This is a genomic window from Bradyrhizobium sp. UFLA05-153, from assembly GCF_054185185.1.
Map to the genome: position 1 here is coordinate 1 of NZ_JBBIAM010000008.1, position 57671 is coordinate 57671.

A 57671-nucleotide genomic window follows, 5' to 3' on the forward strand; every position below is an offset into this window, starting at 1 on the left:
ACTGATGAAGGAAGACAACGGCGCCTGGCGGCGACTCGTGGTCGAAAAGCCCTTCGGCACCGACCTCGCCTCGGCGCGCGCGCTGAATGCCGAGCTGCTGAAGATCATGGAGGAACACCAGATCTACCGAATCGATCACTACCTCGGCAAAGAGACGGTGCAGAACATCCTGGTGTTGCGCTTTGCCAACGGCATGTTCGAGCCGATCTGGAATCGCAACCATATCGATCACATCCAGATCACCGTGGAGGAACGGCTCGGCGTCGGCCATCGCGGCGGCTTCTACGATTCGACCGGCGCATTGCGCGACATGGTGCCGAATCATCTGTTCCAGCTCTTGTCGCTGGTTGCGATGGAGCCGCCAACGCGTTTCGAGGCGCGCGCGGTGCGCAACGAGAAGGCCGAGGTGCTGGCAGCAATCCAACCGCAGACCGAGGCCGAAGCACTGAAGAACTCGATCCGTGCGCAATATGTGGGAGGCCGTGTCGGCAGCGAGGAGCTTTCCGACTATCGCGGCACTCCCGAGGTCAATCGGGACAGCACCACCGAGACCTTTGTCGCGCTGAAGCTCGCCATCGACAATTGGCGCTGGGCCGGCGTCCCTTTCTATCTGCGCACCGGCAAGGCACTCGCCAGCAAGCGCACGGAAGTGGCGATCAAGTTCAAGCAGGCGCCGCTCGCGATGTTCAGCGGCACGCCGATCGATCGGCTGTCGCAGAATTTCCTGACCATCGGTATTGCCCCGACCGAAAGTATCGAGCTGCAGTTCAACGCCAAGCTGCCTGGCCCCAGCGTTTCGATCGACGGCGTCGAGATGAAATTTCGGTACGGGGACTATTTCAAGGCCGAGCCCAGCACCGGCTATGAGACGCTGATCTACGACTGCATGATCGGCGATAACATCCTGTTCCAGCGTGCCGACGCCATCGAGGCGGGATGGCGCGCGGTGCAGCCGCTACTCGATGCATGGAGGAAGGCGGGCGCCAGTGGCCTCGAACTCTACCGCGCTGGAAGCGAAGGCCCGCTCGGCGCCGACGAATTGCTCAGGCGAGACGGGCGAAGCTGGCGGAAGTTCACCTGATGGCACGTGCTGACCAGCCCAGGCTGATCGTCGTCGCTGATGGCGAGGCGCTCGCGCGTGCAGCTGCCGAACGGGTGATGGCGCGGATATCGGCCAATCCGGGCCGCATCGCGATCTGCCTCACCGGCGGATCGAGCCCGAAGCAACTCTATCAGTTGCTCGGAAGCGACGCGTATCGCAGCCAACTTCCGTGGAAGCGCGTGCACTGGTTCATCGGTGACGAGCGCTTCGTGCGGGACAGCGATCCCCTCAACAACATGAACGTTGCGCGCGCGGCGTTTCTCGACCGCGATGCACCGCCGGCCAACATCCATCCCATCCCGACCACGGCCGGTGGACCGGACGAGAGCGCGGCCGCCTATGCGCGGGAGCTGCAGACGTTCTACGGGGCCGACCGTCTCGCCCCGTCCAAGCCGCTGTTCGACCTCGTCCTGATGGGCGCGGGTCCCGACGGCCACACCGCGTCGCTGTTTCCCGGCTACCCCGCGATCGAGGAAGCCGACCGCTGGGTGGTCGGCGTGCCCAAGGCCAATGTCGCGCCCTTCGTGCCGCGGGTGACCCTGACATTGCCGGCGCTCGCCTCCTGCCGCGAAATGCTGTTTGAAATCGAAGGCGCCGGCAAGCGGCCGATCTTGACGCGCCTGCTCAATGGCGAGAATCTGCCCGCAACACGCGCGCGCTCTAACGGCGAGACCGTCTGGCTGGTCGACGAAGCCGCGCTTCCGGAGGACCTTCGTGGCGGGCACTGAACTACCCTGCGCATTAATCGTCATGGGCGTCTCGGGCTCGGGCAAGAGCACGGTCGCGGAGGCACTCGGCAAGCGTCTCGGCTGGCGTTTCGCGGACGGCGACAGCTTTCACCCCGCGAGCAATGTCGCGAAAATGGCCGCCGGTCATCCGCTGACCGATGAGGACCGCTGGCCGTGGCTCAATGCCATCGCCGACGAGATCGAGCGCACCTGCAAGGCGGACGGTCATGTCATCATCGCCTGCTCGGCGCTGAAGCACACCTATCGCGACGTGCTCCTGCGCGGCCGCGACGACGTTCGTTTCATTTTCCTGAAAGGCACCCAGGAGCTGATCGCCGACCGGCTCGCCCACCGCAAGGGCCATTTCATGCCACCCGAGTTGCTCACCAGTCAGTTCAAAACACTGGAGCCGCCGGAAGCGAGCGAACACGTGATCACGGTCTCGATCGACGAGACCGTCGAGACGATCGTGGATGGCGCCTTGCGACAGTTGAAATTCGGCAGCGAGAAGCACAAGGCCATGTCATGACGCCCATCTCACTCGTGGTTTCCGACGTCGACGGCACGCTGCTGACCAAGGACAAGACGCTGACCGACCGCGCCAGGGCCGCGGTGCAGCGGCTGCACAAGGCCGGCATCGGTTTCACCATCACTTCGAGCCGTCCTGCGATCGGCATGCGGTTTTTGATCGAGCCGCTCGCGATCACCCTGCCGGTCGGTCCGTTCAACGGTTCCTCGATCATCGATCCACAGATGAAGCCGGTCGAGCAGCACCTGATCCCGAAAGCGGCGGCCGAGCGCTGCCTGCAGATACTCCGCGAGTTCGGCGCCGACATCTGGGTCTTCACCGCCGACAAATGGCTGATTGACAATCCAAAGGGCGCTTACGTCGCGCACGAGCAGCACACCATTCGGTCCGACCCGACCGTCGTGGCGGATTTTGCGCCATACCTCGCGAACGGCTGCAAGATCGTCGGCGCGAGCGCCGATGCGGCGGGCCTTGAGCGTTGCGAGAAGGTGATGCAGGAGGCACTCGGCGACGAGGCGACCGCGGTCCGCTCGCAAACCTATTACCTCGACATCACGCCGCCCGGTTTCAACAAGGGCACCTTCGTGCAGGCGATGGCCAAACGCCTCGGCATCTCGACCGACGCGGTCGCCACCATCGGCGACATGCAGAATGACCTCGCGATGTTCCGCGTCAGCGGCCTTTCATTTGCCATGGGCAATGCCTCCGACAACGTCAAGCAGCAGGCGTTGCACGTGACCGCGACCAACGAGCAGGAAGGCTTCGCCGGCGCGATCGAGATGATCCTGAAGCGGAACGGGATCGGCTAAGGCGCTTGCCCATTATCCTTGAAGCAATTCCCGAGACGTCCGCTCTGCTGCCGAGAAGTCCATTGAAGCGACCGATCGCGATGTCTGGTATGGGCCCACGAGCGGAATTGATCTGTATCAATTACAAGACCCGATTTCGAGCTGATTCTTTCCAAGAGACCTGAGGGTGTCGGACTATCAAATTGCAATACTCGTGACGCAGTTTTCGAATCTGAGTTTGCAGGGATCGGCGTGTGATCGAGCCGCGCAACCGCGTTGTTCAGCTTCGCCGCTTTGGCGGACCTGAGGAGCTGGAAGTCGTCGACGCCCCGCTGCCGACGGCTGGAGCCGACGAGGTGCGGGTCCGTGTGCTCGCCTCGGGGCTTGAATACACCGATACTCTGATCCGACGGCATCTCTACCCGCAAACCGCCTCCCGTCGGCCACCGCTGGTCATGGGCTACGATGTTATTGGGGAAATCGATCAGCTCGGCGATCGCGTGAGCGGATTTCAGCTTGGCGACCGTGTGGCCGACATGACCGTGCTCGGATCGAATGCTGCCTATCGCACGCTCCAGGCGCGCCACCTGACCCGCGTGCCAGTGGGCATAGATTCGGCGCAAGCGGCGGCGCTGATCCTCAGCTGGATGACCGCATATCAGCTCCTGCACCGCGCCGCGCGGGTGCAGCCGGGGCAGCGCGTGCTGGTGCATGGTGCTGCCGGAGCGGTCGGACAGGCGCTTCTCGTACTCGGTAGCATGGCCGGACTTCAGCTGTGGGGCGGAGCCCATGGAAGGCACGCAGCGCTGATCCGCGAGCTCGGGGCTAGGCCGATTGATTATCAGCGCGAAGATTTCACGCACGTCCTGCCAGGCGGATTTGATGTTGTCTTCGATGGCATCGGGGAGGATGGCTATCGCCGATCATTTTCAGCGCTCAAGCGCGGCGGTCTGCTCTGCGCCTATGGCTACTCGGCGGGCGTGCAGGATCGGCGACGGATGCTCACCATGCTGATGTGGATCGCGCGGCTCTATCTCTGGCGGTGGTTGCCCGGCGGCAGGCGTGCCTTCTTCTACTCGATCAACGCGATGCGGCTGCAGCATCCTCAATGGTTTACGGAAGACCTGAAGCGCCTGTTCACTCTGCTGGCCAGTGGCGCCATCCAGCCGCGCATTGCCGCGCGGATCTCGCTGGATGAAGTTGCCGAGGCGCACCGACACCTCGAAGCCGGTGGCCTAGAGGGCAAGCTCGTGCTGTGCCCGGATCTCGCGCCACAGACGTCCGGCATGACGAGGCCTGCAGCCTGAATTTCGACAGGAGGCACGGCAGTCACTGCGACCGCTGCACCGCCGGCTTCTCGCTGCGCGTCCGCGCTGCCGACAAATTGTGTGCCGTATTGATCAGCGCGATGTGGGTCAGCGCTTGCGGGAAATTGCCGGTCTGGCGTCGCGCCAGAGAGTCGTATTCCTCCGCTAAAAGTCCGACGTCGTTGGCGATGCCGACCACGCGATCGAGCAGAACTTGCGCCTTGTCGAGGTCGCCGGCGAGCGCATGGGCGTCTGCAAGCCATAGGCTGCAGGCGAGAAACGCACCCTCGATCGGCTGGATCTCCTCGGACACTTCGCGGGGATCATGCCGCAGCACAAATCCGTCGCGCATCAGGTGCTGTTCGACCGCCGCGATGGTACCGCGGACGCGCGGGTCGTTTGTCGGAAGAAAACCGACGGCGGGCAATAACAGCAAGCTGGCATCGAGCAGTTTCGAGCCGTAGGATTCGACGAAGCTGTTCAACTGCGCATCAAAGCCCTTCTGGCATACATCGCGGTGGATGGCATCGCGCAAGGTACACCAGTGCAATACCGGCGCCTTGAAGCCGAAGGTCTCGGCGCTCTTGATACCACGGTCGAAGGCAACCCAGGTCATCACCTTCGAGAAGACGTAATGCTTGGGCTTATCGCGCCGCTCCCAGATGCCGTGGTCGGGATGGTCCCAGACCTCGGCCAGGTGCTGAAGCACGGTGCATTCCAGCGCCCAGCTCTGGTCGTCAAGCTTCAGCTTCGCCATGCGCGACTGGTGGAGCGCGTCGATCAGCTCGCCATAGACGTCGAGCTGCAATTGCGCGTGCGCGGCATTACCGACGCGAACCGGCTTCGCGCCCTCATAGCCGTCGAGCCATTCCGCCTCCCATTCGAGCAGCCGCCTTTGGCCCCAGATTCCGTACATGATCTGCATGCGGTCCGGCGCACCGGCGGCCGCGCGCAGCAGCCAACTATGCCAGGCGGATGCTTCCTCGGTATAGCCCGAGTTCATCAGCGCGAGCAGCGTGAAGGTCGCATCGCGCAGCCAGCAGAAGCGGTAGTCCCAGTTTCTGGCGCCACCGAGCTTCTCGGGCAGCGAGGTCGTGGGCGCCGCGACGATGCCGCCGGTCGGAGCGAAAGTCAGTGCCTTCAACGTGATCAGCGAACGCATGATGAGATCGTGATACTCGCCGTCGCGATTGCCGTGGCTGCACCAGTCCTTCCAGAAGGCTTCTGTCTCCGCGAATGCGCGCTCGGGGTCAATTGCCTCGGGCGGCGCGAGATGCGACGGGCCATAGGTCAGCACGAACGGAACTGTCTCGCCCGCGTTGACCTCGAACTCAGCCACGGTGGTCAGATCCTCGCCGCGAGTCTCAACGGGCGTGCGGAGCACCGTCATGTCCTGCCCGCAGATCGCAAGCACGGCGGATCGATCCTCGGTCCGCCTGACCCAGGGAATATCGACGCCGAAGCCGAAGCGGATGATGAGCTCCATCCTGAGCTTGACGCGGCCTTTCAGGCCGCGTACCAGCCGCACGATGTCGGACGCCTTGCCGCGCAGCGGCATGAAGTCGATCAAGGCGACAGAGCCGCCGGCCGTTTCGAAACGGGTCTCAAGGATCAGCGTGCTGCCGAGATAGCGGCGGGAGCGGGCCGTGAGTGCTTCGCTTGGGGCAATCTGCCAGCGCCCGTTCCTTCTGGTGCCGAGGATCGCAGCAAAGCAGGCGTCGGAATCGAAGGCGGGCCAGCACAGCCAGTCGATCGAGCCGTCGCGGCCGACGAGGGCCGCGGTCTCGCAATCGCCGATCAGCGCATAGTCTTCGATCTTCTGTGACAATTCCGTGTGACCCACCTGAAATTGTCGTTGCCGGACTCTAACGGTGCGAGCGCTCCCGCGTTGCTGCTTTCAGAGCGGCGCGATCGATGCTCGACGCAATCTTGTCCAGCACGACCGGCAGCCGCTGGCGCCAGTTGGGGTGCTCGTCGATCGTGCCGGGGATGTTGGGCTGGTCGACCACGCCAAGGAGATCTTCGAGCGACACCGCGAGAAGGCGCGATGGCGTCCGGGACAGGAAGGCCAGCACAGAATAGAGATCATTGGCTTGAATGGAGTTGAAGCGCAGGATCTCGTCGAGCATCCCGAGGGCGTGCCAGCGCGCCTCCTCGTTCTCGCCGGGATCGAGCCCGAGCGAGAGCTTCATCTTGAGATCGCTGAACGAGCGCCAGCCGGCATAGGTACAGAGATCATGCGTGTTCAACGTGACCAGCGCGTTGGAACGGTAATGATCGAGATTGCGGAAGCGGCCGGCGTCATCGCGCTCGAACATCATCACGAGATAGGACCAGATGCCCCAGTCCTGCATGGTCTCGCGAAAACCTTCGGGCACGGTGCCGAGGTCCTCGCCGATCACGATACATTTGTGAGCGGCGCTCTCACGCGCGACCGCCGCCAGCAGCGCCTCGAACGGCATCTGCACATAGGCGCCGTTATCCGGCTTGAAACCGCGCGGCACGAGGTAGAGCCGCTTCAGCCCGAGCACGTGATCGAGCCGGATCGCGCCGGCATGGCGCATCGAGGCGGCCACCATGTCAGCGAACGGCACGAACGACTGCGCCTCGAGGCCGCCGGCATTGAAGCCGGCGAGGCCCCAATCCTGGCCCACCGTGTTCAGCACATCGGGCGGCGCGCCGACCGCGAGATGGCGGGAGATTGCGCCCTGCTCGTTCCAGGCGTCGAACCCATCGGACTGCACGCCGACGGCGACGTCGAGATAGAGCCCGACCTTCATGCCGAGCTGGCCTGCGAGCTCCTTGGCCGCCTGTAGCTGCCGATCGGCCGTCCATTGCACGAACTCGACGAACTCGACCTCGTCGTGATCGGGGCCTGTGCGCAGCTCCGCGCATTTCGTCTCGTCCGGCCGCTGCCACTCCGACGGCCATTCCCACCACGGTCGTCCCGTGAAGCGATGGCGCAGCACCTCGAAACAGGCAAAGTGCGACAACAGGGGACCCCGCTCGAGGCGGAAGGCATCGAATGCCTGGCGCCGCCCGGGACCGGCCTTGGCCTTGAACGCCTCGAACGCGGCGCGCAGGCCGCGCCATTTCAGTGGCCCTGCCTCGCGATACCGGACGCTGTCGCCTTCACGCAAGGATGCCGCGGTCGCGCGCGCCTCCGGCAGCAGCTCGGGCGAATACTCCGGAATCTCCTCGACGTCGATGTAGAGCGGATTGAGGAACAGCCGGCTGTTCGGCGAATAGGGGCTGCAATCGGACGGCCGGTCGTCGAACAGCGTATGCAGCGGGTTGAGGCCGACGCCATCGGCGCCGAGCTCGTTGGCAAGCGCAACGAGATCGGCCAGGTCCGTGAAATCGCCGATGCCCCAATTGCGCGCGGAGCGGACGCTGTAGAGTTGCACCGCAAGGAGCCAGCCGCGGTCGAAATCGCCGGCGAAAGCCCGCTCGGGCGCCACGATCAGCGGTACCTCTTCCTCGGCCCCGGACGCATCGACGAGCTTCAGCCGATGGTAGCCCGACGGCAGATTGTCGGGCCAGACAATGACGCGCTCGCGCGCCTCGCCCTGCGCGACCAGCACGGCGCCGTTGGCGACGGACCAACGCAGCGGAAGCTCCGCGCCCTCGGTGAGGTCGGTGCGTGACTGCCGGCCGGTGCGAACCACGACAGCACCGCTGACAAAGCGGTAGGCGCGCTTCTCCGGCAGGGCATTGAGGATCGACGTGAGGGCATCGGGCGCCGTGACCCGCAGCTTGCCCAAGGCATCCACGAATTCGGACTGGACGCCCTTGGTTCTGGCTTCAGCTAAATGATCCATTCGGCACGCAGTTTGCAGGCCACCAAGAGCGGGCGGCATTCATTTTTGTGAGACGGAGGAATAGGATAGTCCAGATTAACGCGCTGACAGCGGCTATCGTTCCTGACGGGAACTAATGACACACAAGAGGCTTTCTATATAGGTACCAAGCGTCGGTTCCCAGCAAGGGAAACGAGACGCTGGTTTGTTGTCAATGGCATCACCGTGAACAAGACAATTCAAACTGTCGGGAGTGTCGCAGCCGGCGGCACTTTCCTTATTGAAGACGTCTATCCGCTGGTCGATGGCGGCCGCTTTCCCGTCAAGCGGGTCGCAGGCGAGCGCGTCGACGTCTGGGCGGACATCTACCGCGGCGGCCACGACGCGGCCAGCGCCGCACTGCTCTGGCGCCGCGAGCAGGATCGGGAATGGCAGCGCACGCCCATGCTCCATCACGGCAATGACCGCTGGGTCGGCGCGTTCACTCCGCCCGAGCCGGGCCAGTATGTCTACGCCATCGAGGCCTGGACCGACGAATTCGGAACCTGGCGTCACGGGCTCACACTCAGGCAGCGATCCGGAGCAGATGTCACGCTCGATGCAATCGAGGGCGCGGCCCTCCTGACCAAGGCCCATGGCACAGACGATGAAGCCACCGCGATCATCCTGCGGCAATGCGAGGATTTCCTGCAAACCGGCGAGATCACCCCGCTGATGGCGGATGAGCTGAGGGATGCCATGGCCAACAGCCAGTCGCGGCCCGACCTCACCCGCTCGCCCCTCTTCCCGCTGATCGTCGACCGCGAGGAGGCACGCTTCAGCACCTGGTACCAGATGATGCCGCGCAGCCAGGGCAAGGGTACGGGCCAGCACGGCACGCTCAGGGATTGCATCGCCCGTGTCCCCGACATCGCCGCGATGGGTTTCGACGTGCTTTATTTCACGCCGATCCACCCGATCGGTCGCACCCGCCGCAAAGGCCGCAACAATTCCCCGGTCGCCGCTGCAGGCGATCCGGGCTGCCCCTATGCCATTGGCGCGCCCGAGGGCGGCCACGACGCACTGCATCCGGAGCTCGGCACCATCGAGGATTTCCGTGCGCTGGTTGCGACCTGTCTGGAATACGGCGTCGAACTCGCGCTCGATTTCGCCGTTCAGTGTTCGCCCGATCATCCCTGGCTGACTCAGCATCCGGAATGGTTCAAATGGCGGCCAGACGGCTCGATGCGGACAGCGGACTATCCCGACATCGTCGTTCCCGATTTCTCCTGCCTGACCCGAAGCGAATTGTGGAACGCCTTCCGCGACATCATGCTGTTCTGGATCGACCATGGCGTGACCATCTTTGCGATCGACAATCACGACACGGCGCCCTTCAGCTTCTGGGAGTGGCTGATCCGCGACATCCGCCGCCGGCATCCCGAGGTGATCCTGTTCTCCAAGACCTACACCCGGCCGAAACCGCTGAAGGGACTCGCCAAGCTCGGCTTCGCCCAGTCCTTCAGCTATTTTCCGTGGCGAACGCAAAAATGGGAACTGGAGCAATATTTGGCTGAGATGACCGGCTATCCCGAGCGCGACTTCTACCGCCCCAACCTGTTCGTCAACACGCCTGACGTCTTGCCGTATCATCTCCAGAGCGGCGAGCCCTGGATGTTCAAGTCGCGCGTCGCGTTGGCGGGCACGTTGTCCGGCAGTTACGGCATGTATAGCGGCTTCGAGCTGCTCGAACACCAGGCCGTTCCCGGGCTCGAGGAATATCTCGATTCCGAAAAATACGAGATCAGGGTTCGCGACTGGGACCGGCCTGGCAACATCAAGTCCTATGTCGCCGAGCTCAATCGCATCCGGCGCGACAACGAGGCGCTGCAGCAGACGTCGAATTTGCGCTTTCTCGGCATCGACGATGGCGACGTGATCGCCTTCATCAAGGAGTCGATTGACCATACCAATACCGTCCTCGTGGCCATCGCGCTGTCGCCCAACGTGCGCGAGTTCTGGCTCCCGCTTGGCGGCGTCACGACCAGCGTGAACGGGGAACGTCGCCACATTGCGCGCGTTGAGAACCTTCTCACGGGCGAGCAGTCCGCAATTGAATGGGGCGGAATCCGGCTGCGCATCGATCCCTATCGCGATCCGGCGCTCTTGTTCCGCTGCCTGGCGTGAGGATCCACGGCATGAACGTTCTTTCCTCCGTTGACGAGAAGAAGGTCGAAGCTGCCGAGGTCGTGGACGAGCTCTGGTACAAGGACGCGATCATCTACCAGCTCCACGTCAAGGCGTTTGCCGACAGCAATCATGACGGCATCGGCGACTTCGCCGGGCTGACCGAAAGACTGCCTTATTTGCAGGATCTCGGCGTCACCACGCTGTGGCTACTGCCGTTCTATCCCTCGCCCGGCCGCGACGACGGCTACGACATCGCCGATTACGGCTCGGTCAATCCCGATTTCGGGACGATGAAGGATTTCAAGCGTTTCATCCAGGAGGCACAGCGGCGCGGCTTGCGGGTGATCACCGAGCTCGTCGTCAACCACACCTCCGACGAGCATAGGTGGTTCAAACGCGCCCGCCGCAGCCCGCCCGGCTCGAGCGCCCGCAACTGGTACGTCTGGAGCGATACCGACCAGAAATATCAGGGTACGCGGATCATCTTCACCGATACCGAGAAATCCAACTGGACCTGGGATCCGGAGGCCGGCGCGTTCTACTGGCACCGCTTCTTCTCACACCAGCCTGATCTCAATTTCGACAATCCGCGGGTGGTCAGCGCCATCATTCAGGTGATGAAGCGCTGGCTCGACGCCGGCGTCGACGGATTCCGGCTCGATGCAATCCCCTATCTCTGCGAGCGCGAGGGCACCTCGAACGAGAACCTTCCCGAGACGCACGCCATCATCAAGCGGCTGCGCCAGGAGCTCGACGCCTACTCCAAGGGCAAGCTGCTGCTGGCGGAAGCCAATCAATGGCCGGAGGACGTGCAGGAATATTTCGGCCGCGGCGACGAATGCCACATGGCCTATCACTTCCCGCTGATGCCTCGCATCTACATGGCGATCGCGCAGGAGGACCGCTTTCCGATCACCGATATCCTGCGTCAGACGCCCGACATTCCGCAGAGCTGCCAATGGGCGCTGTTCCTGCGCAACCATGACGAGCTGACGCTGGAGATGGTGACCGACGTCGAGCGCGACTATCTGTGGTCGACTTATGCCAACGATCCGCGGGCCCGCATCAATCTCGGCATCCGCCGGCGGCTCGCGCCGCTGATGGACAACGACCGGCGCAAGATCGAGCTGATGAACTCGCTGCTGCTGTCGTTCCCGGGCACGCCGATCATCTACTACGGCGACGAGATCGGCATGGGCGACAACATCTATCTCGGCGACCGCAACGGCGTGCGCACGCCGATGCAGTGGAGCCCGGACCGCAATGGCGGATTCTCGCGCTGCGACCCGGCACGCCTCTACGCGCCGCTGATCATGGACCCCGTCTACGGCTATGAGGCGGTCAACGTGGAGGCGCAGTCGCGCAGCCTTTCCTCGCTGCTCAGCGCCACCAAGCGCCTGATCTCGGTGCGCAAGTCGACGCTCGCCTTCGGCCGCGGCAGCATGACCTTCATACGACCGGCCAACCGTTCCGTGCTGGCTTATGTCCGGCAATATCGCGACGAGGTCATCCTCTGCGTCGCCAATCTCTCGCGCGCAGCACAGGCGACCGAGCTCGATCTGTCGCCGTGGAAAGACCGGGTCCCGCAGGAGATGCTTGGCCGCACGCGCTTCCCTGCGATCGGCGAGCTGCCTTACATGATCACGCTGGGGCCCTATGGCTATTACTGGTTCCAGCTCCGCGAGCGTGACAAGTCCGAGCCGGTGACGCCGCGCGCGGTGCCCGAATTCGAGACGCTGGTCGTGCCGGTCAACTCGACCTGGGTCTCGCTTGCGCGCGAGCGCGGCGTCTTCGAGCGCGACGTGCTGCCGGGATTCTTGTCGCGGACCCGCTGGTATCCGGAGCGCAGCCCCACGCAGATCCGGCCGACCCTGACTTCGGCGGTCCCGTTCTGCGACATCGGCGACAACCGGCCCTGGCTCGCATTCTTCGAGGCGACGCAGCGCGGCGTCACGTCGCGCTATGTGATGCCGATGCAGATCGAATGGGTTCGCTTCGACCGCGAACGCTTCAACCCGAGGGCGCTGGCCGCGGTGCGCCAGGGCGCGCGCGAAGGAACGCTGCTCGACGTCGCGACCGACCAGATCTTCATCGGCCTGTTCCTGCGTAATCTCAGCCAGTCCCTGATCGTCGAGGAAAACAACCTTCGGCTGGACTTCAAGCCGACCAGCCGCTTCGGTGCGGACACCGTCAAGCAGCCGGAGCAGATCCGCGCCGTCGAGCAGGCCAACAGCACCGCGCTGGTCGACAATCGATATGTCACCAAGATCTATCGCCGGCTCGAAACCGGCACCAACCCCGAGATCGAGCTCGGCCACTACCTCACCGAGGTCGCCCAGTACGCCAATGCGCCCGCGCTGCTTGGCAGCGCCGAGCTGGTGGAAGGTAATGGGCGGAGCGCCGTCGGCGTCGTGCATGCCTATGTCGAGAACCAGGGCGACGGTTGGGCGGTGACGTCGGGCTATCTGGATCGCTACATCGACGAGCAGCGTCTGCTCGCCGCAAGCGAAGCCCCGCGCGAGAATCAGGACCAGGTGCCCTATCTGCATTATCTCGCCCAGACCGGCCGGCGCCTGGCTGAGCTGCATATCGCGCTCGCCAGGGCCGAGGGCCCCGATCTCGCGCCCGAGCCGGTCACCTCTGCGCACGTCGCCCAATGGGCCAAGGATCTCCACCAGCGCGCCGAACGTACCTTTGAAACGCTGGCCCAAAGCCGCAACGGCTTGCGAGAGGCCGATCGCCCGCTGGTCGACCTGCTCATGGACCGGCGTTCGACCCTTCCCGACTTGCTCACGAAGCTATTGCCATCCGACATCGGCGGGTTGAACATCCGTCATCATGGCGACTTCCGCCTCGGGCAGATTCTGATCGTGAAGGACGACATCTTCATCATCGACTTCGATGGCAATCCCCATCTCCCGCTGGCCGAGCGAAGGCGCAAGGCGCCCGCGGCGCGCGACGTCGCGAGCCTCGTCTGCTCGATCGACCTTGCCGTGACCGCGGCGGTGGACCGCGCGCTCAAGGGCGCGGCGGACGAACGAGGACGGCTCGCGACCGCGCTCGGCGAATGGCGTGAGCGCGCCACGGCGACGTTCCTCACCGCCTATCGCGAGGCCATGACCGACCAGCGCCTGCAGACAAATGATCCGCATTCGGCGGACGGCCTGTTAAGATTTTTCCTGCTTGATAAATCGTTCGATGAGGTGGAGTACGAACTGTCGCACCGGCCGGAGGCGCTCAATGCGCCGCTGACCGGGCTGCTTCGCATTCTGTCCAATGCGGAGAGCGAAGCACATGCCTAAATTGTCCGCCGAAGCCTATGCGATCATCGAGGGTCGCCACTCCGATCCCTTCCATTATCTCGGGCTCCATCCCGAGGGCGACAAAAGCGTGGTGCGCGCCTTCCTGCCCGAGGCCTCCAAAGTCGAGGCAGTCGGCGAGCATGGCGAGGTGGCGAAGCTCGACCGCATCCACGAGTCCGGTCTGTTCGCAGGCGCGCTGCCCAATGGCGCCAAGCGCTACCAGTTGCGCGCGACGTTCGGCGGCAATGTCGTCGAGCTCGAAGATCCCTATCGCTTTCCGCCGATCCTGACCGATTTCGATCTCTATCTGCTCGGTGAAGGCACGCATCAGCGGCTCTATGACAAGCTCGGCGCGCATCCCATGACGCTCGACGGCGTCGACGGTGTCGGTTTCGTCGTGCTGGCGCCCAATGCGCGGCGGGTCAGTGTGGTCGGCGACTTCAATTTCTGGGACGCGCGGCGCCACCCGATGCGCGTGCGCGGCGTCGGCTACTGGGAGCTGTTCATCCCGCACGCAAAGGCTGGCGATCACTACAAGTTCGATATGGTCGGACCGCACGGCCACAATCTGCCGCTGAAGTCCGATCCGTTGGCGTTTGCCGCCGAAGTGCGGCCGAAGACGGCGTCGATCGTGTTCGACGAAGCGCATCTGCCGCGCCCACAGCCGGCGCCCGAAGGTATCAACGCGCTCTCGGCGCCGATGTCGATCTACGAGGTGCATCTCGGCTCCTGGCGGCGCAAGGGCGACAACGAATGGCTGACCTATCGCGAGCTCGCCGAGCAGCTTCCGGCCTATGCGCGCGACATGGGCTTCACCCATCTCGAATTCCTTCCCGTCAGCGAGCATCCCTTTGATGGCTCCTGGGGCTACCAGCCGACCGGCCTCTATGCGCCGACCAGCCGCTTCGGCTCGCCGGAGGATTTCGCCGCGCTGGTCGATGCCTGCCATCGCGAGGGCATCGGCGTGCTGCTCGACTGGGTGCCCGGACATTTCCCCGACGATCCGCACGGGCTCGGCCATTTCGACGGCACGGCGCTCTACGAGCATGCCAATCCGCTACAGGGTCGCCATCTCGACTGGGGCACGCTGATCTACAATTACGGCCGCACCGAAGTGACGAACTTCCTGGTGTCGAACGCGCTGTTCTGGCTGGAGCGCTACGCCATCGACGGCCTGCGCGTCGACGCGGTCGCCTCGATGCTCTATCTCGATTACAGCCGTCCTGCGGGCGCCTGGATCCCGAACCAGTATGGCGGACGGGAGAACATCGAGGCGATCGCTTTCCTGCGGCGCTTCAATACGGAAGTGTTCGCGCGCTTTCCGCAGGCCACGACCGCCGCGGAGGAATCCACCGCCTGGCCGCAGGTTTCCCGGCCCGTCGAATATGGCGGCCTCGGCTTCGGCTACAAGTGGAACATGGGCTGGATGCACGACACGCTGAGCTACATCAGCAAGGATCCGATCTACCGCAAGCACCATCACGGCGAAATCCTGTTCGGCCTGCACTACGCCTTCTCGGAAAATTTCATCCTGCCGCTGTCACACGACGAGGTCGTTCACGGCAAGCGATCGATCCTTGGCCGCATGCCCGGCGACGAGTGGCAGCGCTTTGCGAACCTGCGCGCCTATTACGGCTTCATGTTCGGCCATCCCGGCAAGAAGCTGCTGTTCATGGGCGGCGAGTTCGCGCAAGGCAAGGAATGGAATCACGACCAGTCGCTCGACTGGCATCTGCTCGAAGACAAGAACCATTCCGGCATCCAGTCGCTGGTCCGCGATCTCAACCGGCTTTATCGCGCCGTGCCAGCGCTGCATCAGATGGATTGCGATCAGGCCGGCTTCGAATGGCTGATTACTGATGATGCCAACCGCAACGTGTTCGCCTGGCTGCGCAAGGGGTTCGACGCCCGCGCGCGCTGTCTCGTGATCGTGAATTTCTCGCCGAACGTCTATCGCAACTACCGCGTCCGGGTGCCGTTCGCCGGCAAATGGCACGAGGTCCTCAATTCCGACTCCGCTCACTATGGCGGCAGCAATGTCGGGAACGTCGGAGAGGTGCAGGCGGTTGACGGCAAGACGCCGGAGCTCCGCCTGACCATTCCGCCTCTGGCTGCGATCTTCCTCGTTCCGGAAAGCTGACGCATGCGACTGACCGCCGGAACGCCCGCACGCCTCGGTGCAAGCTGGGACGGACGCGGCACCAACTTCGCGCTGTTCTCCGCCAACGCGCAGAAGGTCGAGCTGTGCCTGTTCGACAGCCAGGGACGGCGCGAGCTCGAGCGCATCGAATTGCCCGAGCGCACCGAGGACGTCTGGCACGGCTATCTCAACGACGTCTCGCCGGGTCAGCTTTACGGCTACCGCGTGCACGGCCCCTACGAGCCCGAGCACGGCCACCGCTTCAATCCCAACAAGCTCCTGCTCGACCCCTACGCCAAGCGGCTCGCCGGGCGGCTGGTGTGGAGCGACGCGCATTTCGCCTATCGCACCGGCAGTCCCCGCGAGGATTTGTCCTTCGACCGGCGCGACAATGCGCGTGGCATGATCAAGGCCGTCGTCGTCGACGAGACCTTCAACTGGGGCCGGCGCGAAATCCGCCCGAACATCCCCTGGGACGAGACGATCATCTACGAGGCCCACGTCAAGGGGCTGACGCAGAGGCGCGACGACGTGCCGCCGAACCTGCGCGGCACGTTTGGCGGACTGTCCTCGCCCGCAATGATCGAGCATCTGAAACGGTTAGGTGTGACCACCGTCGAGCTGCTGCCGATCCACGGCTTCATCGACGACCGCGTGCTGGTGGAGAAGAAGCTCGCCAACTACTGGGGCTACAACACCCTCGCCTTCTTCGCGCCGGAGCCACGCTACGCGCAGGACAATCCGCTGGACTCCTTCCGCACCACCGTGGCGCGCCTGCACGACGCCGGCATCGAGGTGATGCTCGACGTCGTCTATAACCATACCGCGGAAGGCAACCATCTCGGCCCGACGCTGTCCTTCCGCGGCATCGACAACGCCTCCTATTACTGGCTGAACCGCGAGAACCCGCGCTACTACGACGACTTCACCGGCTGTGGCTCGTCGGTGAACCTCACCCATCCGCGCGTGCTGCAGATGGTGACGGATTCGCTGCGTTACTGGGTCGAGGTCTGCCATGTCGACGGCTTCCGGTTCGATCTCGCTACCACGCTCGCGCGCGGACCGAACGGGTTTGATCGCGGCAGCTCTTTCCTGACCGCGGTCCGCCAGGATCCGGTGCTCCAGGGCGTAAAACTCGTCGCAGAACCCTGGGACCTTGGCCTCGGCGGCTATCAGGTCGGCGCGTTTCCCTCGCAATGGTCGGAATGGAACGACCGCTACCGCAGCGCCATGCGCCGCTACTGGAGTGGCGAAGGCAGCCTGATCGGCGACATCTCCAGCCGCATGACGGCGTCATCCGACCTGTTCCACCATGACGGCCGCAAGCTGCGCGCCAGCATCAACCACATCACCGTGCACGACGGCTTCACCCTCGCCGACCTCTTCAGCTACAACCAGAAGCACAACGAGGCCAATGGCGAGGACAATCGCGACGGCTCCAACGACAACCACAGCAACAATTGCGGTGTCGAGGGCCCGACCGACGACCCGCAAATCCTGTCGCTGCGCCGCCAGCTCCGCAAGAACGTGCTCGCCTGCCTCATGCTTGCGCAGGGCACGCCGCTGCTGCTCGCCGGCGACGAGGTCGGCAACACCCAGTCCGGCAACAACAATGCCTACTGCCAGGACAATGAGGTGGGCTGGGTGCTCTGGGACAATCTCGGCAACAACGGCGAGGACATGGTCGAGTTCGTCGGCCAGCTCGCCGAGATCCGCCGCCGCTTCTCGCAGCTCCGCAGCCAGCGCTGGCTCGACGGCCGCCGCGCCGACGGCTCCTACGGAGTCCTGTGGCTGACACCAGCGGCCGAGGAGATGAAGGAGAGCGACTGGAATTTCCCGGAAGGGAGATTTCTCGCCTATGTGCTCGGCCCGCTGGAACCCGGCGTGCCCGCGATCTTTATTGTCCTGAACGCCGCACCGGAAGAGATCGGATTCAAATTGCCCAAGATGGCCGAATACAAGAGCTGGCAGCAGATCCTGAATACGACCGGCGCCAAGCTGAACACGGTCGACTTCCTGCCCGGCACCGACAGCAAGGCGCCGCCGCGCTCGGTGCTCGCCTTCGCGGGCGCGCTATGAGGCCATCCTTCGGCGCCAAGGCAAGCAAGGAGGGCGTGTCGTTCCGGCTCTGGGCACCCGGCGCGAGGCACGTCGACCTTGTGCTCGACAAGCGCCATGCCATGCAGCGCCGAGAGGACGGCTGGTATGTGGCCGATATTGCCGGGCTGAAGGCGGGCGCCCGTTATCAGTTCAGGATCGACGACGAGCTTGACGTGCCGGATCCCGCCTCGGCTTTCCAGCCTGAGGACGTGTTCGGGCCGAGCGAGGTGATCGACCACGACAGTTTTGAATGGCGTGCCAGAGATTGGCGCGGCCGCCCGTGGCATGAGACGGTGCTGCTGGAATCCCATGTCGGCACCTTCACGCCGCAAGGAAGCTATCGCGCCATGATCGACAGGCTCGATCATCTCGTCGCGACCGGGATCACCGCGGTGGAGTTGATGCCGCTGGCGGACTTCGCAGGCAAGCACGGCTGGGGCTATGACGGCGTGCTGTGGTACGCGCCCGACAGCGCCTATGGCCGGCCCGAAGACTTGAAGACGCTGATCGACGAAGCGCACCTGCGCGGCCTGATGGTCTTTCTCGACGTGGTCTACAACCACTTCGGCCCCGAGGGAAACTATCTCGGCCGCTATGCGCCGAACTTCTTCACCGATGCGCATACGCCGTGGGGCAGCGCGATCGATTATCGCGTGCCGCAGGTCCGCGCCTTCGCGGTCGAGAACGCGCTCTGCTGGCTCAGCGACTACCGCTTCGACGGGCTGAGGCTGGACGCCGCCAATCACATCATGGCGTTCCCCGGCGAGCAGTCGGTGCTGCACGATCTCAGCGTCGCCGCGGGACAGCTTGCGGCGGCGACCGGGCGGCACATCCATCTCGTGCTGGAGAATGGCGACAATCGCGCGAGCCTGCTCGATCCCACCGAAGAGCCGCCGAACGGAAAATATCGCGGCCAATGGAACGACGACTATCATCACGTCTGGCACGTGATGCTGACGCGCGAATCCTCCGGCTATTATGGCGACTATCAGCGCTCGCCGCTTGGCGACCTCGCCCGCGCGCTGGCGTCAGGCTTTGTCTACCAGGGCGAGGTCTCGGCGTTCTGGGGCAACAAGCCGCGGGGCGAGCCGAGCCGGCAGCTTCCGCCGGACACTTTCGTCAATTTCCTGCAAAACCACGACCAGATCGGCAACCGGCCATTCGGCGATCGGCTGGAGCGCATTGCTAGCCCCCAAGCGATCGAGGCGGCGCTCGCCGTCACCTTGCTCGCGCCGATGGTGCCGATGCTGTTCATGGGCGAGGAATGGGGCTCGAACAAGCCGTTCCCGTTCTTCTGCGATTTCCATGGCGATCTCGCCAATGCCGTCCGCAAGGGACGGCGCCAGGAATATGCCTGGGCCTATGCAAAGTATGGCGACGAGGTGCCCGACCCACTCGATCCGGCCACGCCGCAATCTGCCGTGCTCGATTGGGAGTTCCGAACGCCCGAGGAAGACGCACGGCTGTCGCTGGTGCGCGAACTCCTGCTGATTCGCCGCGAGGCGATCGTGCCACGGCTTGCGGGCGCTGCCTTTGGTGAGGCCAAGGCTGAGGAGAGCGGCCTCTTGACCGCGCATTGGCGCATGGGGGACGGCGCGACGCTGCGCCTGACCGCCAACCTGTCCGATCGCCACGTCACCTCACCAAAATCGACCGGCACGCCGATCTGGGGCGGCGAGCCCGGTGACCGACTTGCGCCCTGGTCGGTGGTCTGGCGCCTTGAGAGGTGAGCATGCCTCCCTCAATCCCGCTCGCCACCTATCGCCTGCAATTCACCGCCGATTTCAACTTCGACGACGCTGCAACCGTCGTCCCCTATCTCCGGGCGCTCGGCATCACGCATGTCTACGCCTCGCCGCTGATGAAGGCGCGCAAGGGCTCGACCCATGGCTACGACATCGTCGACCACAGCCAGTTCAATCCGGAGCTCGGCGGCGAAGCCGGCTTCGTCCGTTTCAGCGACAGGCTGAAGCAACATGACCTTGGCCTGATCATCGACTTCGTTCCGAACCACGTCGGCGTCCACTTTGCCGACAATCCGTACTGGCTGGACGTGCTGGAATGGGGACCGGCCTCGCCGCACGCAGCTTCCTTCGACATCGACTGGGACCAGTTGCCGTATCGCGCCCGCGGCGGCGTGCTGCTGCCGATCCTCGGCTCGGCTTATGGCGAAGCGCTGGAGCGCAGCGAGATCGAGCTGCGCTTTGATGCGGGCGAAGGCAGCTTTTCGGCCTGGTACTTCGAGCATCGCCTGCCGATCGCGCCGGAGCGCTATGGCGAAGTCCTGCGGATGATCGTGAAGGAGGCGGATGCTACCGAGAGCGACGCGGGAAGGCGCCTGTTGGCGCTCGCCGAACGCTACAAGGGGCTGCGTCATCCCAACCGCGAGGAAGCGCCGGCGTTCAAGGCCGAACTAAAGGCGATCGCCGGCGCTCCCGAAATCATGGAGCGAGGCCTTGCCGCCTATCGTTCGGCCAAGGATCGCCCGACGCAAACGCTTGCCCTGCATCACCTGCTCGAGCGCCAGCACTACAAGCTCGGGCACTGGCGGCTGGCCTCCAGCGACATCAACTATCGCCGCTTCTTCGACGTCAACGGTCTTGCCGGCCTGCGGGTCGAGGACGCGAGCACGTTTGCGGCCACACACCGGCTGGTCAAGCAAGTGGTCGCGGACGGCAGGCTGCAGGGCATCCGGCTCGATCATATCGACGGCTTGCGCGATCCCGCGCAATATTGCCAGCGGCTGCGCCGGATCGTCCGCGACGCGCAAGGCCCCGCAAAGCCGTTTTACACCGTGATCGAAAAGATCCTGTGCGAGCACGAACGGCTGCCGCGCTTCGCCGGCGTTCACGGCACCACCGGTTATGAATGGATGAACGTCATCACCCAGGTGATGGTCGATGCCAAGGGCCTCGACGCGCTCGATGAGACCTGGCGGCAACTCAGCAACCGCTCGCCGCGGCTTGTTCCTTATCTCATGGAAGCCAAACGGCGCGTGCTGGACACGCTCCTCACCAGTGAATTCACCGTGCTGTCGCGCCTGCTCGCCCGCATTGCAAATGGGCACTATTCGACGCGGGACTTTTCGGCCGACAGTCTGCGGCAGGCGCTCGAGCTCTACGTGCTGCATTTCCCGGTCTACCGCACCTACATCACGACGAGCGGATCAACCGCACACGACCGCAAGCTGATCGAAGAGACCATCGCGCGCGCCCGCGCGGAATGGTTCGCCGCCGACGAGGGTATTTTCGACTTCCTGCGCGACGCCCTGACCATGGACCTGCTCAAGCCGGATCGGCCGCCGCACAGCACCCCGCGCGTGCGCCGCTTTGCGCTGAAGGTGCAGCAGTTCACCGGGCCGATGCTGGCGAAGTCCCTGGAGGATACGACCTTCTATCGCTATCACCGCCTGCTCGCGCTGAACGAGGTCGGTGGTGATCCCGCCGCAAAGGCTCTCGCGCTATCGATGTTTCACGAGGCCATGAAGGCGCGCGCCAGGGAATGGCCGCACGGCATGACAGCCACGGCCACGCATGACACCAAGCGCGGCGAGGACGCGCGAGCGCGGCTTGCCGCACTGAGCGAGATCCCGGGTGAATGGACCAGCGCGGTGGCACGCTGGAAGGTGCTGAACGCGCCGCACATCACGACGCATGGCGAGATGCGCACGCCGTCGGCGACGTTCGAATACATGCTCTACCAGACGCTGCTCGGCGCATGGGTGTCCGCACCGCCTGACGCGAGCTTCGTCGACCGCATCCAGGCCTACGCGCTCAAGGCTGCCCGCGAAGGCAAGGAGGAGACGAGCTGGCTCAATCCGAACGAGGCCTACGAGCAAGGTTTGCGGAATTTCATCGCGAAAGTCCTCGACCCCACAGTCTCCGCCGAATTCCTGGACGCGCTCCAGACCCTCGCCCGGCGCCTCGCCCTGCTCGGCGCGCTCAATTCACTTGGCCAGCTCACTCTGAAGGCGACACTGCCGGGCGTACCGGATTTCTATCAAGGCACCGAATTCTGGGATCTGTCGCTGGTCGACCCCGACAACCGTCGTCCCGTTGATTTTGCCGCGCGAAGTGATGCACTCGCTTCGCTCAAAAGTCCGGATTGGGACAGCCTCGCCAAGCATTGGCATGATGGCCGGCTCAAGCTCGCCTGGACGCGGCGGCTCCTCGAACTGCGCACCGAGCTTGTCGATGTCTTCACCCGTGGCGACTACCAACCGCTCGAGGTGAGCGGGCCGCACGGCGACCACGTCATCGCCTTCGCGCGGCGCCACGGCCGCGATGCCGCGATCATCGCGGTCGGACGGTTATTCGCTCCGTTTACCCAAGGTGGCCGTGAATGGCCGAGTGCGCAAGCATTCGACGCGAGCGTCAACGTGAAGGGGTACGCGATCGCAGGGCGCGACGGTGATGAACTGCGGCTCTCGCTGGCATTTCGCGCACTCCCCGCAACAGTGCTCAAGGCGCGCGTTGCGAGCGCAGCAAGGCTCGCGCGCCCCCTCGGGCAAGCCTGACGACAAGACCTACTTTCCGTCGCCTTTGGTCAGAAGCAACTGACCACGCTTGCGAATGGTGGTCTGCGCCAACTCGGCGAAGCGCTGCAACAGCCAGGGCAGCGTCACCTCGACCCGCACCTGATCCTCGCCAACGTCCACCTGGCCGGCTGCGACCTGACCGAGCGCGCGGATGCGGAAATTCATGCGGTCGCCCTCCCAACGCTCTTCCTCGACCTGCATCACCGGAATGCTGGCCGCTGCACGGCCAAGCCCGGACTTCAGACGACGCGCTGCCTCCTCGCGACCGAGCCGGTGCGGGATCGAAACGACGAGCGGTGCTGACATGGCAATGTCCTCTGCCCACTGATGTAAATCGGGCCGCGTCAGAACACAAAGGTTCCGCTGCGTGGTGCCTTCTTATCACGATCCGCGCGAGGAACTTTCACTATGACGGCAAGTTGCCCCGACGAAAATCGGAAGACAACGACCCTTCTTTGAGAGGGCGGGAGGAGATTTGCATGTCCATAGGTACCATCATTCTGATCATTTTGGTCATAGCCCTGCTCGGCGGCTTCAGTGGCATCGGCGGCGGTCCGTTCTATGGCACCGGCTATTACGGTGGCGGCGGACTGGGACTGATCATCGTCATTCTGCTGATATTGCTGCTGATGGGAAGGATCTAGCCGCGCACACGCTTTGGTAGGGTGGGTTAGCTCTGACTTCGGAGGGTGGGCAAAGGCGCGAAGCGCCGTGCCCACCTTTTCTATTTCAATCCGCGGAACGATGGTGGGCACGCTCCGCTTTGCCACCCTACGGTTTCCGCATCTGCGGCGAATAGTGTGACTACTTCGCCTTCCCCGCCAGCTTCTTGATCGCGGCCTTGATCGATGCCGCCGCATCATCATAGCCATCCCACGCCTTTGATCGTGCCAGAAGTCCCGGCACGGTGCGCAGCGTGTAGCGCCTCGGATCGAGATCGCTCTTCGCCTGCGCCCAGGTCAGCGGCATGGACACCGTCGCGCCGTCGCGGGCACGCGGCGACAGCGGCGCCACGGCCGTCGAGAGGCGATCGTTGCGCAGGTAGTCGAGGAAGATCTTTCCATTGCGCAGCTTTTTCGACATGTTGAGCAGATATCGTTCCGGATCGTCGTCGGCCATCCATCGGCATACGCCCTGCGCAAAGGCTTTCGCCTCCTTCCAATCCACCTTGTCCCGCGCACCGTGAAGCAGCGGCGCGACAACATGCATGCCCTTGCCGCCGGTGGTCTTGCAGAAGCTCTCCAGGCCAACATCGGACAGACGCTGCCGCATCTCCCTGGCCGCCTCGACCACATCGGGGAACGCCACGTCCGGCGCGGGGTCGAGATCGAACACCAGCCGGCCCGGCGTGTCATAGGCGTAAGGCGCGCAATTCCAGGGATGCAGCTCGACGCCGCCGATCTGCGCCACCGCCGCAAGCCCCTCGATCCGATCGACCTGCAAATATGGCTTGCGATCGCCGGAGACCTTTGCGAGCTCCAACAAATTCGACGTGCCCTGCATGGCATGGCGCTGGAAGAATTTCTCACCATTGATGCCGTCGGGCGCGCGAATGAGCGAGCACGGCCGCCCCTTCAGATGCGCGATCATCCATTCGCCAACCGCCTCGAAATATCGCGCGAGATCAAGCTTCGTGACGGGATCGCCATCCCCGCCATCCGGCCACAGCTCCTTGTCGGGCTTCGAGATGACGACGCCCATCACTTCGGCCGCGCCGGACTCCTTCTGCCGCCGACCTGCCTTCGCCTTGCTCGTCCGCGGCAACGGCTCGGCAAGCTCCGTCTTCGCCGGCCTCTCGGCTTCGACCTCCTCGGCCGGCTTGTCCTGCCGCAGGCCCTTGAACGCCGCCTGACGGATGTTGCCGTCGGCGGTGAAGCCCGCGAACTCGATCTCGGCCACGAGCTCGGGTTTCAGCCAGTGCACGTCGCGGGTCTTCTTCGGCGCGTTCTTGCCGCCGAACGGGCTCTCTTTGGCCTCCGCCGCCTTCAGAAGCGGCATGATGCGCTTGACCTTGTCGGCACCAAAACCGGTGCCGACGATGCCGACAAAGGCGAGATCATCGCCGCGGTGCACGCCAGCCATCAGAGAGCGGAATTTGCCGTTGGTGGTCTTGTAACCGCCGATCACGACCTCATGGCCGGCGCGACATTTTGCCTTGGTCCAGCTTTCGGTGCGCCCCGAACGATAGGGTGCGTCGAGCTTCTTCGAGACCACGCCTTCGAGCTCGAGCTTGCAGGCCGATTGCAGTACCGCATCGCCACCGCTCTCGAAATGCTCGACATAGCGGATCTGGCTCGACTTCTTCTTGCGCGCGCCCAGCAACTTCTTAAGCCGAGTCTTGCGCTCGCCGAGCGGCAACCGGCGCAGGTCAAGGCCGTCGGCAAACAGGAGATCGAAAGCAAAGAAGATGAGGTCATCGGTTTTGCCGTCCGAAAGCGCCGCCTGGAGCGCGGAGAAGCTCGGCGCTCCGTTGTGGTCGAGGGCGACGATTTCACCGTCGATCAGCACGTCCGGCAGCGCGCCGCCCTCCTTGGCGATCGATGCGAACTTTTCGGTCCAGTCGAGGCCTTTGCGAGTCTTGAGTGTCGCTTCGCCATCCTCGACGCGAAGCTGCACGCGGTAACCGTCGAACTTGATTTCGTGGCACCAGCCCTCGCCCGGGTGCGGCCGCTCCACCGGCGTGCAGAGCTGCGGCGCGACAAAGTCGGGCATCGCCGACACCTTCTTTGCGGTCGTTGCTGTCGTCGCCTTGCCCTTCTTCAGGGCCGCGCGCGGCGCAGGCTTGATGGTGCGCGTCTCTTGCTCGGCGCGATTGGACTGCCAGACCGCATCGGCCTGGCCCTTGGTGCCCTTCGCCAGCATGAACGGCTTTGGTGCGCGCCCTTTGCCTTCGGCGATCTGCTCCATCGCCCGGCCGGAGGCGACCGACTTGTCCGCGTCCAGGATGTCATTGCCCTTGCCTTCGCGGGCATAGTCGTCGCGGTGTTTGATCAGCAGCCAGTTGGTGCGTTTTTCGCTGCCGCGGTTGCGCATGCGCACGAGTACCCAGCTTCCATGCAGCTTGTCGCCGTGCAGCGTGAACTTCAGGTCGCCCTTCTTGAAGCCGCGCTCGGGATCTTCAGACTCCCAATAGCCGCGGTCCCATAACATCACCGTGCCGCCGCCATACTGGCTTTCCGGTATGGTGCCTTCGAAATCGCCGTAGTCGAGCGGATGATCCTCGACCTCGACCGCGAGCCGCTTGTCATGCGGGTCGAGCGAAGGGCCCTTCGTCACCGCCCAGGACTTGAAGACGCCGTCGAACTCCAGCCGGAGATCGTAATGAAGCCGGGTCGCGTCGTGCTTCTGGATTACGAAACGCCGCTGTTTCGACGGCGCTACCCTCGTCTCGCCTGATGGCTCCGGGGTGATCTCGAAGTCCCGCTTTTTCCGATAGGTGGAGAGGTTTCTCAGCACGACCGGTCCCGCATTTTCGTAAGTGCATTCGAGCCTATCACGGCCAAAGCCGCATCAGGAACCAAAACCCATAGCATTGGTTGGAGTTCCTAAAACACCTTGAAAACGCTGGAGATTGCAATGGCTCCCCGCGCCTATTGGAAAGGAACGTTGAAGCTGTCGCTCGTCACCTGTCCGGTCGCGCTCTACCCCGCGACCACCTTCGCCGCGAAGACGCGCTTTCACATGATCAACCGCGAGACCGGCAACCGCCTGAAGCAGCAGATGGTCGATTCCGAGACCGGCGACGTCGTCGAGGATGGCCAGAAAGTGCGGGGCTATGAGCTGCGCAAGGGCAAATATGTCGAGATCGACAAGGAGGAGCTCGAAGCCGTCCAGATCGAGAGCAACCACACGATCGAGATGGAGAGCTTCGTGCCGCGAGATGAGATCGACCAGCGCTATCTCGACCGTCCTTATTACATCGCCCCTGAAGGCAAGGCCGCGGTCGAAGCCTTTGCCGTGATCCGCGACGCACTGAAGGACCAGGACCGCGTGGCGCTCGCCAAGATCGTGCTGACGAACCGCGAGCACGTCATGACCATCGAACCGCTCGGCAAGGGCCTGCTCGGCACGACGCTGCGCTACCCCTATGAGCTGCGCGACGAGGACCAGTTCTTCGACGACATCAAAAGCCCGAAGATCACCAAGGACATGGTCGAGCTCGCCGGCCATATCCTGCACACCAAGGCCGCGCATTTCGACCCCAGAGAATTCAAGGACGAGTATGAGGACGCGCTGAAGGCGCTGGTGAAGCGAAAAGCGAGCGGCAAGAAGATCGAGCTGCCCGAGCCCGAGGAGCGGCCAAGCAACGTCATCAATCTGATGGACGCGCTGAAGCAAAGCTTGAAAGGACGAGGCAGAGGACGGGCGTCGGCGCGCTCCCATCCACGGCGGAGTACGAGCCGGCATCGCAGCACGCGTAAGACACATCGCGCGGCGGCGAGGCATCGGAAGGCAGGTTGATAGCCTGCGCAACGCGCATCGCCCTAACCCCTCATGGTGAGGAGGCAGGGTGACGCCTGGACAGCGAACTCAATCCCCCGCCTTCAACCGATACCCGATCCCCGTTTCGGTCAGCACATATTGCGGCCGCTCGGGATCGGCCTCGATCTTCTGGCGAAGCTGGCGGACGTAAACGCGTAAGTATTGCGCATCGGTCAGCTCGTCCCATAGCTCCTTCAACAGGAAGCGGTGGGTCAACACCTTGCCGGCGTGCTGCACCAGCACGCGCAGGAGATCGTATTCCTTCGGCGACAGCTTTATCTCGCGCTCGCCGACCTTGACGATACGGCGAACGAGATCGACGGAGAGATCGCCGCTACGGAACACCGGACGCTCGCCCTTGACCTGGAGCTGGTGCCGCAGCGCGGCCCGCAGCCGCGCCAGAAGCTCGTCCATGCCGAACGGTTTTGTCAGATAGTCGTCGGCACCGAGATCGAGCGCCTGCACCTTGCCGGCCTCATCGCCGCGGCTCGAGAGCACCACGATCGGCACGCTCTCGTTGCGCGCGCGGATGGTGCGGAGCAGCTCATGGCCCTGGATATCGGGCAGGCCGAGATCGAGGATGATCAGCGCCGGCTCCTCGGTGAGTTTTTCCAGCGCGGTCCTGCCGTTCGGCGCTTCCAGGATGTCATAGCCCTGTGTCGTCAACCCCATCCGCAGCAATTTGCGGATCGGCGGTTCGTCGTCGATGACCAGAACCTTGATCGATGGTGCGCTCATGCGGCGGTGTCCAATGCGTTGGTCTGCGCTGGGATCGGCAGGCGAATGGTGAGCACCGCACCGCTGCGATCCCCGCGGTTCGCAGCCGTGATCGTGCCGTGCATCGCCTCGACGAAGCCGCGGGAGATCGCAAGTCCGAGCCCGGTGCCGGGCCGGACATGATCGCCCTTCTGCACACGATAGAATTTGTCGAACACGCTCTCGAGCTCGCCCGGTGGGATGCCCTCGCCTTCGTCGGCCACCTCGAGCACGACACGGTCCTTGTCGCGCTGGCTGCGGATTGCGATGGTGGTATCCGGTGGCGAATACTTTGCCGCGTTGTCGAGCAGATTGAACAGCACCTGCTCAAACAGCACGGCGTCGAGCTCGAGCATCGGCAGGTCGGCCGCGAGCCGGAGATCGACCCTGTGGCGCGTCAGGATCTTGCTCGTGCGCCTCAGCGCACTACCGACGATTTCGCTGACGTCGTGCAGCGCCGTGTTCGGCACGATCGCGCCGGATTCGAGCTTGGTCATGTCGAGCAGATTGGCGATGAAGCGATTGAGCCTCTCGGATTCGTCGATCACGGTTGCCAGCAGGTCGCGCTTCTCGGTGTCGGACAGGGCGCCGGCGAGGTCACGCATGGTCGAGGCCGCGCCAAGAACGGAGGCCAGCGGCGTCTTCAGGTCGTGCGAGATCGAGGTGAGCAGCGCCGAGCGCAGCCGCTCGGATTCGACCGTGCGCTTGACCCGATCCATGTCTTCGACCAGCAGCACGCGCTCGATCGCGAGCGCGCCCTGGTCGACCAGCGCATCGAGCAGCCGGCGCTGATCGGGCGTTAGAAGCGGACCGGTGCGGTCGTTGTCGATGCCGATGACGCCGATCGGGCCACGCCCGGTGCGCATCGGCAGGAACAGGCGCTTTGCGCCGGGCAGCGTGTCTGAGCCGCGGCCGGCAGAGCGGTCGTTGCTCCAGGCCCAGTTGGCGGCGGCAAGGTCGGCCTGGTCAAGCTCATCCTCCGGCGGATAGCCCGACTTCACCGTCAGCAGGCCCTCCTCCGGCAGCAGCAGCACCACGCGAACCTTCAACATCAGAGCAATCTGGTAGGCGGTCGCCCACAAGACATCGTCGAGCGTCGCGGTGCCCGCCAGCTTGCGGCTGAAGGCATGGAGCTGCTCGGTCATCCTGATCCGGCCGATCGCGGTATCGGCCTGGGTACGCACGCGAGCCGCGACATTGGACACCAGCATCGCAACCACCATGAACAGCACGAAGGCCGCGACGTTGGTCGGATCTGTGATCGTGAACGTATAGATCGGCGGCAGGAAAAAGAAATTGTAGCAAAGCGACGCTACCACCGTGGCAAGCAGCGACGGCCAGAGGCCGTAGCGCACCGCAACGGCGACCACCGCCGTCAGCAGCACGAGATCGACATTCTCGATGCCGAAGTAGGGCTGGATCAGCTCGGCGGCGCCTAGTCCAAGCAGCGCGATTCCCAGCGCCTTGAGATAGGGGCGCGGATCGAACGGTTCCGTGCGGGCCGCCGTCTGCACCGCCGTCTTCGGCGCCGCCTCGCCGGGCAATTCGTCGCCGGAAATGACGTGCACGGTGATATTGCCGGAGCGGCGCACGAGGTCATGCACCACCGAGCCGCGCGTGATCTCGAACCAGCGCGAGCGCGTCGATTTTCCGATCACGATCTGCGTGACGTTGTTGCCTTGTGCGAAGTTGATGACGTCGTCGGCAATTCGACGGCCGACGCCGGGAATTGTCAGCGCCTCACCGCCAAGGGACTCGGCAAGTCGCAGCGTGTCGGCGAGCCGATCCCGCTCCGTGTCCGAGAGCTGGAGCGATCGCCGCGTCTCGATCGAGATCGCGGTGAATGGCGCGTGCAACCGGTCGGCGAGACGCTTGGTGTAGCGCACGAGGCCTGCCGCGCGCGGATCCTCGCTGACGCAAACCAGGATGCGCTCGCCCGCGGCCCAGGGGCCCGCGATGGCATTGGCCTGCATATGGGTGAGGAGCTGCTCGTCGACGCGCTCGGCGGTGCGGCGCAACGCCAGCTCGCGCAGCGCCGTGAGATTGCCCGGCGAGAAATAATGCTCCAGCGCCCGCTCGGCCTGCTTGGGCACATAGACCTTGCCCTCCTTCAGCCGCTGGATCAGATCGTCGGGCGTGAGGTCGATCAGCTCGATCGCATCCGCGCGATCGAACACCGAATCCGGCACGGTCTCACGCACCCGCACATGGGTGATTTGAGCAACGACGTCGTTCAGGCTTTCGATATGCTGGATGTTGACGGCGCTGTAGATGTCAATACCGTTCGCGAGCAGCTCCTCGACGTCGAGATAGCGCTTGGGATGGCGGCTGCCGGCCGCATTGGTGTGGGCGAGTTCGTCGACCAGGGCGATTTGCGGCCGGCGAGCGATCACCGCATCGAGGTCCATCTCCTCCAGGACCTGCCCGCGATATTCGAGTTTCTTGCGCGGAATGACTTCGAGCCCGCGAAGCAGCGCTTCGGTCTCCGCGCGGCCATGGGTCTCGACGAACCCGACGACGACGTCGATACCCGCCTTGCGCTTGGCGTGCGCGCTTTGCAGCATCTCGTAGGTCTTGCCGACGCCGGGGGCGGCGCCGACGAATATCTTGAGCTTGCCGCTCGCGCTCTCCTCCCGGCGCGCCGCTTCCAGCAGCGCCTCGGGCGAAGGACGTTGTTCGGGATCGCGGCGCTCTCTGACCATCAGCGCATTATAATCATCCGGCCACCGGGAGCCTAGGCCGCTACTTGGCGGCGCGGTCGAGCGCGAGGTTCAACGCCAGCACGTTGACCCGGGGCTCGCCGATCAGGCCCAGCAGGCGGCCCTCGGTGTTGGCGGCCACGATCTGCCTGAGCGTCTCCTCCGGCATGCTGCGCGCCTTGGCCACGCGCGTCACCTGGAATTGGGCGGCTTCCGGCGAGATGTGCGGGTCGAGACCGCTGCCGGACGTCGTGACCAGGTCGAGCGGCACGGGCTGGCCCGGGTTCTCCGCCTTCAGCTTGTCCACATCTTCTTTCAGCCGGTCGGCCAGCGCCTTGCTGGTCGGGCCGAGGTTGGAGCCGCCGGAATTGGCAGCGTTGTAGGGCGCGGACACGGTCTTGGTCGAATCATTCGGATCCGGCGCGACCGTCGCCGACAGGCGGCCGTGGAAATATCTGTCATCCCTGAACTCCTGCCCGATCAAGGCGGAGCCGATGACCTTGCCGTCCTTCACGATCAGGCTGCCTTGCGCCTGGCTTGGGAAGAGCACGCCGGCAATGCCGGTCATCGCGAGCGGATAGGCCAGTCCCGTAATGACAGTGAGCGCGACCAGCAGGACGATGGCGGGGCGGATTTCTCTGAGCATGTTGCGTCTCCTAATTCTCCGTCATTGCGAGCGAAGCGAAGCAATCCAGGCTGTTGCCGAAGGATCTGGATTGCTTCGTTGCTCCGCTCCTCGCAATGACGATTAAGCAAGGTGCAGGGCGGTAACCACGAGGTCGATCGCCTTGATACCGATGAAGGGAATGATGATGCCTCCAAAGCCGTAGACCATCAGGTTACGGCGCAGAAGCGCGCCGGCACCGACGGCGCGGTAGGCAACCCCCTTCAGCGCCAGTGGAATCAGCGCGATGATGATCAGCGCGTTGAAGATGATCGCAGACAGGATGGCGCTCTGCGGGCTCGTCAGGTTCATGACGTTGAGCACGTTGAGCTGCGGGTAGAACGCCAAGAACATCGCCGGGATGATCGCAAAATATTTCGCGACGTCGTTGGCGATCGAGAACGTCGTCAGCGCGCCGCGCGTCATCAACAACTGCTTGCCGATCTCGACCACCTCGATCAGCTTGGTCGGGTTGGAGTCGAGATCGACCATGTTGCCGGCCTCGCGCGCGGCCTGTGTACCCGTGTTCATGGCGACGCCGACATCGGCCTGCGCGAGCGCCGGCGCATCGTTGGTACCGTCGCCGCACATCGCTACCAGCTTGCCCTTGGCCTGCTCGTCGCGGATCAGCTTGAGCTTGTCCTCGGGCGTTGCCTGCGCAAGGAAGTCGTCGACGCCGGCTTCCGCCGCGATCGCGGCCGCCGTCATGGGGTTGTCGCCGGTGATCATGATGGTGCGGATGCCCATGCGGCGCAGCTCCGCAAAACGCTCGCGGATGCCGCCCTTGACGATGTCCTTGAGCTGGACGATTCCCAGCAGGCGACCGTCCTTGGCAACCGCCAGCGGCGTACCGCCCGATTTCGACACCTCATCCGCGATCGCCTGGATCTCGCGTCCGACCTCCGAGAGCGCGGACGGTTGCACGGCACGCATCGTGTTGCCGGAGGCGACCGCCTGCGGCGCGCCGCCGCCGATATAGTTGAGCATGGCATCGATAGCGCCCTTGCGCACCGATACGCCACCGGCATCGACGCCGCTCATGCGAGTCTGCGCCGTGAAGGGGATGAAGGTGGCGCCAAGCTCGGCCATGTCGCGGCCGCGTATGCCGTATTTCTCCTTCGCCAGCACGACGATGGAGCGGCCCTCCGGGGTTTCGTCGGCGAGCGAGGCGAGTTGCGCCGCATCCGCGAGCTCCTGCTCGGTCACCCCGCGCACGGGACGGAACGCGGTCGCCTGGCGGTTGCCGAGCGTGATGGTGCCGGTCTTGTCGAGCAGGAGCGTGTCGACGTCGCCGGCGGCCTCGACGGCGCGGCCGGACATCGCCAGCACGTTGAAGCGCACCAGGCGGTCCATGCCAGCGATCCCGATCGCCGACAGCAGCGCACCGATCGTGGTCGGGATCAGCGTCACGAACAGCGCGACCAGCACGATCACCGAGATCGAGCCGCCGGCATAGGCCGCGTAGCTCGGAATGGTGACGGTTGCGAACACGAAGATGATGGTGAGGCCCGCAAGCAGGATGTTGAGCGCGATCTCGTTCGGCGTCTTCTGCCGCTCGGCGCCCTCGACCAGCTTGATCATCCGGTCGATGAAGGTCGAGCCCTGCGCCGCGGTGATGCGGACGCGGATCCAGTCGGACAACACCTGCGTGCCGCCCGTCACCGCGGAACGGTCGCCGCCGGATTCACGGATCACCGGCGCGGATTCGCCGGTGATGGCGGCTTCGTTGACGGAGGCGACGCCTTCGATCACCTCGCCGTCGGATGGAATCGTATCGCCGGCATCGACCAGCACGATGTCGCCAACCTTCAGGCTCGTGCCCGGCACGAGTCTGAAGCTACGGTCGGAGCCGGTCAGCAGCTTGGCCTGGCTTTCGGTGCGGGTCTTGCGCAGCGACTCGGCCTGGGCTTTGCCGCGGCCTTCGGCAACGGCTTCCGCGAGATTGGCGAAGAGCACAGTGAACCACAGCCAGAGAATGATCTGGAAGGTGAATCCAAGGTTCGTTCCGCCGGTGAGGAGGTCGCGCAGGAAGATGACGGTCGTAAGCGCGGCGACGATTTCGACCACGAACATCACGGGGTTCTTGATCATCAGCCGCGGATCGAGCTTGACGAAGGAAGCACGGATCGCAGGCACGACGATCTTCGGATCGAGCATCGCCGACATCGGAGCACGTTTTTGCAGTTTCATCGTTTCCATGGAGGTCGCTCCAGACAATTCGATCAGAAGACTTGTTGATCAGAAAACTTGGCCGGCGTTCATCGCGAGGTGCTCGACGATCGGGCCGAGCGCGAGCGCCGGGAAGAAGGTCAGGCCGCCCATGATCAGGATCACGCCGACGACGAGACCGACGAATAGCCCGCCGGTGGTCGGGAACGTGCCCATCGACGGCGGGATCGACTTCTTCTCCGCCAGCGATCCTGCGATCGCCATGGCCGGCACGATCATGAAGAAGCGGCCGACGAACATCGAGACGCCGCCGGTGACGTTGTAGAACAGCGTGTTGCCGGTGAGCCCTGCGAAGGCCGAACCGTTATTGCCGGTCTGCGAGGTGTAGGCATAGAGCGCCTCGGAGAAGCCGTGCGGGCCGGCATTGGCCATCGAGGCCACCGCCGAGGGCAGCACGACGGCAACGGCCGTCCAGCCGAGGATCATCAGCGGCAGCACCAGGATGGCGAGCATCGCCATCTTGACCTCGCGCGCCTCGATCTTCTTGCCGACATATTCCGGCGTGCGTCCGACCATGAGGCCGGCAACGAAGATCGCGAGAACGACGAACAGCAGCATGCCGTACATACCGGCGCCGACACCGCCGACGATGATTTCGCCGAGCTGGATGTTGATCAGCGGGATCATGCCGCCAAGCGCGGTAAAGCTGTCATGCATGGCGTTGACCGCGCCGCAGGAGGCAGCCGTCGTGATCACGGCAAACAGCGAGGAGGCAACGATGCCGAAGCGAACCTCCTTGCCTTCCATGTTGCCGCCGGTCAGGCCCAGCGCCTGGAGCGTCGAGGTGCCGCTGGCTTCCGCCCAATAGGTAACTGCAACACCGGCGAGGAACAGCACGCCCATCACAGCCAGGATCGCCCAGCCCTGACGCTGGTTGCCGACCATGCGGCCGAACACGTTGGTCAGCGCGGCACCGAGCGCAAAGATCGAGATCATCTGCACGAAGTTCGACAACGCGGTCGGGTTCTCGAAGGGATGAGCCGCGTTGGCGTTGAAGAAGCCGCCGCCATTGGTGCCGAGCATCTTGATCGCCACTTGCGAGGCGACCGGACCGACCGCGATGGTCTGCTTGGCGCCTTCAAGCGTGGTCGCCTCGACATAGGCCCCGAGCGTCTGCGGGATACCGTCCCAGACCAGGAACAGCGTGTAGATGATGCAGATCGGCAGCAGCACATAGAGCGTGCAACGGGTGACATCGACCCAGAAGTTGCCGACGGTCCGCACCGATGCGCGCGCAAAACCGCGGATAAGCGCAAGCGCCAACACGATGCCGGTGGCGGCGGACAGGAAGTTCTGGTGCGTCAGGCCCACCATCTGCACCAGATAGGACAGCGTGCTCTCGCCGCCGTAGTTCTGCCAGTTGGTGTTGGTGATGAAGGAGATCGCGGTATTGAAGGAGAGATCCTCCGCGACCGCGGACTGACCGGCCGGGTTGAACGGCAGAACGGCCTGGAGCCTCATCAGCCCGTAGATGATCAGGAAGCCACCGACGTGGAACAGCAGCATGGAGACCGTGTAGGTCAACCAATGCTGCTCGCGCTTCTCGTCGACACCGGAAATCCGGTAGAGCCCGGTCTCAACCGGGCGCAGCACCGGCGACAAGACAGTGCGCTCGCCATTGAAGACGAGCGTCATGTACCAGCCGAGCGGCTTGGTCAGGGCGAGGATGATGACGCAAAAGAGAATGATCTGGAGCCAACCGATAACAGTCATGGCATTTGGTCCTTGAGAACCGGCCTTCCGCGCAGCAGCGGCAGAAGAACCGCGAGCAGCACCGCCACGAGGGCGGCGTCGGCCAGAAGCAGTTTGAGGGGCAGCAACACCCCTAGAACCGCTCGGGCCGCAGCAGCGCGTAGGTGAGGTAGAAGAGAAGGCCGAGCGAGACCGCACCGGCGAGCGAATAGTCGAAGATCATGGCGCCGCTCCCGTCACAGCCGTTCGCAGGCGTAGGTGTAGCCGATCGCGAGCGCGAAGAAGGCGAAGCCCAGCGCCAGCATGATGATGTCGAGCATGAGAATGTCCCTATGCAACCGGGCGCGGCCGGAGTCGGATGCCGCGCTGTCGGGCCGAGACGTGCCACCCAAGGCATAGGTTTTCGAGAGGGAGGCTATGGCGACGATATAGGAATCTCATAAAGGCCGGGGGACGCGGATGCTTGGGAGACCATCCGGCTAACGCCACAGTTGAGGGTTGGGTGAGCGTGCCCCGCCCCTTCCGCAGCCCGCTCCGACCTTTATGAAATCCCTATATTTCGCTCCCCTGCCCCATCTCGCTTTCAAATGCCCTTCCCGCGATCTTGATGGCGTCGGTTGCGGACCCGCGGCCGGCCCAAGATCGAGACGCCGTCATGTCTTCCGTTCTGCAAAACTTCGATCCGGTTTCGCTCGGCGAGCGGCTTCGCAGCGCGCACACGGTGACGCGGCCCCTGATGCTCGACCTCATCGACAAGGCCTGCCGCCGCTTCCCCTCGCTTGGACAGAGCGAACGAACCGCACGGCTGACGCGCCTGATCGATGCCGACGCCTGGACCGATGCTGCGCTTGTGCTGCTGGAACTTGAGCTGCCGCTGTGGCAGGTTCGCCGCATCGCCTATGACGAAGGCGAATGGTATTGCGCGCTCTCGCGCGAACGCGAGTTGCCGGATTGGCTGGAGAGCTCGGTCGAGGGACGGCATTCCGACCTCGCGCTCGCATTGCTCTCGGCCTTTGCCGAGGCGCAAGTGCTCACCGCCGAAGCAAGCCGGCCCAGCGTTCCATCCGTCCAGCAGACCGCGGGCCAGCTCTACGAGCCGGTCAACTGCGACCATTTCGGCTGACCGCAATACCATCACAACAAGAGGATTTCATCATGTCGATGCTCACGCATCGCCTCGAACAGCCCTTTCATCCACCTGGAAGGAAGAGCGCTCCCGAAGCCTGGATCTCGAACGCCCACGCCGCGACCATCCGGCGCGTCTGCTTGCGCACGCTGGCGCTCCTGTCGATGGGAAGCGTGCTGACCGCGCTGGTCGCCTTGAAGACCGTGATCTATATGTCGCGATTCCACTACTGATCGGCCCGGCGGCAGATCGCGCCGCGGGAACCGCCTTTATGTCCCTCCTATGCGATGCCGCCCTTAGTCCTCTCGCATTCCTATGGCCTCCCGGCGCACGATACGGCGAGCGAATTTCTCGAGGAGGCTACCATGGCCGCAATCACCTTCAACGACGCCGGTCCGACCCGTCCGCGCCGCCGGAGGTGGGAGAAGGCGGATACAGCCGTGGTCGTGCACCCCAATCTTCAACCGCTCGATCCTGAAATCGTCAGCGCCGCCATTCCGGCTTTCTTCATCGGTCGCAACAAGGCCGGCCTATGGGTTGCGCGTGAAGCGCAGGGCCGCCTTGGCGGGCTCTTCCTGTTCAAGCGCTCGGCGGTCCATTTCGCCCATGCGCAGAGCCGACCTGCACGGTGCGCGCTGATCTTTCCGTCCGAAACGTTCGAGCTCGATATCGAGAACCGCGGCAATCCACTCGTTGGAGAACTCGCAAAGTGGATGGTCCGCGCGACGCGCCATCTGGCGCGGCTTGCGACCAGGTAACCCTTGCGGGAGAGCACGCACATGATCGAACTCAAGATCATCGTCATGATCGCGCTGATGGGGACGCTGCTCATCGGCATGCGCGTCGGTGCGGCACCGGGCGACTAGCATGCAGCCCGCCAAGGCAAATCTCGAGCACGCGATCACGGTCACCATCTTGACCATGACGCTGAGCCTGATCTGGGGCGGCATCCTGACGCTCGTGATCACGCTTATCGCGCGCGGATTGGGCGTCTAGGCCTAGCCTACGAGGCCGGCAACCGGGCCAGGACTGAGGTCGCGATGCCCGCCGGTTAGGCAGCTCATGCGCAGGGAAAACGCTGCGGCCGATCTGGCGAAAGCTCAGGGAACCGTGTAGAGCGGGTACCATGGGTAGCAGCAACGTCCACGTCGTCGATCACCCCCTGGTCCAGCACAAGCTCTCGCTGATGCGGGAAAAGGACCGCTCGACCAAGAGCTTTCGCGAAATCCTGAACGAGATCGGGATGCTCTTGTGCTACGAGGTGACGCGCGACCTGCCGCTGGAGCTTGTGGAAATCGAGACGCCGATCTCGCCGATGCAGGCGCCTAAAATCGCCGGCAAGAAGCTCACGCTGGCGCCGATCCTGCGCGCCGGCGTCGGCTTCCTCGATGGCATGCTGGCACTGATGCCCTCCGCCCGGATCGCCCATATCGGGCTCTATCGCGATCCCGCGACCCTGCAGGCCGTGGAGTACTACTTCAAGGCGCCGCAGGATCTTTCCGATCGCACCGTCATCCTGATGGACCCGATGCTGGCGACGGGCAACTCGGCTTGCGCCGGCGCGTCCCTGCTGAAAGCGCGCGGCGCCCGCGACATCCGCTTCGTCTGCCTGCTGGCCGCCCCGGAAGGCATTGCGCAGTTCCAGACGGAACATCCGGACGTGCCGATCTGGACCGCCGCGGTCGACGAGCGGCTCAACGACCACGGCTATATCGTGCCGGGCCTGGGCGATGCCGGCGACCGGATGTTCGGCACCAAGTAGACAGTTTTGCGCGATCGGGTTACTGCGGGTAGCCATGCGCCATAACGATCGCTCGCTGCAATCGCTGATCAGAATCGAGACCTTCGCCGATCCGGCGCTGGTGTTTGACGGCACGCCCGTTTCGCGCGCCGAGTTGTCAGGCAGGATCGACCAGACGGCAGCGTGGCTCGCCGCGCAAGGTATCGGCAAAGGCGATGTAGTCGCAGTCTGGCTGGTCAACCGCATCGAATGGATCGCGCTGCTGCTGGCCGCCGCCCGACTTGGCGCAATCATTGCCGCGGTCAACACGCGCTACCGCAGCGCGGAAGTCGCCCACCTCCTCCACCTCTCCGGTGCGAAGCTTCTGGTCATGGAGGCAGCGTTCCGCTCGATCGACTTTGCCGCCATTCTCGCTGGTATCGCCAAGAGCGATGTGCCGGCGCTTGAAAAGCTCGCCGTGGCCGGTGCGGATACGATTCCCGCACAATGGCCCTGCGTACGCTTCGACGCCTTCGAGAGAGCCTGTCCGGCTACGCCACCACGCGGCGACGTCGATCTGCCCGTGCTGCTCTACACCACCTCTGGCACCACAAGGGGGCCGAAGCTGGTGGCGCATTCGCAAGCGACGCTGGCCACGCATGCGGACGCGGTCGCCGAGGCGCTTGCGCTGTCGCCGGAGCGCCATTCGCTGCTCGCGATGCTGCCCTTCTGCGGCACCTTCGGCATGACGGCCCTGCTCGCCTTTCTCGCAGCCGGCGTCACCATCCACGCGCTCGACGCGTTCGAGGCCGCGCCGGCGCTCAAAATCTTCAGTGAGTACAGGATCACGCATTCCTTCGGCTCGGACGAGATGTTTCGCCGTATCCTAGCGCTCACCGATGCGCCACGGCCGTTCGCACACGCCGAAGCGTTTGGCTTCGCCGCGTTCCAGCCGGGTTGGCGCGAGTTTGCGGTTGAGGCCGAGGCGCGGGGCTTGCCGCTGTTCGGCCTGTACGGCTCGAGCGAGGTGCAGGCCCTGTTCTCGATCGGCCGGCGGGGCACCGCTTTTGCCGACCGCATCGAAGGCGGCGGCTGGCCGATGTCGCCGGACGCCCGCGTGCGCATACGCGATACGGACAGCGGCGAGCTGGTGGGGCCCGGTGTCTCCGGCGAGCTCGAGATCAGCGCTCCCTCGCGCTTCCTCGGCTATTTCAACAATCCGCAAGCGACGCGCGAGGCGACCACGGCCGACGGCTTCTTCCGCACCGGAGACATCGGCCGGCTGCGGGGCGATGGCTCCTTCGTCTACGAGACGCGGGCGGGCGATGCCATGCGGCTCGGCGGCTTCCTAGTCGCGCCCGGCGAGATCGAGGATGAGCTGAAGTCCTGCGCCGGCATTTCCGATGCGCAGGTCGTCGCCGTCGATTTCAAGGGACAGGCCCGCTGCGCCGCCTTCGTGATCCCAACCGGAGAACCGCCGCAAGAGGCCGCGTTGATCGCGCGCCTGCGCGAGCGGCTGGCCGGATACAAGATCCCCGCACGCATCTACTTCATCGACGCCTTCCCCGTCACCGACAGCGCCAATGGCGTCAAGATCCAGCGCGCTAGGCTGCGCGCCATGGCCATGGAAAGGATCGCCGCGGAATAGCGGGGTCTATTTCAGGTAGCTCGCAAGATTCATACTCAGGATTTTTGCGAGCGCCGAATAGGACGCGGTGAGCTGGGACTGATAGGTCGATAGCTGCGCCGTGACCGCCGCGACGTCAACGCTGGTGAGATCGCTTCCCAGCGTCTCGGCGTAGCTCTTGTAATCGCTCTGGCGCGCGCTGGCCGTCTCGATCTGCGAGGCCGAGCTCGACAGCTTCGCCTGCACGGCGGCGGTGTCGTCCAGCGCCGAGCTCGCCAGATCCAGCGCGCTGGTGATGTCGGACGACGACAGCGACGAGCTGTTGGCGACGAATTTGAGGACGCGCATCACCTCTTCGAACGCCGAACTGTCCGCGGTCACGCCGTAGGGCACGCTCTGGTCGGTCGCGACGCGGACCGAAGCGATCTCGCTGTCGCCGACATAATAGCTGGTATCAGCCGTCGTGGTGGATCCCGTGCCGGTGGAGAAGCTGGTGAGATCGACGGGCGCCGTCTCCGTCTTGCCGCCCGCAAACACGTACTGGCCGTCATATTGCGTGTTGAGCAGCGATCCCATCTCCTCGAGCATCTGCTGCGCCGAGGAAATCACGGAGTTGCCCTCCGTCGAGCTGCCGGTCGAGGCAGCGCTGAGCTGGGAACGGAGCTGGGTGATGATATCGGTCATCGAGCCCACCGCCGAATACATCACCTGAACCTTGCTGTCGGCGAGCGTCGCAGCGTCGATATAGGATTGCGCCCGCGTCACCGAGACCTGGAGATTGACCACGTGCTGCGCGGTCGAGCCGTAGCCGCCGAAATCGTTCGAGATGACGCCCGATGACTCCTGGATCTGCTCGTTGGCCATGACGGCCTGCACGCGCAGCGCGTCCGCGATCATCGTGTTCGACTGTGCGAAGGTGGCCACCCTCATCGCGACCATGGATCCGCTCCCGCCTTAGGACGACTGCACGGCGCTGAGCAGCGCCGAATACATGGTGTTTATGGCCTGGATCAGCGCGGAGGCCGCCGTATACTTGTTCTGCAGCGTGCTCAGGCGCGCCGATTCCTCGTCGAGGTTGACGCCCGATTGTGACGACAGCGATCTGGCATAGGTCGACTGTGCGGTCTCCTTGGCGGTGTAGTTGGTGGAGGCCTGCGACGACTTGCTCGCGACGTCGGAGACGATCGCCGCGGTGTAGTCGGCGAACGAGCCGGTGGTCGCGGCCAGCCCGCCGGCCGACGCGAATGTCCGCGAGTCCGTCAGCGCGTCGTAGAAGTCGTTGACCACGGCCGCCGAGCCCGGCGTCAGCACCTGGCTGCCGACGGTCAGGCTGGATGAGGAATCCAGCGTCGCGAGCTGCAATTCATTGGTGCCGGAGAGAATGCTGCTGTTGACGGCGATATCCGATGCGCTCGTGCCGGTCACCAGATCGTTGAGACCAAAATACTCCGAGAATCCTTCACTGGCGCTTCCCACCGAGCTCGTCATCTCGTTGATCGCGACGCCATCGCTGGAGTCGGTCGACGTGATGGTCAGGTGGCCGTTAGAATCGATCGAAGCCGATAGCCCGGAGATGCCGTTGATGGCGGAGACGAGGTCACCGACCGTGGAATAGGATGAAAGGTCGAGATCGCTGTAGGAAACGAGGTTGCCGCTCTGATCGGTGACGGCAAGGCGCACCGTGCCCGTTGCGGACAGCGCCGTCGCGCTCGTCACGCTGGTCGTGCCGGTGAGGCTGGTCGGCGGCGGCACCGACGAGGCGCTGTTGGAGACGCCGTTCATTGCCGAGGCGAGCTGCTGGGCAAGCTGGTCGAGCTGGGACTGCGCCGCCGGCAGGGTCTTGTCGCGGAGCGTGATGAGGGCGCCGATGTCGCCACCGGTGATCTGCGAGGTGATGTCGACACCGTTCACCGTGATGGCGCTGAAGCCGCTGGAGGAGGACCCGGCGGTGTAGATGGTCGATGAGGAGACATTGGCCGCCGTCGTGTAGCTGATCGTGTGCGCGGTGCTGTCGACCAGCGCCTGGCCGGACGTGGTGTAGATCTGGAGATCACCGTTCGAGGCCGTGTAGTAGCTGACATTCATCTTGGAGGCGACGTCCTGCAGCGCGGTGTTGCGCTGGTCCTCCAGGTCCGCGGTCGACTGGCCGGCCGCCGCGGTCTGCTTGATCTCGGCATTGAGCTCGGCGATTTGCTCGAGGTCGGTGTTCACGTCGTCGATCGACGAGGAGATGTCCTGGTCGGCGTTGGAGCGCAGTTTCTGGATGCCGCTCGAGGTCTCCCGCAACTGGCCCGCCACGTCGTCGAGCGCGCTGATGACGTTGGATTGCAGCGAGGCGCTGTTCGGCGTGCTGGCCAGCGACGACAATGCCGATTCCAGCGACGCGATCGAATTGGCAAGCGACGTTCCGGTCGACGATGAGTCCGAGCTGCTGGTCGAGCCGTAGAGCTTCTCGAGCGAGGCCAGGTACGTGTTGGTCGTGTCGGCCGAACCGAGGTCGGAGGTCGCAGCGATCAGCGACTTCAACAATAGCTTGTCGACGTTCGAGGTGATGCCCGTCACCGTGACCCCGGTGCCGACGCCATTGGTGACGCTGCTCGCCTGGCTTGCGGTCTTCTCGGTATAGCCCGTCGTGTCGGCGTTCGAGATGTTCGACGACGTCACGCTGATCTGCACCTGCGTGGCCGACAGCCCGCTGAAGGCGATCAATCGTGCGATATCGAGCGACACGGCGGCTGCCCTTTCCCTGCCCTCAGGCCTGACGAATGGTGCCGCTGGAGACCGCGCGCGCGGCGAGGCGGCCCGACGCGCCATAGGGCGACACCGCGGCAATCTGCTCGCGGATCGCCTGCATCACCGCCTCGATACGGCGGTTACTGGCCTCGATCGCCGCGCGCAGGCGCACCAGGTTCTCATCCATCGCCGCGCGCAGCTTCAGGATCCGCTCCATGAGCTGTTCGCGCAGGATCCGGTCGCGGACATGCAGGCTGGTCGAGCCGGCGGCGCATTCCGCAACGGTCCTTTCGAATATTTCCGCCAGCCGGTTCTTCTCGTCGACCTGCTTCAGGCGCGAGGCCGGAAGCCCCTTGGCGAGCTCGGCGTTCTCTTCGGCGACCAGCGCGGTCAAGCCGTCGATCAGGGCGATCAGGGATTTGATGCGCGCGTCGCCCTCGGCGGCGCTGGTCCTGGTGATTTGAGCCTGTTTCATGTTCGCTGCTTTCGTGGTCTCAATTGTGCCGCCGGCCGCTGCCTATCTGGGCGCCGCGTAAATAGGCGCCGATCGCCGTGGTTCTCACGCTCGTCTGCCGCGTCTCGTCTTCGATTGCCTTGGATTCGCGGATCAGGCCGCGGCGCGCCGTCTCGATGTCGTCGAGCAGTGCGAGCAATTCTCCGCGTTCCCTGCCAGCCGCGCGGGCGCGCGCGATCAACCGCTGCAGTCGCAGCAGCAGCGCCTCTCCCGCGGTATGGCTCCTTTCCCCGCGCATCGCCTACCTCATCGCCGAGATCAGGGTGTCGTACATCTTGTTGACGGTCGAGATGACCTGTGAGGCGGCGGAGTAAGCCTGCTGCGCCGAGATCATGCTGGAGAACTGACTCGAGGTGTCGGTGGTGGAGGATTCGAGCTCGCTGCCATAGACCGTACCCGCACCATTCTCGCCGGAGGCCTGCAGCGTCGGATCTCCCGACGTGACGGTCGCCGAATACATCTGGTCACTGCTGGCGGAAAGACCGTTGGGATCGGCAAAGGTCGCCACCGCGATCTTGTAGATCGCGATCGTCTTGCCGTTGGAATAGGTGGCATCGACCACGCCATTCTTGCCAATGGCGATGCTCGACAGCGTTCCGTAGGACAGGCCGTCGGAGGTGATGCTGGTGACGTTGACGGACGGCGTGGTTTCGCCTGACGCATATTGCGTCAGGCCGTCGGTGCCGCCTGCGGTGCCCATATCCAGCGTGATGGTGCTGTCGGCCGCGCCGTCGGTCCAGCCCGTCACCGAAATCGTCGCCGGGCTCGGGCTGGTGCTCGCCAGCGAGCCGTCGCTGTTGAAGGTGATCGCCACCGTGCCGCTGGTCGTGCCGGTCGTGGTCGAGGTGTCCGACGACGAGGTCGGATTGGCAAAGCTCGCGCTCCAGGTGTTGGTGGCGGTCTTGGTCCAGGTAATCTGGATCGAGTTCGCCGCGCCGAGCGAATCGTAGACCGTCATCGAGCTGGTATAGGTGTCGCCCGTGGCGGCATCCGACGGAAGGTTCGCCGCGATCGTCGTCTTGGTGGTCGCGCTGCCGCTGGTCGATGCCACCTGGGTGTTGATGGCCTCGAGATTGCTCGCCGATTCATTGCCCGTCACGTTGCCGTCGGCGTCGGTACGCCAGCCTTCGAGATAGTAGCCGTTGTTCTCGAGGTAGCCTGCGTTGTCGATGGTGAAAGCGCCGTTGCGGGTGTAGGACACGGTTCCGCCGGACGTCGCGTTGGTCGCCACGAAGAAGCCCGAGCCCTGGATCGCGACGTCAGTCGCGTTGGACGTCGCAGCCAGCAGGCCCTGTTGGGTGATATTGGCCCGGCCGGACACCGTGACGCCACCCGAGGCATAGGAGGTTGCGTTGCTCGATGCGGTGACGAGGTCATCGAACATCGCAGACGTCGTCTTGTAGCCGGTCGTGTCGGAATTGGCGATGTTGTCGCTGATCATCGACAAGGACTGGCTCTGCGCGCTGAGCGCCGAGATTGCCGAGGAAAGTGCGCCGCTGAGGCTCATGATCGAACTCCGAAAAAATCAGGACGTGACGCCGATGATGTTGGCGGCGCTGACCGAGACGCCGTTCACCGTGAGCGATGGCGTCGAGGTCGAGGTGTCGATGCCGGTCACCGTGCCAGTGACCGTCGTGTAGTTGAGGACCGAGTTGCCGGCGGAATCCGTTGCGGTCACCGAGATCGTGTACTGGCCGCCGTCGGTGAGCTGGTTGCCGCTGGAATCCTTGCCGTCCCAGGTGAAGGTGTTGGAGCCGGAATTGCCGGTGCCGGTTCCTGTCCACACCGTGTTGCCGGACGAATCCTTGACGGTGATAGACACGTTCGAAGCCGCCGAAGACAGCGAGTAGCCGAACGTCGCCGAGCCGTTGGTCAGCGTCGCGGTGTCGGTCTTCGCCTCTACCGTGTGGCCGATATAGTTGACCGAGTTCAGCGTCACGAGGCTCGAGAACGAGCTCGCGAGCGCGCTGAGATTGGTGTTGATCGACTGCTGCTGGCTGAAATTGGCGTAGGAGGTGAGCTGGTTGATGAAGTCCGTCGTCGAGGTTGCGTTCAGCGGATCCTGGTTCTGCAGCTCGCTGACGAGCAAGCTGAGAAACTCGTTCGACGTCAGCGATGAGGTGGATGAGGAGCTCGACGACGATGTCGTCGTCGTTGCTGTCGAAGTGGACGTCGTCGCGGCAACGGTCATCGAAAACCCCGGTTCATGTGCAACGCGCGGCTAACGAACGCGTTCGGTTGCGCTTGAAATCTGTGTGCTGATGAAACGCGTGGGCGCGTGAATTCAGGCGGGGATTCGCGCGCTACGATGCGCTTTCCGAAGCGGCAAAATCTGCCGTGTGCGCGCGAGAAAGGAGAAGAGAGAGCAGACAGAAGAATCGCGCTGTCGCGGCCACGGTGGTGCGCTCCCTCGCCCGTTCTTACGGGACCGCGACGAGCTACGCTCGCGCTGAGAGGGTTGGGGTGAGCGGCGTTTCCACAATCACGGTGACAGATGGACTCGCGGAGGCTCCCCCTCACCCGGAATCCGCGCTACGCGCGCATTCCGGCCTCTCGCCGTAAGCGGGGCGAGGTAAGAAGCATCGAGCGTCCGGTTCGACGTTGACGCTGTTGGAAGTGCGTTGGGGAAGAGCCTCAGTTCCCCGCCGTCTCGCCCTCGGCGTGGGGCTCGGCGGGATCGGCCGTGCGCTTGGCGGCGGCGACGATGCGATCGGCAAGTCCGGCAGGCGCCCGCACAGGAGGAGCGGCCAGTGCATTACGGAGCGCGTGCGCCGATTCGAGAAGGGCGCGGGCATCGGCGGAATGACCAAGCAGCTCTTCGGCGGACGAACGACGGTCCTCGGGCCAGAGGGACAAGTCCTCGCCCAACCGATCGATCAGATCCTCAAACTCGGTGATATCCATCGCCCGGGTCTCGCACCCCCGGGCCTGTCATAAAGCATTGCAGAGACAACGGAAACCGAATTCGCCTGTCCGGACGCGACAAGGAACGGCCATGCCGCGCGGAATAACCGCCGAAACCGCCGTCCTTCGCCATCGCGAGCGGAGAAATACGAGACGCCGGGACCCGGGCCGGTCCAAGCGGAAACCGGCCCGAAGGCCTCAGCGCTTCTGCGCCGAATCGCCCGTCCCGGGCTTGGCCGTCCGCACGGTCGCATCGACGAATTCCCAGGCCTCGCGCAGCTCGGTGAGCCCTGCGATGATCCGCCGATAGCTCTCGCGTGCGTGCGGCCAGCCATAGGCGCGCAGGCTCGCCAGGATCATCGCATTGTAGGTCTGGTAGAGCCGCTCGGCCACCGCCCCACCCTTGGTGAAATCGAGATTGTGACTGAGCCCGCGCAGGATCGCGGTCGCCTTCATCAGATACTCGTGCCCCTCCTCGAAGCGCCGCGCCTCCTGCGAAGCCAGCGCCTTCTGAAGAAACGTAATCGCGCCGCCAAGCAGCATCGACACTGCCTTGAGCGGCGGCACGGTGGTGGCCGCACCCCGATAGGCCTGATTGGCCATGTACGCCATCGGATTATGCATCATTAACTACTCGAGCTGGAGTTGAGCAAAGCCTTGAGATAGGTCAGCGTGTTGTTCGCGCTCTCGATCGCGGCCTGGTACTTCGCATATTGCGCTTCCAGCTGCGTCTGATAGGCCGACGCGGCACTTTGGATATCGTCGACCTTCTGCTGCAGGTCGTCGTCGCGCGTTTCCAGGTTGGTGATCAGCGTCTGCAGCGAGCCGGTGCTGGACGACGCATTCTTGGCGATCTGGTAGAGCTGCGTGGCGATCCCCGACGTCGACGTCACCGTGATCGATTGCGAGGTCGTCCCCGAATAGGTGAAGGCCATGCCGGCATAGGCCGTGCCGGCATTGCCGATGATGGTGGTGCCGCTGACGGTGAACAGCGAGGAGTCCCCGTCGACCGAGGCCGAGGAGAGATTTCCTGAGGAATCCACCGTCAGGTCCAGCGTGAAGGATTGGGGCGAGGTTCCGGTATTGACGACGCTGAGCTGGCTCGACGAGGTCGTGGTCTGCGCCGACAGCAGCGTGGTCACGCCGCTGAGGTTCGTGCTCAGGATCTCCGAGAGCGTCGACGTGTCGAGCTCGAGCTCGTTCGAATCGTTGAACGACAGGCCGAGGTCGGCCATCGTCAACCCGCCCACCGTGCTGTTGAGCGCGGATTCGAGCTGGCTCGTGATGTCGCGCATGGTGCCGTCGCCGAATAGCACGGCGCTGGACGAGGCAGTGCCGTCCGAGCTCGTCGCCTGCTGCGCGATGACAGCATCGCGATAGGCGTTGTAGTTCGTGACGAAGGTCTCGAGCGCCGATTCGATCTGGCTGGTGTCGGTCTCGATGCTGATGTTCAGCGTCGCCCCGCTCGGCGTGGCCTGTAGCAGGTTGAAGGTGACGCCGGTCAGCACATCGGTGATGTCATTGGTATCCCGGGTCATCGAGATGCCGTCGAGCGTGAACTCGGCCGCCTGCGCGGTCTGAAGCACGTCTGAGAACGATCCCGAGCTGTCGGTCACCCCCAACTCGTTCAGGATGTCGTCACCGGAGCTGCTGGAATAGCTGATATCTTCCGCGTCCTCGGTTCCCGTCAGCACCATCTCGTAGGAGCCGCTGGATACCTGGACGATCGAGGCCTGGACATTGGTCGTCGAGGTCTGGGCGTTGATGGCATCGACGATGTCCTGGAGCGACATCGTGCTGGTGACTGTGACGTCGGCGGTGCTGCCGCTGCCGAGCCCGAGCGAGAACGTTCCGGAATAGCCAAGCGCGTCCGTCTGGCTCGACTGCGCGGTGCCGACCACCTTCTGCGCGGTCGCGATCTGGCTGATCGTCAGCGTATGGTCACCGGTCGCCGCACCGTTGCTGACGCTCATGGAGAGCGCGGATGACGCGCTGACGTCGCCGGTGGAGCTGATGGTCGCCGAGCGCGTTGCAAACACGTTGGTCGCCAGCGAGTTCACGACGGACGTCGCAAGCGAAGCGAGCCCGGAATAGAGCGTCTTCAGATCCGTCTGAAGGGTCTGGTAGGCCGAGACCTTGGCCTCGTTGTTGGTGATCGTGGTCGAGATCGTGGTCGCGGCAGTGAGCTTGGCATTCACCGCAGCCGTGATCAGCGCGCTCCAGTCGAGGCTGGTCGACGTGGTCGTACCGGTCGTTGTCACCGATGAAGCGCTCGACGTCGTCGAGCTCGTCGACGTGCTGCTGGTGCTTGAACTGACACTGGTCACTGATGTGCCCGACCTATCGCAGGAAGAGCCGGGCCGGCCTCATGCCGGCCCGGAAAGACGATCGTTAGCCGAGCAGCTTGAGCAGGTACTGCGGCATCTGGTTCGCGGCGGATTCGGCCGAGACCGCGGCCTGGGTCTTCACCTCGGCCGAGGACAGCGTGGCCTGCTCAGCCGCGATATCCACGTCCTTGATCGCCGAGTTCGCGGATTCGAGGTTCTGGGTCTGGGTCGAGATCGAATCCGAGGAGAAGTTGAAGCGCGATTCCTGCGCACCGATCGAGGCGCGGGCGGCCGAGACCGTGTCGATCGCGGTGTCGAGCGCCGTCAACGCCGAGGTCGCGCCCGACTGGGTGCTGACGTCGAGCGAGGAGACGGCGAGCGAGGACGCCGTGAGACTCGCCAGCGTGATGGTGATGGTGTCCGATCCGGACGAGCCGACCAGGACCGAGACGCCCGACGAAAACACGCTGGTGCCGTCGAGCAGGCTCTGGCTGGAATAACGGGTGCCGGTCGAGATGGAATCGATTTCGCTCGTGAGCTGCGAGAATTCCGATTGGATGTAGGCGCGGCTGGAGTCGGTCGTGGTGCCCGAGGCCGACTCGGAGGCCAGCGACTTCATGCGGGCGAGAATGTCGGAGATGTTCGAGGCGCCGCCGTCGGCGGTCTGGAGGATCGCGGTCGCCTGCGAGGCGTTGGTCGCAGCCTGCTGCAGCGTGGTGACGTCCGAGGAGATGCGGGTCGAAATCGCAAGACCGGCGGCGTCGTCGGAGGCCGATGTGATGCGCGAGCCGCTAGACAGTTTCGAGAGCGCGCTGGTCTCTTGCGAGGAGTTGATGTTGAGGTAGCGGACTGCGGCGTTCGCAGCGGTATTGGTGGAAATCGCGGGCATTGCAGGCTCCTGTGCTGATGGGCATGACGTGCCGCATCGTGATTAAGCGACTGACGACGACGCGGGCGCAGCCCCGTCCGTTCGCTCAAACGGCGGAGCGCAAGGAGATCAGGCGAAAAAAATTTCGGATGCGGGATTTTATGGTTAGCAATCGGTAAACGCGGTGCGGATGTCGCGCTCGTGCCGCCGCAGCAGCTGACGGAGCTGCTGGCGGCCGCGCTTGAGAAGCGACTCCACCGCGGCGACCGTGGTGTCCATCACCTGGGCGATCTCGCCGTTGCTCATATTCTCATGATACGACAGGATCACCGCGATGCGCTGCTGCTCGGGCAGCCGCTGCATCGCGACCTCCAGCATGTCGTTCAGCTCGTTGCGCTCGATGATGTCGGCCGCATCCGGCTGACCATCGGCGACTTCCGGCACCGTGTCGACGTTCTCCGTGCGCGGCTTGCGGCGCAGGTCGATGCAACGATTGGAGATGACGCGATAGAGCCAGGTCGAGAACTTGGCGCGGCCATGCTGCCAGCGTCCGCGATGGCTCCAGATCTTGAGCATGGTGTCCTGCACCACGTCCTCGGCATCCGCCGCGTTGCCGACAATGCGCAGCGCGATCGCATAGGCGCGGTCGATGTGACGTTCGACCAGCATGCGGAACGCCACCTCGTCGCCGGTTGCGAGGCGATCGAGCAGCTCGCTGTCTTCATCGAGGACAATCTCGGCGGCCGGCACGGTATCCGGCGCGAGCGGCGCCGACGGCATCACCGGCAAGGTCTCGTCGACCGGTACCGTCGTCGTGACTTCGGCCTCGGCGGGCGCCCAGACATCAAGCGCGTAACTCATCCCGCAATCTCCAACCCGCAATGCCGGCGGCGCATATTCCACACGGCTTCCAGGCGTTGAACGCGGAGACCAACCAATCCAGGCGGGGAATTTTTGTTATTTTTCAAGATGTTATCCGGAATCTTTTGCCGAGTGACCGGCAACAATTGCCGACGTTGCGCGTAACGCGCGCTACTGTCCTGCAATCATCGACATCGTCTCGCGTCATTTGCGGATCATTCATCCCGAACAGATGCAGCTTCAAAAAACTCGAGGAGATACACGGCACTAAAACGAACACGCGCTCTGCGCGCGAGGCACGCGGCGATCGATTGTGTCCAAGTGTGAATGAACGCGGGACGATTTTCTCACTCGGCAATTTTTGCCGAATCACCTTTTTCGAACCTAGCGGATTTTTTGAATCTGTCAGTCGCGACATGCGCGGTTTTGAATCGCGCGCGAGCTTTTTTCGTCGCGAGCGCGCCTGACTTGCAACACAGCAGCGTTAATCGGTTCGATTGGCGGGGAATTGCAGCATGAAGATCGCGACGACCGACGCGAAACGTCGGACGAGAATTGTTTCTGCTTGGTCGTTCGATGTTTTCGATACGTTTCTGATGCGCGCCTGCACGACGCCAGATGGCGTATTTGAAAGGACTTACGAGCTCTCCGGCATTTCAAGAATATGTCCGAACGTTTCCGCCAGTTTCGTTCAGCATCGCATCCAGGCCGAATCGCGCGCACGACGAACCGCGAAGGACAAACGTGGCGCGAGCGAGGTGCACATCGCCGAGGTCTATTCCTATTTTCCGTTCAAGCTGTTCGGGCTCGATCGCCGCAATCGCGATGGTCTTGTCGAGGCTGAGTTCGCCGCCGAGCTCGAGCTTTGTCGCGTCAATCCGGAAATGCTTCAGCAATATATCGACATGAAACGGGCCGGTCATCGCACCGGATTCATCTCGGACACCTATTGGGATTCCGCGCAGCTCGCCCGCCTGCTGCGCGCCTGCAGTCCCGACCTCACCTGGGACTTCCTCTACGCGTCCTGCGATCACGGCAGCAGCAAGAGCGAGTCTTTGTTTGCCAGATACATCACTGATCAGGGCGTCGATCCAGCCGCGTCCTTTCACGTCGGCGACAACGAGAGCGCCGACATAAGGGGCGCGCGGCGCCACGGCATCCGTCCCCGCTACTATCCGCAAGCCTCGGCGCAGCTAGCCTCGAAGCTCCAGCGCGAGACCGCGATGTTCGACTTGCTGTGCCAGGGCAAGCCATCGCGGCTCGACCACGGCGCGCGCACGCTGCGGAGAATGGTGGCAGCGCGGAGCGCAGAGAAATCACCGGCGTTCCAGTTGGGCCTGACCGTGCTCGGTCCGGTGATGACCGCGTTCGATGCTTTCGTCGCGGCGCGCTACGAGGCGCTGGCGCTGCCCGGCCGACGCGTGGCGCTCGGCTTCCTCGGCCGCGACGGATTCTTGTCCCACCGGATCTGGCGGGAACGCCACGGCGCAATGTCGGCCTATATCGAGATCAATCGCCGCGTCAGCCTGATCGGTTCGACCGATTCAATGGAGCCGCTCTGCGACCTCCTCGGCAAGGTCATGAAGATCGACGCGCCGACACTGCGCGACATGATCAAGATCCTGCCGCCGAAGGTCGCCGCCTTCTTCGCGAAATATCCGGACGGGATCGCGCCCGGCGACGAGCTTGCCGAAGCGCTGCCGGACCTGATGGACGCCGGCGAGATCACTGAGCTTGCCGCCGGCTTGCGCGCCCGCCTGCTCGCTTATCTCCGCCACACCATCCCCGGATTCGACGATTGCACCGACCTCGTGCTCGCCGATCTCGGCTATTCCGGCAGCGTGCAGAAGGCACTGCGCCGCATCTTCGACCAGGAAGGCATCAGTATCCGCCTGCACGGCACCTACCTGATCTCGCTCGATGACGCCTTCGACGACATCGCCGAGAGCGACACCGCGGAAGGCTTCGTCTCGGATCTCGTGGTGACGCCCCATGTCAAGCGCATGCTGATCCGCAATGTCGCGCTGCTCGAGCAGATCTGCTGCTCGGCCGAAGGCTCGGTACGCGACTATCAAGACGAGGCGGTCCTGCGCGAGATCAATCCGCGTCCGACCGAACAGATCGCGCTGGCCGCCGAGATCCAGTCGGGCGCGCTGGCCTTCGCGGCGAGCGCGGACAGGATCGCCTCCGAATATGACATGCTGCCTTACGCTGCGCTCGATGTCGCCACGAGCTGGAGTGCGGCGACGCTGGCGCGCCTGTTGCTACTGCCGGACGACGACGAGATCGCGCTGCTCGGCGGATTGAAGCACGACGTCAATCTGGGCACCCATGCGCTGGCGCCGCTGCTCGATGGCGGGTTCGTCCGTAACCAGCTCACCGCCCGCGGCCTTTCCGCCGCCTGCACCTCGGCAGCGCCGCCAATGTGGCTGGCCGCCAGCTTTGCCGGCCTGTCGCCGTCCTATTCCTATCTCTACACCCTGTTCGGCGCGAACCGCCTGCCGGCCGATGTGTTCGAGGAAGCCTCCTGCAGTGCACTACAGATCGGCCTGTTCCGGACCGACGGCAGTGCCTCGATGGAAACGGTGACCGTCCAGCGCACCGGACTTGGCGAGCTGCGCCTGCGCATCCCGCTATCGCGGGCGATGGCGGTCGCGACGATTGCCGTCCCGCTGGCAAGGCTGGCCCGCGAGGGACTCCTTCACGGCGTGACCGTCCAGAGCGGCGACAGCGTTCGCGATGCGGCCGAAAGCCAGGAGGTGACGGGGATCTCCGCCAACAGCCTGGTACATGCCGGGCTCCAGCGAAACGGCTCCTATTACTGCGCCGAGAACGACGATGGCTGCCTCTTGATCCCGGTCGGGCCGATGGCGGGGGACGTCGCGGTCTATTCGATCGCGCTCACCTCGCTCAGTCACGCCCGCATCCTCGCCACCGCGCTCGAATAATGCGCCTGATCGGGCCCCCTCGCCCGTTGAAGCCCAAGGGCCGATACGAAATGAGGGGGCACGGAGTTGACGGACGGAACGCAGACAGATCTTGACGGCGTTTTGCGCGCGGCCGGCATCCGGCTCGGCGACGCACAGCGTCATCGCCTCGGCTGGCTGGTCGGCCGTCACGGCGCCCCGACGGTGCAGATGGCGCATGAAGGCCGCCGCGGCGACGGGGTGGTCATTCTGACCGAGCCGCCGAGCGGCGCCGCGGCCGAGCTGTTCTACCGCGCCCTAACTCCGGGTTGCGCGGTCGTCATCCCGCTCAGCGAGAATCCGGGCTTCGACTTCCTCAAGTCAAAGCTGACCGAGTTCGGCACCGTCGGCCCGAGCGCCGAGGGTCCGCATGAAATGTGGTGGGGCGGGATCGGCTGGTCGCGGTTTCTCGCGGCCGCGGATGAATGCACGGTGCGGCCGCGCGTCATCTCCTACTACCCTTACGGCACCGACCCCGATGCGATCCGTGCCTTGCAGCGCTCGCTCGAGGCCTTCGAGCTCGACAGCCATATCGAGCCGATCGCAGCCGAGTTCGGCGAAGAGGTGCTTTGTTTCGAGAAGGCCGAGTTCATCGCGCGAATGTGGAGCCGCTACCGCGAACCGCTGCTGTTTGTCGAAGCCGGCGCGGTGCTGCGCGAGGCGCCCCTGCTGCCGTCCTCGCTCGGCTGCGACGTCGCTCTCCACAAGTGGAACCGCTGGGAGATGTCGGCTCAAACTCTCTATCTCGGTCGCACGGCCCGAGCGGAGCAATTGCTGCAAGCCTGGCACCACCTTGCCGCCTCCCATCCCACGATCTGGGAAGGCTATCTGCTCGACCAGGCCTGGAGCCACGCCTCCTCGCATGGCCCGCTCGACACGGTTTGGCTCCCCCGCTCCTATCATGCGCTGACGGGTGACCTCGCCGCGAGCCGCGCCACCATCATCCATGCGCAGCCGACGACCACGACCGAACTCGGGCCTGATCCCAGCTTCGCATCCCTCGTGCGCGCGGCCCGCCGCGCCGGCCGGACCGGCGCGCGCGACGCCTTCATGGTCATGACCTCTCAGGCTGCAGCCGACAACGGCGTGGCCGTGATTCTGCGCGATGTCGAGGCCAATGAGGCGCGCGCGGTCGCCGCTACCGTCGAGGCGGTGACCGGCGCCTTTGCCCGCGACTGCGGCGGCTATGGACGGTTCGAGCTGTCGCTCTGCGGCTGGCAGCACGACGTCAACACGGCACGGGAAGCTGCGCGCCTCGCGCGCTATCGCGTCGTCGAGATAGCGCCGGGTCAGAAGATTAGCGGCGACTTCTTCGCCAGCGCAGCGGCGCAAGCCACGCGCTGCCATCTCATCCCCTGACGAGAGCTAATCCGATGCTGAAGACCATCATCCTGCTCACACAAACCGGCCAACAGCAGCTACCGCTTGCCGCGCTGCTCCGCGAGCACAACCCAAGCCTCTCCTTCTGCTCGGCGCTATGGGCGCGCGATCTGCTCGCGATCGCACCCGAAACCTTACGCGATGCGCGGCTGGTATTGTTTGCCAACGACACCGCGATATCGGAGAAATTCCTGCTCCAGCTCGGGTGCGGCGCCTACAAATTCTATGTCGCGCCCGTTCAATATCCGGGTCTGCCGACCGCGCCCGACGACGGCGATGATCCGCGGTGCTTCTCGGCGATCGCGCAATCGATGACGATCTGGCCGGACACCCGCCGCGTGGTCGGACTTGAAACCCTGACCGTTCCGGAAGATGCGTCGCTGATCGAACGCGAGCGGCAGACCTTCACCCGGCTCGCGCACCTTTTCTGGCGGATGGCCGGCATGATCGCGAATGAAGCGACCGAGCTGCCGGGGATCATCGAGAGCACCGAAAGCAAGCCGAGCTTTGCGCAGATGAACTGAGGCTAACGGCCTCGCTTCATCGGCTCCGCGGACAATGCATCGCGATGCTCCGGCGCCGCGATCGCGATCAGGCGGCGCGCGCGTTCGGCAAGATCGCAGCCGCGCAGCTCCGCCACGCCCCACTCGGTCACGATGGCGTCGACGTCGGCGCGCGGCGTCGTCACGGTCTCCACATCGGGCACGATGCGGCTCGTTCCATCCGAGGCGGTTGCGGGTAGCGCAATGATGGCCCTGCCGCCAGGCGAAGCGTTGGCGCCACGTACGAAGTCGAGCTGCCCGCCGATGGCGCCGACAGCCACGCCGTTCAAGCTCTCGGAATTGACCGAGCCGTCGAGACCGACCTGAAGCGCGGAATTGATCGCGACCAGCTGGCTAATCTGCGCCAGCACGCCCTGGTTATGTGTGTAGCAGGCCGGGCGCACCGCAACCGCCCTGTTCTCATGCACGAAGCGATAGAGCCGCGGCGTGCCGATCACCTGATTGGTGACGGTGATGCCCACATCCAGCCCCTTGCGCGCGTTGGTGACGGTGCCGCACTCGATCAGTTCGACGACAGCGTCGTTGATAAGGCCGGAATGAATGCCGAGGTCGCGTGCATGCGAGAGCGAGGACAGGATCGCGTCCGGAATCCTGCCGACCCCGAACTGCAAGGTGCTGCCGTCGGCGATCAGGCCTGCCGCATGCGCGGCGATTCGGCGCGACACATCATCAGGGGGCGCTGACGGCAATTCAACAGGCGAATGGCGGGCAACAATTCTCAGATGGATCGGCACGTCATCCGGCCATTCGGCGCCATGGGTCCAGGGCGCATCCGGATTGATCTCCGCAACGACCAGCCGTGCGCGGCGCGCGGCATCGATCACATAGTCGTTCGAAAGGCTGGCGCTGAGCCTGCCGTCGCTCGCTTGCGCGAGCTGCACCAGCACGACGTCCGCCCGGTGCCGTCCTGCAGCGAAATCAGCGCAGAAGGCGCTGTAGTTGCTCGGGATCACGGCAAGCCGGCCGGCCCTGGCGAGGCGTCGGGCGTTGCCGATCACGCCATAGCTGAGAAAAGAGATGTTCGCCGCGCATTCGGACGAAAACGTCTCGGAGAAGAGCGGGCCAACCAGAAGACGCAACGGCGGAAGATGATCCGCCTGTGCCACGAGCGCTTCGGTGAGCGTGCGCGGCTCGGCCGTCGCCTGCCCGCACACCACGAGATCGCCGTCCTGGATCAGGCCGGTGAAGTCGATCGTTGGCGCATTTCCGGACACGGCTTAGTACGACTTGGCGAGGCCGAGCACTTTCTCCGCGATGAAGCTGAGCGCGAGCTGCGGGCTGACCGGCGCAATCCGCGGGATCAGGATCTCGCGCAAATAGCGCTCGACGTGAAACTCCTTGGCATAGCCGAAGCCGCCATGCGTCATCACGGCCTGCTCGCACGCCGAAAAGCCGGCCTCGCCCGCGAGATATTTTGCGGCATTGGCGGCGGCGCCGCACGGCATGCCCTTGTCATATTGCCAGGCGGCAGACATCACCATCAGCCAGGCGGCTTCGAGCTCGACCCAGTTCACCGCGAGCGGATGCTGGATGCCCTGGTTCTTGCCGATCGGGCGGTTGAACACGACACGCGTCTTGGCATATTCGGTGGCGCGCGACAGCGCGAGCTTTCCGAGGCCCACCGCTTCGGCCGCAATGAGGATACGTTCGGGATTCATGCCTTCGAGAATGTACTCGAAGCCACGGCCCTCCTCGCCGATCCGATCCTCCATCGGGATCTCGAAATCCTCGAAGAAGAGCTCGTTGGAATCGACGATCTTGCGGCCCATCTTCTCGATCTCGTGGACCTTGATCCGCTTGCGGTCGAAATCCGTGTAGAAGAGACTGAGGCCATGAGTGGGCGAACGCACGTCCTCGAGGGGCGTCGTGCGCGCGAGCAGCAGGATCTTGTGCGCGACCTGCGCAGTCGAGATCCAGACCTTCTGGCCGTTGACGATGTAGCGGTCATTCTTGGCGACCGCGCGCGTCTTGAGCTGCGTGGTATTGAGGCCAGTGTTGGGCTCGGTTACCGCGAAACAGGCCTTCTCGCGACCCTCCACCATCGGTGGCAGCATGCGCTTGCGCTGCTCTTCAGTGCCGAACACGACAACGGGATTGAGGCCGAACACGTTGATATGCACGGCGGAGGCGCCGGACATGCCGGCGCCGGATTCCGCGATGGTTCGCATCATGATCGCGGCCTCGGTGATACCGAGCCCGGAGCCGCCATACTCCTCCGGAACGCAGATGCCGAGCCAGCCGGCGTCGGCCAGCGCCTTGTGGAAATCGTGCGGGAAGCCGCCCTCGCGATCCTTGTTCAGCCAGTAGGCGTCGTCAAAGCCTTCGCAGATCTTCGCGATGGCATCGCGGATGGCTTCCTGCTGATCACTGAGCTCGAAATCCATGATGGTCTCCTTTGCCGGAGGCTCGTAAGCTTAGCGCCCCATCTGCGAGGGCAGCCAGAGGATGATGGACGGAAACGCCACCAGGATCGCGATCGCGATCAGGTGCGCGATGAAATGCGGGAAGGTGCCGTGGAACACCTCCGCCACCGGCCGCTTGGCGTAGCGGGCGACGATGAAGCAATTGAGCCCAACCGGCGGGGTGATCATGCCGACCTCGGCGGTGACGATCTTGATGACGCCGAACCAGATCGGATCGAAGCCGAGCGTCTTGATCAGCGGCAGTACGATCGGCACCGTCAGTACCAAGATCGCGATCTGGTCCATGAAGGAGCCGAGCACGATATAGCCGCAGAGGATCAGCGTAATGATCACCCAACGCGAAGTCGGCAGCGAGCCGATCCAGGCGACGAGGTCCTGCGTCACATGTGTCAACGTGAAGAAGTAGCCGAAGATCGAGGCGCCCACCAGGATCATGATGATCATGCAGGTGCCGTGACAGGCTCGCAGCAGCGTCCTGTAGAGCGAGGACGGCGAGATCTTGCCCTTGACGATCGCAAGCAGGAAGGCACCGAATGCACCGAAGGCCGAGGCTTCCGTCGGCGTCGCGACGCCGAGATAGATCGTGCCGGTCACGATCGAGAACAGCACCACCATCGGCGAGACCTGCCAGAGCA

Annotated in this window: 48 protein-coding genes (1 of these 48 running past the window's edge); 23 read left to right on the forward strand and 25 right to left on the reverse strand. The window is 64.1% G+C overall.

The genetic code is table 11. From position 1 onward, the window contains the following. The 5 genes from zwf to Q2941_RS07290 all read left to right on the forward strand — a co-directional run. The coding region (zwf, locus tag Q2941_RS07270; protein ID WP_458192037.1) for a glucose-6-phosphate dehydrogenase at positions 1-1081 on the forward strand (1081 nt) is incomplete at its 5' end. Beyond that, entirely contained in the window at positions 1081-1830 is a 750-nt protein-coding gene (pgl, locus tag Q2941_RS07275; protein WP_458192038.1) for a 6-phosphogluconolactonase, read from the forward strand. The genes zwf and pgl, both read left to right, overlap by 1 nt. Continuing rightward, positions 1817-2359, forward strand: coding sequence for a gluconokinase (locus tag Q2941_RS07280; RefSeq protein WP_027524661.1), 543 nt, complete (start codon positions 1817-1819; stop codon positions 2357-2359). Before pgl ends, Q2941_RS07280 begins: the two co-directional genes overlap by 14 nt. Further along, positions 2356-3168, forward strand: a complete 813-nt coding sequence (locus Q2941_RS07285; RefSeq protein WP_458192039.1) for an HAD family hydrolase — start codon at positions 2356-2358, stop codon at positions 3166-3168. Before Q2941_RS07280 ends, Q2941_RS07285 begins: the two co-directional genes overlap by 4 nt. A gap of 233 nt (positions 3169-3401) precedes the next feature. Beyond that, entirely contained in the window at positions 3402-4454 is a 1053-nt protein-coding gene (locus Q2941_RS07290; RefSeq protein WP_027524663.1) for a medium chain dehydrogenase/reductase family protein, read from the forward strand. 22 nt (positions 4455-4476) lie between these two features. On the opposite strand, the gene Q2941_RS07295 is transcribed toward Q2941_RS07290, so the two are convergent. Further along, positions 4477-6282, reverse strand: coding sequence for a glycoside hydrolase family 15 protein (locus Q2941_RS07295; RefSeq protein WP_458192102.1), 1806 nt, complete (start codon positions 6280-6282; stop codon positions 4477-4479). 37 nt (positions 6283-6319) lie between these two features. Beyond that, positions 6320-8275 (reverse strand): 4-alpha-glucanotransferase, encoded by a 1956-nt coding sequence (malQ, locus tag Q2941_RS07300; RefSeq protein WP_458192040.1) that lies wholly within the window; start codon positions 8273-8275, stop codon positions 6320-6322. A 204-nt stretch (positions 8276-8479) separates the two neighbouring features. Here malQ and Q2941_RS07305 point away from each other — a divergent pair, with 204 nt between their 5' ends. Genes Q2941_RS07305 through treY form a run of 6 tightly spaced genes read left to right on the forward strand, consistent with a single transcriptional unit; the run spans position 8480 to position 22481 of the window. Then, a complete protein-coding gene (locus tag Q2941_RS07305; protein WP_458192041.1) occupies positions 8480-10420 on the forward strand; it encodes a maltotransferase domain-containing protein in 1941 nt (646 codons plus the stop codon). Between the two features lie 11 nt (positions 10421-10431). Then, positions 10432-13725: a maltose alpha-D-glucosyltransferase gene (gene treS, locus Q2941_RS07310; protein WP_458192042.1), complete on the forward strand. Its 3294-nt coding sequence runs from the start codon at positions 10432-10434 to the stop codon at positions 13723-13725. Continuing rightward, on the forward strand, positions 13718-15865 hold the full coding sequence (glgB, locus tag Q2941_RS07315) for a 1,4-alpha-glucan branching protein GlgB (protein ID WP_458192043.1): 2148 nt from the start codon (positions 13718-13720) through the stop codon (positions 15863-15865). The genes treS and glgB overlap by 8 nt, the downstream gene beginning before the upstream one ends. Before the next feature lie 3 nt (positions 15866-15868). Further along, complete coding sequence (gene glgX, locus Q2941_RS07320; RefSeq protein WP_458192044.1) at positions 15869-17944, forward strand: glycogen debranching protein GlgX; 2076 nt, start codon at positions 15869-15871, stop codon at positions 17942-17944. After that, positions 17941-19695 (forward strand): malto-oligosyltrehalose trehalohydrolase, encoded by a 1755-nt coding sequence (gene treZ, locus Q2941_RS07325; protein WP_458192045.1) that lies wholly within the window; start codon positions 17941-17943, stop codon positions 19693-19695. The genes glgX and treZ overlap by 4 nt, the downstream gene beginning before the upstream one ends. A 2-nt stretch (positions 19696-19697) precedes the next feature. Then, the gene (treY, locus tag Q2941_RS07330; RefSeq protein ID WP_458192046.1) at positions 19698-22481 is read left to right on the forward strand and encodes a malto-oligosyltrehalose synthase; all 2784 of its coding nucleotides are present in this window, start codon (positions 19698-19700) and stop codon (positions 22479-22481) included. 9 nt (positions 22482-22490) lie between these two features. On the opposite strand, the gene Q2941_RS07335 is transcribed toward treY, so the two are convergent. Then, positions 22491-22808 carry a polyhydroxyalkanoic acid system family protein gene (locus Q2941_RS07335; RefSeq protein ID WP_458192047.1) on the reverse strand — a complete coding sequence of 106 codons (318 nt, stop codon included), beginning with the start codon at positions 22806-22808 and terminating at the stop codon, positions 22491-22493. 173 nt (positions 22809-22981) lie between these two features. Here Q2941_RS07335 and Q2941_RS07340 point away from each other — a divergent pair, with 173 nt between their 5' ends. After that, complete coding sequence (locus Q2941_RS07340; RefSeq protein ID WP_211384334.1) at positions 22982-23146, forward strand: DUF3309 family protein; 165 nt, start codon at positions 22982-22984, stop codon at positions 23144-23146. Between the two features lie 160 nt (positions 23147-23306). Here Q2941_RS07340 and ligD read toward each other — a convergent pair whose 3' ends face one another. Further along, complete coding sequence (gene ligD / locus Q2941_RS07345; RefSeq protein WP_458192048.1) at positions 23307-25958, reverse strand: DNA ligase D; 2652 nt, start codon at positions 25956-25958, stop codon at positions 23307-23309. Between the two features lie 120 nt (positions 25959-26078). Between ligD and ku the strand changes: the two genes are divergently transcribed. Beyond that, positions 26079-26963: a non-homologous end joining protein Ku gene (ku, locus tag Q2941_RS07350; RefSeq protein ID WP_458192049.1), complete on the forward strand. Its 885-nt coding sequence runs from the start codon at positions 26079-26081 to the stop codon at positions 26961-26963. 69 nt (positions 26964-27032) lie between these two features. On the opposite strand, the gene Q2941_RS07355 is transcribed toward ku, so the two are convergent. The 7 genes from Q2941_RS07355 to Q2941_RS07385 all read right to left on the reverse strand — a co-directional run bounded on the left by Q2941_RS07355 (position 27033) and on the right by Q2941_RS07385 (position 35416). Then, positions 27033-27722 carry a response regulator gene (locus tag Q2941_RS07355; RefSeq protein ID WP_458192050.1) on the reverse strand — a complete coding sequence of 230 codons (690 nt, stop codon included), beginning with the start codon at positions 27720-27722 and terminating at the stop codon, positions 27033-27035. Then, positions 27719-30442, reverse strand: a complete 2724-nt coding sequence (locus Q2941_RS07360) for a DUF4118 domain-containing protein (RefSeq protein ID WP_458192051.1) — start codon at positions 30440-30442, stop codon at positions 27719-27721. The genes Q2941_RS07355 and Q2941_RS07360 overlap by 4 nt, the downstream gene beginning before the upstream one ends. Before the next feature lie 40 nt (positions 30443-30482). Further along, complete coding sequence (locus Q2941_RS07365) at positions 30483-31085, reverse strand: K(+)-transporting ATPase subunit C (protein ID WP_458192052.1); 603 nt, start codon at positions 31083-31085, stop codon at positions 30483-30485. A 102-nt stretch (positions 31086-31187) separates the two neighbouring features. Beyond that, the gene (kdpB, locus tag Q2941_RS07370) at positions 31188-33302 is read right to left on the reverse strand and encodes a potassium-transporting ATPase subunit KdpB (RefSeq protein WP_458192053.1); all 2115 of its coding nucleotides are present in this window, start codon (positions 33300-33302) and stop codon (positions 31188-31190) included. A gap of 39 nt (positions 33303-33341) precedes the next feature. Next, entirely contained in the window at positions 33342-35045 is a 1704-nt protein-coding gene (kdpA, locus tag Q2941_RS07375; RefSeq protein WP_458192054.1) for a potassium-transporting ATPase subunit KdpA, read from the reverse strand. A gap of 112 nt (positions 35046-35157) precedes the next feature. Continuing rightward, positions 35158-35247: a K(+)-transporting ATPase subunit F gene (locus Q2941_RS07380; RefSeq protein WP_018454042.1), complete on the reverse strand. Its 90-nt coding sequence runs from the start codon at positions 35245-35247 to the stop codon at positions 35158-35160. Between the two features lie 13 nt (positions 35248-35260). Next, positions 35261-35416, reverse strand: a complete 156-nt coding sequence (locus tag Q2941_RS07385; protein WP_458192055.1) for a hypothetical protein — start codon at positions 35414-35416, stop codon at positions 35261-35263. A gap of 263 nt (positions 35417-35679) precedes the next feature. Between Q2941_RS07385 and Q2941_RS07390 the strand changes: the two genes are divergently transcribed. The 6 genes from Q2941_RS07390 (at position 35680) to Q2941_RS07415 (ending at position 39518) form a co-directional block, all read left to right on the forward strand. Continuing rightward, positions 35680-36147, forward strand: coding sequence for a hypothetical protein (locus Q2941_RS07390; protein ID WP_458192056.1), 468 nt, complete (start codon positions 35680-35682; stop codon positions 36145-36147). 32 nt (positions 36148-36179) lie between these two features. Next, positions 36180-36383 (forward strand): hypothetical protein, encoded by a 204-nt coding sequence (locus Q2941_RS07395; RefSeq protein ID WP_254111110.1) that lies wholly within the window; start codon positions 36180-36182, stop codon positions 36381-36383. A gap of 132 nt (positions 36384-36515) precedes the next feature. Beyond that, positions 36516-36908 (forward strand): hypothetical protein, encoded by a 393-nt coding sequence (locus Q2941_RS07400; RefSeq protein ID WP_458192057.1) that lies wholly within the window; start codon positions 36516-36518, stop codon positions 36906-36908. Positions 36909-37017: 109 nt separating this feature from the next. Then, positions 37018-37146: a hypothetical protein gene (locus tag Q2941_RS07405; RefSeq protein WP_458192058.1), complete on the forward strand. Its 129-nt coding sequence runs from the start codon at positions 37018-37020 to the stop codon at positions 37144-37146. Positions 37147-37276: 130 nt separating this feature from the next. Continuing rightward, positions 37277-37912, forward strand: a complete 636-nt coding sequence (gene upp, locus Q2941_RS07410; RefSeq protein ID WP_027524683.1) for a uracil phosphoribosyltransferase — start codon at positions 37277-37279, stop codon at positions 37910-37912. A 34-nt stretch (positions 37913-37946) separates the two neighbouring features. Further along, positions 37947-39518: an AMP-binding protein gene (locus tag Q2941_RS07415; RefSeq protein ID WP_458192059.1), complete on the forward strand. Its 1572-nt coding sequence runs from the start codon at positions 37947-37949 to the stop codon at positions 39516-39518. Positions 39519-39524: 6 nt separating this feature from the next. Here Q2941_RS07415 and Q2941_RS07420 read toward each other — a convergent pair whose 3' ends face one another. The 11 genes from Q2941_RS07420 to Q2941_RS07470 form a co-directional block, all read right to left on the reverse strand. Further along, the gene (locus tag Q2941_RS07420; protein WP_458192060.1) at positions 39525-40436 is read right to left on the reverse strand and encodes a flagellin; all 912 of its coding nucleotides are present in this window, start codon (positions 40434-40436) and stop codon (positions 39525-39527) included. 15 nt (positions 40437-40451) lie between these two features. Further along, positions 40452-42227, reverse strand: a complete 1776-nt coding sequence (gene flgK / locus Q2941_RS07425; protein WP_458192061.1) for a flagellar hook-associated protein FlgK — start codon at positions 42225-42227, stop codon at positions 40452-40454. A 22-nt stretch (positions 42228-42249) separates the two neighbouring features. Next, on the reverse strand, positions 42250-42705 hold the full coding sequence (locus tag Q2941_RS07430; RefSeq protein WP_027524687.1) for a hypothetical protein: 456 nt from the start codon (positions 42703-42705) through the stop codon (positions 42250-42252). Positions 42706-42724: 19 nt separating this feature from the next. After that, positions 42725-42982: a hypothetical protein gene (locus tag Q2941_RS07435; protein WP_458192062.1), complete on the reverse strand. Its 258-nt coding sequence runs from the start codon at positions 42980-42982 to the stop codon at positions 42725-42727. Between the two features lie 3 nt (positions 42983-42985). Next, positions 42986-44251: a flagellar hook protein FlgE gene (flgE, locus tag Q2941_RS07440; protein WP_027524689.1), complete on the reverse strand. Its 1266-nt coding sequence runs from the start codon at positions 44249-44251 to the stop codon at positions 42986-42988. An 18-nt stretch (positions 44252-44269) separates the two neighbouring features. Next, positions 44270-44935, reverse strand: coding sequence for a flagellar hook assembly protein FlgD (locus tag Q2941_RS07445; protein ID WP_027524690.1), 666 nt, complete (start codon positions 44933-44935; stop codon positions 44270-44272). A gap of 443 nt (positions 44936-45378) precedes the next feature. Further along, the gene (locus Q2941_RS07450; RefSeq protein ID WP_458192063.1) at positions 45379-45648 is read right to left on the reverse strand and encodes a hypothetical protein; all 270 of its coding nucleotides are present in this window, start codon (positions 45646-45648) and stop codon (positions 45379-45381) included. A gap of 198 nt (positions 45649-45846) precedes the next feature. Beyond that, on the reverse strand, positions 45847-46275 hold the full coding sequence (locus Q2941_RS07455) for a flagellar export chaperone FliS (protein ID WP_458192064.1): 429 nt from the start codon (positions 46273-46275) through the stop codon (positions 45847-45849). After that, on the reverse strand, positions 46275-47975 hold the full coding sequence (fliD, locus tag Q2941_RS07460; RefSeq protein ID WP_458192065.1) for a flagellar filament capping protein FliD: 1701 nt from the start codon (positions 47973-47975) through the stop codon (positions 46275-46277). The genes Q2941_RS07455 and fliD overlap by 1 nt, the downstream gene beginning before the upstream one ends. Before the next feature lie 64 nt (positions 47976-48039). After that, positions 48040-48864, reverse strand: a complete 825-nt coding sequence (locus Q2941_RS07465) for a flagellin (protein WP_027524694.1) — start codon at positions 48862-48864, stop codon at positions 48040-48042. A gap of 144 nt (positions 48865-49008) precedes the next feature. Then, positions 49009-49704, reverse strand: coding sequence for an RNA polymerase sigma factor (locus Q2941_RS07470; protein WP_458192066.1), 696 nt, complete (start codon positions 49702-49704; stop codon positions 49009-49011). Positions 49705-49724: 20 nt separating this feature from the next. Here Q2941_RS07470 and Q2941_RS07475 point away from each other — a divergent pair, with 20 nt between their 5' ends. The 4 genes from Q2941_RS07475 (at position 49725) to Q2941_RS07490 (ending at position 54574) form a co-directional block, all read left to right on the forward strand. Continuing rightward, positions 49725-50171 (forward strand): hypothetical protein, encoded by a 447-nt coding sequence (locus tag Q2941_RS07475; protein ID WP_458192067.1) that lies wholly within the window; start codon positions 49725-49727, stop codon positions 50169-50171. Between the two features lie 48 nt (positions 50172-50219). Continuing rightward, positions 50220-52652, forward strand: a complete 2433-nt coding sequence (locus Q2941_RS07480) for a hypothetical protein (protein WP_458192068.1) — start codon at positions 50220-50222, stop codon at positions 52650-52652. Positions 52653-52718: 66 nt separating this feature from the next. After that, positions 52719-54029 carry a hypothetical protein gene (locus Q2941_RS07485; RefSeq protein ID WP_458192069.1) on the forward strand — a complete coding sequence of 437 codons (1311 nt, stop codon included), beginning with the start codon at positions 52719-52721 and terminating at the stop codon, positions 54027-54029. Positions 54030-54043: 14 nt separating this feature from the next. Further along, positions 54044-54574 (forward strand): hypothetical protein, encoded by a 531-nt coding sequence (locus tag Q2941_RS07490; RefSeq protein WP_458192070.1) that lies wholly within the window; start codon positions 54044-54046, stop codon positions 54572-54574. A 2-nt stretch (positions 54575-54576) separates the two neighbouring features. On the opposite strand, the gene Q2941_RS07495 is transcribed toward Q2941_RS07490, so the two are convergent. The 3 genes in view from Q2941_RS07495 to Q2941_RS07505 are tightly spaced (at most 30 nt apart) and all read right to left on the reverse strand, a layout consistent with a single transcriptional unit that may run on beyond the window. Beyond that, positions 54577-55827 (reverse strand): acetyl-CoA hydrolase/transferase family protein, encoded by a 1251-nt coding sequence (locus Q2941_RS07495; protein ID WP_458192071.1) that lies wholly within the window; start codon positions 55825-55827, stop codon positions 54577-54579. Between the two features lie 3 nt (positions 55828-55830). Beyond that, complete coding sequence (locus Q2941_RS07500) at positions 55831-56997, reverse strand: acyl-CoA dehydrogenase family protein (RefSeq protein ID WP_458192072.1); 1167 nt, start codon at positions 56995-56997, stop codon at positions 55831-55833. 30 nt (positions 56998-57027) lie between these two features. After that, positions 57028-57671: the 3' end of a TRAP transporter large permease gene (locus Q2941_RS07505; protein WP_458192073.1), read on the reverse strand. 646 nt of this gene lie beyond the right edge of the window; only the last 644 of its 1290 coding nucleotides appear in the window; its start codon lies off the right edge, out of view — the gene reads right to left on this strand; it ends in the stop codon at positions 57028-57030.

Coding starts and splice junctions, on each gene's coding strand:
- treY (WP_458192046.1), top strand. CDS start 19,698: ATGCCTCCCTCAATCCCGCTCGCCACCTATCGCCTGCAATTCACCGCC.
- Q2941_RS07355 (WP_458192050.1), bottom strand. CDS start 27,722: ATGAGCGCACCATCGATCAAGGTTCTGGTCATCGACGACGAACCGCCG.
- Q2941_RS07470 (WP_458192066.1), bottom strand. CDS start 49,704: ATGAGTTACGCGCTTGATGTCTGGGCGCCCGCCGAGGCCGAAGTCACG.
- ku (WP_458192049.1), top strand. CDS start 26,079: ATGGCTCCCCGCGCCTATTGGAAAGGAACGTTGAAGCTGTCGCTCGTC.
- Q2941_RS07340 (WP_211384334.1), top strand. CDS start 22,982: ATGTCCATAGGTACCATCATTCTGATCATTTTGGTCATAGCCCTGCTC.
- Q2941_RS07380 (WP_018454042.1), bottom strand. CDS start 35,247: ATGATCTTCGACTATTCGCTCGCCGGTGCGGTCTCGCTCGGCCTTCTC.
- Q2941_RS07285 (WP_458192039.1), top strand. CDS start 2,356: ATGACGCCCATCTCACTCGTGGTTTCCGACGTCGACGGCACGCTGCTG.
- Q2941_RS07335 (WP_458192047.1), bottom strand. CDS start 22,808: ATGTCAGCACCGCTCGTCGTTTCGATCCCGCACCGGCTCGGTCGCGAG.
- Q2941_RS07360 (WP_458192051.1), bottom strand. CDS start 30,442: ATGGTCAGAGAGCGCCGCGATCCCGAACAACGTCCTTCGCCCGAGGCG.
- Q2941_RS07420 (WP_458192060.1), bottom strand. CDS start 40,436: ATGGTCGCGATGAGGGTGGCCACCTTCGCACAGTCGAACACGATGATC.
- Q2941_RS07430 (WP_027524687.1), bottom strand. CDS start 42,705: ATGAAACAGGCTCAAATCACCAGGACCAGCGCCGCCGAGGGCGACGCG.
- glgB (WP_458192043.1), top strand. CDS start 13,718: ATGCCTAAATTGTCCGCCGAAGCCTATGCGATCATCGAGGGTCGCCAC.
- treS (WP_458192042.1), top strand. CDS start 10,432: ATGAACGTTCTTTCCTCCGTTGACGAGAAGAAGGTCGAAGCTGCCGAG.
- kdpB (WP_458192053.1), bottom strand. CDS start 33,302: ATGGAAACGATGAAACTGCAAAAACGTGCTCCGATGTCGGCGATGCTC.
- Q2941_RS07480 (WP_458192068.1), top strand. CDS start 50,220: ATGAAGATCGCGACGACCGACGCGAAACGTCGGACGAGAATTGTTTCT.
- Q2941_RS07415 (WP_458192059.1), top strand. CDS start 37,947: ATGCGCCATAACGATCGCTCGCTGCAATCGCTGATCAGAATCGAGACC.
- Q2941_RS07445 (WP_027524690.1), bottom strand. CDS start 44,935: ATGACCGTTGCCGCGACGACGTCCACTTCGACAGCAACGACGACGACA.
- Q2941_RS07465 (WP_027524694.1), bottom strand. CDS start 48,864: ATGCCCGCGATTTCCACCAATACCGCTGCGAACGCCGCAGTCCGCTAC.
- Q2941_RS07405 (WP_458192058.1), top strand. CDS start 37,018: ATGCAGCCCGCCAAGGCAAATCTCGAGCACGCGATCACGGTCACCATC.
- treZ (WP_458192045.1), top strand. CDS start 17,941: ATGAGGCCATCCTTCGGCGCCAAGGCAAGCAAGGAGGGCGTGTCGTTC.
- Q2941_RS07455 (WP_458192064.1), bottom strand. CDS start 46,275: ATGATGCATAATCCGATGGCGTACATGGCCAATCAGGCCTATCGGGGT.
- Q2941_RS07400 (WP_458192057.1), top strand. CDS start 36,516: ATGGCCGCAATCACCTTCAACGACGCCGGTCCGACCCGTCCGCGCCGC.
- Q2941_RS07390 (WP_458192056.1), top strand. CDS start 35,680: ATGTCTTCCGTTCTGCAAAACTTCGATCCGGTTTCGCTCGGCGAGCGG.
- flgE (WP_027524689.1), bottom strand. CDS start 44,251: ATGAGCCTCAGCGGCGCACTTTCCTCGGCAATCTCGGCGCTCAGCGCG.
- malQ (WP_458192040.1), bottom strand. CDS start 8,275: ATGGATCATTTAGCTGAAGCCAGAACCAAGGGCGTCCAGTCCGAATTC.
- glgX (WP_458192044.1), top strand. CDS start 15,869: ATGCGACTGACCGCCGGAACGCCCGCACGCCTCGGTGCAAGCTGGGAC.
- Q2941_RS07395 (WP_254111110.1), top strand. CDS start 36,180: ATGTCGATGCTCACGCATCGCCTCGAACAGCCCTTTCATCCACCTGGA.
- Q2941_RS07365 (WP_458192052.1), bottom strand. CDS start 31,085: ATGCTCAGAGAAATCCGCCCCGCCATCGTCCTGCTGGTCGCGCTCACT.
- Q2941_RS07500 (WP_458192072.1), bottom strand. CDS start 56,997: ATGGATTTCGAGCTCAGTGATCAGCAGGAAGCCATCCGCGATGCCATC.
- Q2941_RS07435 (WP_458192062.1), bottom strand. CDS start 42,982: ATGCGCGGGGAAAGGAGCCATACCGCGGGAGAGGCGCTGCTGCTGCGA.
- Q2941_RS07475 (WP_458192067.1), top strand. CDS start 49,725: ATGCCGGCGGCGCATATTCCACACGGCTTCCAGGCGTTGAACGCGGAG.
- pgl (WP_458192038.1), top strand. CDS start 1,081: ATGGCACGTGCTGACCAGCCCAGGCTGATCGTCGTCGCTGATGGCGAG.
- kdpA (WP_458192054.1), bottom strand. CDS start 35,045: ATGACTGTTATCGGTTGGCTCCAGATCATTCTCTTTTGCGTCATCATC.
- upp (WP_027524683.1), top strand. CDS start 37,277: ATGGGTAGCAGCAACGTCCACGTCGTCGATCACCCCCTGGTCCAGCAC.
- Q2941_RS07490 (WP_458192070.1), top strand. CDS start 54,044: ATGCTGAAGACCATCATCCTGCTCACACAAACCGGCCAACAGCAGCTA.
- Q2941_RS07450 (WP_458192063.1), bottom strand. CDS start 45,648: ATGGATATCACCGAGTTTGAGGATCTGATCGATCGGTTGGGCGAGGAC.